General features: G+C 71.2%; 31 protein-coding genes and 1 pseudogene. 23 read left to right on the top strand and 9 right to left on the bottom strand.

All coding sequences use genetic code 11. The annotated features are described in order from the left end of the window. The 4 genes and pseudogenes from ACIRJP_RS35710 to ACIRJP_RS35695 form a co-directional block, all read right to left on the bottom strand. Positions 1–342, bottom strand: a 342-nt coding sequence (locus ACIRJP_RS35710; RefSeq protein WP_404183629.1) for an SseB family protein, incomplete at its 3' end; no start/stop codon positions are given. Positions 343–445: 103 nt separating this feature from the next. Beyond that, positions 446–607: pseudogene (locus ACIRJP_RS35705) on the bottom strand (DUF397 domain-containing protein); the annotation flags it as partial. Between the two features lie 475 nt (positions 608–1,082). Further along, positions 1,083–1,883, bottom strand: a complete 801-nt coding sequence (locus ACIRJP_RS35700; RefSeq protein WP_404183626.1) for an alpha/beta fold hydrolase — start codon at positions 1,881–1,883, stop codon at positions 1,083–1,085. A 95-nt stretch (positions 1,884–1,978) separates the two neighbouring features. Then, a complete protein-coding gene (locus tag ACIRJP_RS35695; protein WP_404183623.1) occupies positions 1,979–2,314 on the bottom strand; it encodes a DUF427 domain-containing protein in 336 nt (111 codons plus the stop codon). Positions 2,315–2,408: 94 nt separating this feature from the next. Between ACIRJP_RS35695 and ACIRJP_RS35690 the strand changes: the two genes are divergently transcribed. The 9 genes from ACIRJP_RS35690 to gatB all read left to right on the top strand — a co-directional run bounded on the left by ACIRJP_RS35690 (position 2,409) and on the right by gatB (position 13,656). After that, complete coding sequence (locus ACIRJP_RS35690) at positions 2,409–2,948, top strand: TIGR00730 family Rossman fold protein (protein ID WP_404183620.1); 540 nt, start codon at positions 2,409–2,411, stop codon at positions 2,946–2,948. A gap of 29 nt (positions 2,949–2,977) precedes the next feature. Then, positions 2,978–3,667: an SDR family oxidoreductase gene (locus tag ACIRJP_RS35685; RefSeq protein WP_404183618.1), complete on the top strand. Its 690-nt coding sequence runs from the start codon at positions 2,978–2,980 to the stop codon at positions 3,665–3,667. A 52-nt stretch (positions 3,668–3,719) separates the two neighbouring features. Then, on the top strand, positions 3,720–4,745 hold the full coding sequence (locus ACIRJP_RS35680; protein ID WP_404183615.1) for a methionine synthase: 1,026 nt from the start codon (positions 3,720–3,722) through the stop codon (positions 4,743–4,745). A gap of 30 nt (positions 4,746–4,775) precedes the next feature. After that, positions 4,776–6,968: an NAD-dependent DNA ligase LigA gene (gene ligA, locus ACIRJP_RS35675; protein ID WP_404183612.1), complete on the top strand. Its 2,193-nt coding sequence runs from the start codon at positions 4,776–4,778 to the stop codon at positions 6,966–6,968. A gap of 484 nt (positions 6,969–7,452) precedes the next feature. Then, the gene (locus tag ACIRJP_RS35670) at positions 7,453–9,528 is read left to right on the top strand and encodes a putative bifunctional diguanylate cyclase/phosphodiesterase (RefSeq protein ID WP_404183609.1); all 2,076 of its coding nucleotides are present in this window, start codon (positions 7,453–7,455) and stop codon (positions 9,526–9,528) included. Positions 9,529–10,091: 563 nt separating this feature from the next. Then, entirely contained in the window at positions 10,092–10,388 is a 297-nt protein-coding gene (gatC, locus tag ACIRJP_RS35665; RefSeq protein ID WP_015036350.1) for an Asp-tRNA(Asn)/Glu-tRNA(Gln) amidotransferase subunit GatC, read from the top strand. 5 nt (positions 10,389–10,393) lie between these two features. Next, entirely contained in the window at positions 10,394–11,896 is a 1,503-nt protein-coding gene (gene gatA / locus ACIRJP_RS35660) for an Asp-tRNA(Asn)/Glu-tRNA(Gln) amidotransferase subunit GatA (protein ID WP_404183606.1), read from the top strand. Continuing rightward, entirely contained in the window at positions 11,893–12,132 is a 240-nt protein-coding gene (locus ACIRJP_RS35655) for a hypothetical protein (protein ID WP_266729534.1), read from the top strand. Before gatA ends, ACIRJP_RS35655 begins: the two co-directional genes overlap by 4 nt. Before the next feature lie 15 nt (positions 12,133–12,147). Beyond that, positions 12,148–13,656 (top strand): Asp-tRNA(Asn)/Glu-tRNA(Gln) amidotransferase subunit GatB, encoded by a 1,509-nt coding sequence (gatB, locus tag ACIRJP_RS35650; RefSeq protein WP_404183602.1) that lies wholly within the window; start codon positions 12,148–12,150, stop codon positions 13,654–13,656. 133 nt (positions 13,657–13,789) lie between these two features. Here gatB and ACIRJP_RS35645 read toward each other — a convergent pair whose 3' ends face one another. Then, positions 13,790–15,721: a protein kinase gene (locus ACIRJP_RS35645; RefSeq protein WP_404183599.1), complete on the bottom strand. Its 1,932-nt coding sequence runs from the start codon at positions 15,719–15,721 to the stop codon at positions 13,790–13,792. Positions 15,722–15,975: 254 nt separating this feature from the next. Here ACIRJP_RS35645 and ACIRJP_RS35640 point away from each other — a divergent pair, with 254 nt between their 5' ends. The 4 genes from ACIRJP_RS35640 to ACIRJP_RS35625 all read left to right on the top strand — a co-directional run bounded on the left by ACIRJP_RS35640 (position 15,976) and on the right by ACIRJP_RS35625 (position 22,632). Then, positions 15,976–18,102: a phosphocholine-specific phospholipase C gene (locus tag ACIRJP_RS35640; RefSeq protein ID WP_404183596.1), complete on the top strand. Its 2,127-nt coding sequence runs from the start codon at positions 15,976–15,978 to the stop codon at positions 18,100–18,102. A 78-nt stretch (positions 18,103–18,180) separates the two neighbouring features. Further along, positions 18,181–19,656 (top strand): hypothetical protein, encoded by a 1,476-nt coding sequence (locus ACIRJP_RS35635; protein ID WP_404183593.1) that lies wholly within the window; start codon positions 18,181–18,183, stop codon positions 19,654–19,656. Positions 19,657–19,840: 184 nt separating this feature from the next. Continuing rightward, positions 19,841–22,078, top strand: a complete 2,238-nt coding sequence (locus ACIRJP_RS35630) for an MMPL family transporter (protein ID WP_404183590.1) — start codon at positions 19,841–19,843, stop codon at positions 22,076–22,078. Beyond that, positions 22,078–22,632, top strand: a complete 555-nt coding sequence (locus ACIRJP_RS35625) for a GNAT family N-acetyltransferase (RefSeq protein ID WP_404183587.1) — start codon at positions 22,078–22,080, stop codon at positions 22,630–22,632. The genes ACIRJP_RS35630 and ACIRJP_RS35625 overlap by 1 nt, the downstream gene beginning before the upstream one ends. 19 nt (positions 22,633–22,651) lie before the next feature. Here ACIRJP_RS35625 and ACIRJP_RS35620 read toward each other — a convergent pair whose 3' ends face one another. Then, on the bottom strand, positions 22,652–25,105 hold the full coding sequence (locus ACIRJP_RS35620; protein ID WP_404183584.1) for a helix-turn-helix domain-containing protein: 2,454 nt from the start codon (positions 25,103–25,105) through the stop codon (positions 22,652–22,654). A 259-nt stretch (positions 25,106–25,364) separates the two neighbouring features. Between ACIRJP_RS35620 and ACIRJP_RS35615 the strand changes: the two genes are divergently transcribed. The 6 genes from ACIRJP_RS35615 to ACIRJP_RS35590 all read left to right on the top strand — a co-directional run bounded on the left by ACIRJP_RS35615 (position 25,365) and on the right by ACIRJP_RS35590 (position 32,491). After that, complete coding sequence (locus ACIRJP_RS35615) at positions 25,365–25,604, top strand: hypothetical protein (protein ID WP_404183581.1); 240 nt, start codon at positions 25,365–25,367, stop codon at positions 25,602–25,604. Between the two features lie 77 nt (positions 25,605–25,681). Then, positions 25,682–26,941, top strand: a complete 1,260-nt coding sequence (locus tag ACIRJP_RS35610) for a serine hydrolase domain-containing protein (RefSeq protein WP_404183578.1) — start codon at positions 25,682–25,684, stop codon at positions 26,939–26,941. A 116-nt stretch (positions 26,942–27,057) separates the two neighbouring features. Then, positions 27,058–28,149 (top strand): alpha/beta hydrolase, encoded by a 1,092-nt coding sequence (locus ACIRJP_RS35605; RefSeq protein ID WP_404183575.1) that lies wholly within the window; start codon positions 27,058–27,060, stop codon positions 28,147–28,149. A gap of 123 nt (positions 28,150–28,272) precedes the next feature. Further along, the gene (locus ACIRJP_RS35600) at positions 28,273–28,875 is read left to right on the top strand and encodes a hypothetical protein (protein ID WP_404183572.1); all 603 of its coding nucleotides are present in this window, start codon (positions 28,273–28,275) and stop codon (positions 28,873–28,875) included. Positions 28,876–29,135: 260 nt separating this feature from the next. Further along, positions 29,136–29,321: a hypothetical protein gene (locus tag ACIRJP_RS35595; RefSeq protein WP_383715595.1), complete on the top strand. Its 186-nt coding sequence runs from the start codon at positions 29,136–29,138 to the stop codon at positions 29,319–29,321. Positions 29,322–29,338: 17 nt separating this feature from the next. Next, positions 29,339–32,491 (top strand): AAA family ATPase, encoded by a 3,153-nt coding sequence (locus ACIRJP_RS35590; RefSeq protein ID WP_404183635.1) that lies wholly within the window; start codon positions 29,339–29,341, stop codon positions 32,489–32,491. Between the two features lie 10 nt (positions 32,492–32,501). On the opposite strand, the gene ACIRJP_RS35585 is transcribed toward ACIRJP_RS35590, so the two are convergent. The 3 genes from ACIRJP_RS35585 to ACIRJP_RS35575 form a co-directional block, all read right to left on the bottom strand. Further along, a complete protein-coding gene (locus ACIRJP_RS35585; protein WP_404183632.1) occupies positions 32,502–32,813 on the bottom strand; it encodes a DUF6191 domain-containing protein in 312 nt (103 codons plus the stop codon). Positions 32,814–32,845: 32 nt separating this feature from the next. After that, positions 32,846–34,021: a PQQ-dependent sugar dehydrogenase gene (locus tag ACIRJP_RS35580; RefSeq protein ID WP_404183569.1), complete on the bottom strand. Its 1,176-nt coding sequence runs from the start codon at positions 34,019–34,021 to the stop codon at positions 32,846–32,848. A gap of 162 nt (positions 34,022–34,183) precedes the next feature. Then, positions 34,184–35,176 carry an aldo/keto reductase gene (locus tag ACIRJP_RS35575; protein WP_404183567.1) on the bottom strand — a complete coding sequence of 331 codons (993 nt, stop codon included), beginning with the start codon at positions 35,174–35,176 and terminating at the stop codon, positions 34,184–34,186. Positions 35,177–35,309: 133 nt separating this feature from the next. Here ACIRJP_RS35575 and ACIRJP_RS35570 point away from each other — a divergent pair, with 133 nt between their 5' ends. The 4 genes from ACIRJP_RS35570 to ilvN all read left to right on the top strand — a co-directional run bounded on the left by ACIRJP_RS35570 (position 35,310) and on the right by ilvN (position 42,009). Then, the gene (locus tag ACIRJP_RS35570; RefSeq protein ID WP_404183564.1) at positions 35,310–36,278 is read left to right on the top strand and encodes a 2-hydroxyacid dehydrogenase; all 969 of its coding nucleotides are present in this window, start codon (positions 35,310–35,312) and stop codon (positions 36,276–36,278) included. A gap of 325 nt (positions 36,279–36,603) precedes the next feature. Further along, positions 36,604–39,387: a putative bifunctional diguanylate cyclase/phosphodiesterase gene (locus ACIRJP_RS35565; protein WP_404183561.1), complete on the top strand. Its 2,784-nt coding sequence runs from the start codon at positions 36,604–36,606 to the stop codon at positions 39,385–39,387. A gap of 221 nt (positions 39,388–39,608) precedes the next feature. Next, on the top strand, positions 39,609–41,459 hold the full coding sequence (locus ACIRJP_RS35560) for an acetolactate synthase large subunit (protein ID WP_404183558.1): 1,851 nt from the start codon (positions 39,609–39,611) through the stop codon (positions 41,457–41,459). 22 nt (positions 41,460–41,481) lie between these two features. Continuing rightward, positions 41,482–42,009, top strand: coding sequence for an acetolactate synthase small subunit (gene ilvN, locus ACIRJP_RS35555; RefSeq protein ID WP_360855187.1), 528 nt, complete (start codon positions 41,482–41,484; stop codon positions 42,007–42,009). Positions 42,010–42,224 lie beyond the last annotated feature (215 nt).

Here is a 42,224-nt window from a genome sequence, read left to right as displayed (position 1 = left end):
CACCGTCCGGTACACCCACTCCCGCGCCGCATCCCCCCGAGCCCGCGCAAACCGGGCCAACGCCTCCTCGTCCGAGAACGCACAGATCCAACGGAACCCGCCCTGCTCCGCCGACCACAGATCCCCCGAACCATCCAGCGGCACCAGCACCGCCGTGCGACGGAACTCGCCGAGCAGTACCGCGAACTCCCGGCGAGCAGCCGCCAGCTGATCGCCCGCGGCGCCAGTCAGCAATGCGGAAGGCTCTGACGCTTCCGGTGTCAGTGGTGTCCCGGGGCCGGTCAAGTCGGCCAGTCGTGACGGTCGCTGTCGGTTCGACGTCTTGTCCCCACCCGTGGTCATAGGTGAGATCATCACACGCTCGAATTTTCGATTGCAACGTTGCACTGTTCATTGACCGAAAAGCGACGGATGCGGTCGAGCAGCAGATGCGGCCGTCTCTCGTTCAGCTGAGGCCGGCGTCGCCGGCCTTCACTGCCAGCACAAGCGCATGGAGTGCGGCTCGGTTCGTCGTGACGATGTGCTCCGGGCTTTCGCTCTCGCGGGTCGCGATGCTTGTGCCCTCTGCTGCGGCGACCTCGACACAGTTGTTGCCTCCTGCATCGGAGAAGGATGGCTTCGGCTAGTGCAGGCCGGACACGTGAGACACCTCTACAGCTCTCTGACGACTGAGCGGATGAATACCTGGACTCGACGAGAGCCAACGCCACCTTCTCGACCATGTCCAGCCTGGTACGAAAGTTCGCCGACTGCGTGGGGGAGTCGAGGGGCCGGCTGCCGCGCGGCTCCAGTGGCGGCACCCGGTGCTCCGGGGCCAGCGTCTGGGGCATGAGCCCGGACCTGTCCAGGCCGTACGCGCCGCCCGTCGCCCCCATGCCGAAGCCGGGCGGGGCATGGCCATCCTCGAACTCGTCGCGGACCGACGGGGCGGGTGCGCCATGGGGGAAGGGGCGCTCGGGCCGGGCGGCAGGACCGTCCGGTTCGAGCTCGCGCTCGGCGCCCGAGCCGCGGATGCCGTGGGACGCCCCGCGCGGTCGCGTCCGACCCCCGTACGGGCGGGACCGCGCGGGGCGGGTCGTGGGTCAGGAAGCCTGACGCAGGGATGCGGGCCTGGCGAAGAACTCCGCGAGCACCGGGGCCACCGCCTGAGGTGCCAGGTCGCGGGTCTGGCCGGTCAAGGTGCGGTGGCGGGCGCGGGGGAGCGCGTCCGCCAGGGCGCGGGTCGACAGATGTGCGCCGGTGGGACTGGAGCCGCCGCAGATCACCAGGGTGCGGGCCGTTACGGAGGCGAACCGGGCGGCCGGGATCGCGCCGTTGCCGAGGATCGCGTCGTCGTACGCGAGGGTGTGGGCCATCGCCAGCAGGTCGCTCCACAGCGGGGCGCGGCGCATGCGGGCGATCATGTCGGCCGGTACGCCCGTCACGGAAAGGAACAGCTCGACGGCTCCCGCGCGGTCCCCGGTGGACAGCAGCCGGTACAGGCGCGAGGTGCAGCACGCCTTGTACTGAAGGCCCGCGGCGCCCGGCGTGTAGGGCGGTTCGTACACCGCCAGCAGGTCGACGGGGAGGCCGGCGGCCTGTGCCTCCAGAGCCAGGGCCCCGCCGGCGCCCATGCCGAAGACGGAGGCCCGGCCGCCCGTCGCGGAGACGAGCGCGGCCAGGTCCTCGATCTCGCGCTCCACCGCGTACGGGCCGCTGTCGCCGCTGGAGCCGCGGCCGCGCCTGTCGTACGTGACGACATGGAAGTGCGGCGCGAGCAGCCGCGCCAGCGGCGCCTCGGTCGCCGCCGTGCCCAGCGAGCCGCCCACCAGGATCACCGGCGGACCTTCACCCCGGTGCCGGTACGCGATCACGGTGCCGTCGCGGGAGAGAATCTTGTCCATACGAGGGTGGACCGCTGGGCCCGGAGAAACTCATCGCTCTGGCCGAAGTTTTTTTGAACTACTTCGAAGTACCAGGTCAGGGGCGTACTTGACGATCAATCGGTGACTGTCTCTGTTTCGTAGAAGCAGAAGTGGTCCTTGATCACGGCGACTTCGGGCTTCGGGTCCGGGTAGGCCCAGACGAGGTCCGCGGCGTCCGGCAGTGACCAGTAGGCGGCATCTCCCTTGAACGGGCAGTGGGTTCGGGCGTCAGAGGGCGTCAGGAGGTCCGTACGGACGTCCTCGGGAGGCAGGTAGTAGCGGACCGGACAGCCGGTCTCGCGCAGGACGATCGGGCGTCGGCTCTCGGCCAGCACCTGTCCGTCGCGGACCACACGTACGTGCTCGGTGCCGGGCTCGACCGTGATGCGGTGTCCTGGTGACGTAGTCATACACAGGTCAGCTGTTTCGGGGGCGGGATTCTTCCCCGGCTGGATTTTCGGCCGGGTGCCGGGGTCTGTCGGTGGTGGCCTTTACGGTTGGTCCATGAAGATCTGCGTATTTCTCTCCGCCGCCGACCTCGACGAGTGCTACACCAGGCCCGCCCGCGAATTCGCCGAACTGCTCGGCAAGGGCGGACACACCCTGGTCTGGGGAGGCTCGGAGAGCGGGCTGATGAAGGTCGTCGCCGACGGGGTCCAGGAGTCGGGCGGGCGGCTGGTGGGAGTGTCGGTGGACTTCCTGGCGGCCAGGGCGCGGACCAACGCGGACGAGATGGTGATCGCGCGCGATCTTGCCGAGCGCAAGGCGCTGCTCCTGGAGAAGGCCGACGCGGTCGTGATCATGGTGGGCGGGACCGGGACGCTCGACGAGGCGACCGAGATCCTGGAGCTGAAGAAGCACGGCAAGCACGACAAGCCGGTCGTCCTGCTCAACACGGCGGGCTTCTACGACGGGCTGCGCCAGCAGTTCCAGCGCATGGAGGACGAGGGCTTCCTGCCCCTCCCGCTGGCCGACCTGGTGTTCTTCGCCAAGGACGGCGTGGGCGCGCTGGCCTACCTGGAGGAGTGGTCCGGCCTCCAGTGACGGGGCGGCGGAGTGCGATCATGGGGCGCATGCCCACTCATGTCATCACCGGTGCCGGCTCCGGCATCGGAGCCGCCGTCACCCGCCGCCTGCTGGAGCGCGGTGACGAGGCCGTGCTGCTGGCCCGCGACGCGGGCCGTGCCAAGGAGCTGGCCGGGATGCACCCCGGCGCCCGTACGCTCGTCGGTGATCTCTCCAATCCGGACCGGCTGTCGTGGGCGCTCGCCCAGCAGTCGATGCCGGAGCAGGTCGACTCTCTGCTGCACATCGCGGGCGTGGTCGAGCTCGGCAGCGTCGGGGACCTCACGCCCAAGGCGTGGCACTTCCAGCTCAACGCCAATCTGGTCGCGCCCGCCGAGCTGACCCGGCTCTTCCTGCCGCTGCTGCGCGTCGCCCAGGGCCACGTCCTCTTCGTGAACTCGGGCGCAGGTCTTGCCGCGCACGCCGAGTGGAGCGCGTACGCCGCGAGCAAGCACGGCCTGAAGGCCCTCGCCGACTCGCTGCGCCACGAGGAGCACGCGGGCGGCGTCCGGGTCACCTCCGTCTACCCGGGACGCACCGCCAGCCCCATGCAGGCCAAGGTCCACCAGCAGGAGGGCAAGGAGTACGACCCCTCCCGGTGGATCGACCCGGAGTCGGTGGCCACCACGATCCTGATGGCCATCGACCTGCCGCGCGACGCCGAGGTCAACGACCTCACGGTGCGCCCCGGACGCTGACCCCCGCAGGCCGGGCGGCGCCGCTCCCGCAGCAACGCCCTAGGCTTCCGGTGTGAGCGAGAAGAGCGAGTTCAGGGGTTGCCCGGCCACCGGGATCGGGTCCATGCCCGGGGGAGACGCACGGGAGGCGGCGAAGACCGTCACCGGTTCCTTCGCGGGCGGCGAGGGCCTGCCGTATCTGGCGGAACTGCCCGCCCGCGGGCCCGGCGCGGACATGATCGGGCGGACGATCGGCCTGCTCGTCGACCTGTACGGGCACGTCGAGCCCAGCGGCTGGCGGATCAGCGACCGGCCAGGACGGGACACCCGCCGGGCCAGGTCCTGGCTCGGTGAGGACCTGGACGCCCTGGAGGAGTTCACCCAGGGGTACGAGGGGCCGCTCAAGGTCCAGGCCGTCGGGCCCTGGACGCTGGCCGCCGCGCTGGAACGCCGGGGCGGCGAGGCCGCGCTCGGCGACCCGGGGGCCTGCCGCGACCTGGCGGGCTCGCTGGCGGAGGGGCTGGGCACCCACCTCGCCGAGGTGCGGCGCAGGGTGCCCGGCGCCCAGGTGATCCTCCAGCTCGACGAGCCCTCGCTGACCGCCGTGCTGCGCGGCCGGGTCCGGACGGCCAGCGGCTACCGCACCTACCGGGCCGTGGACCGCCAGATCGTCGAGGGCACCCTGCGCGATGTCCTGGCGACGGCCGGGGAATCGGCGACGGTCGTGCACACCTGCGCGCCCGAGGTGCCGTTCGCGCTGCTGCGCCGGGCCGGGGCCGACGCCATCTCGTTCGATTTCTCGCTGCTCACCGAGCGTGAGGAGGAGGCGATCGGGGAAGCCGTGGAGGGCGGTACCCGGCTCTTCCTCGGAGTGGTGCCGGGCACCGACCCGGCCTCGGGCGGATTGTCGGACCCGGGCGGTAGCGTCATGGGTGTCAGGACGTTGTGGCGCAGGCTGGGGCTGAATCCGGGGACTCTGGCGGAGTCCGTGGTGATCACCCCGTCGTGCGGGCTCGCAGGTGCCTCGCCCGCGTACGCGCGCGCCGCGCTCGCCCACTGCGTCCGGGCCGCGAGATCGCTCGCAGACAACCCTGAGTAACGGGGCAACGGGTAACGGGAGGACGAGACGATGGCCGGCGAACAGCAGATGACGGTGCCCGCACAGGCCCAGGAGCAGCACGCGCTCCTCGCCGAGCAGGTCGAGGAGCACCGCTTCCGGTACTACGTGAGCGACCAGCCGGTCGTCAGCGATGCCGAGTTCGACCGGCTGATGCGCGAGCTGGATGCGCTGGAGGAGACGTACCCCCAGCTGCGTACGCCGGATTCGCCGACGCAGAAGGTCGCGGGCCCGTACCGGACGGAATTCACCTCCGTCGAGCACCGCGAGCGGATGCTCTCGCTGGACAACGCCTTCGACGACCTGGAGCTGGCCGCCTGGGGCGAGCGGATCGCCAAGGAGGTCGGTACCACCGACTATCACTTCCTGTGCGAGCCGAAGGTCGACGGCCTGGCGGTCAACCTCACCTACGAGCACGGGCGGCTGACCCGGGCCGCCACCCGGGGCGACGGCCGCACCGGCGAGGACATCACCCCCAACGTCCGTACGATCGCCGAGATCCCGCACCGGCTGAAGGGCGACCGCATCCCGGCGCTGGTCGAGATCCGGGGTGAGGTCTTCTTCCCGATGGAGGCCTTCGAGGAGCTCAACGCCCGGCTCGTCGAGGCGGAGGACAAACCGTTCGCCAATCCGCGCAACGCGGCGGCGGGTTCGCTGCGCCAGAAGGACCCGAAGGTCACCGCCACCCGCCCGCTGCACATGGTGGTGCACGGCATCGGCGCCCGCCAGGGCTTCGACATCGACTGCCTCTCGCACGCCTACGAGCTGCTGCGCGAATGGGGCCTGCCCACCGCCAAGTACAACAAGGTGGTGGATTCCCTCGACGGGGTACGGGAGTTCATCAGGTACTTCGGTGAGAACCGGCACTCCGTGGAGCACGAGATCGACGGGGTCGTCGTCAAGCTCGACGAGATCCCGCTCCAGGGCCGGCTCGGCTCCACCTCGCGCGCCCCGCGCTGGGCGATCGCCTGGAAGTACGCCCCGGAGGAGGTCAACACCAAGCTGGTCAACATCCGGGTCGGCGTCGGCCGGACCGGCCGGGTCACGCCGTACGCCCAGGTCGAGCCGGTCGAAGTGGCGGGCTCCGAGGTGGAGTTCGCCACCCTGCACAACCAGAACGTGGTGAAGGCGAAGGGCGTTCTCATCGGGGACACGGTGGTGCTCCGCAAGGCGGGCGACGTGATCCCGGAGATCCTCGGCCCGGTCGTCGACCTCCGTGACGGCACCGAGCGGGCGTTCGTCATGCCCACCGAGTGCCCGGAGTGCGGTACGGAGCTGCGGCCCATGAAGGAGGCCGACATCGACCTCCGCTGCCCCAACGCCCGTTCCTGCCCTGCTCAGTTGCGGGAGCGGATCGCCTATCTCGCGAGCCGCAAGTGCCTCGACATCGACCATTTCGGCTACGTCGCCGCTGCGGCCCTGACCGAGCCGCTGGAGCCCGCCGAGCCGCCGCTGCGCGACGAGGGCGATCTCTTCGGGCTGACCATCGAGCAGCTGCTGCCGATCCGGGCCTATGTCCGGGACCAGGACAGCGGGCTGCCCAAGCGCGACCCGAAGACCGGCGAGGAGAAGACCGCCTGGGTCTTCGCCAACCAGCAGGGCGAGCCGAAGAAGAACGCCCTCGCCATGCTCGACGCCATCGCCGCGGCCAAGGAGGCACCACTCGCCCGGATCCTCGCCGGGCTGTCCATCCGGCACGTGGGACCGATCGCCGCCGCGGAGCTGGCCCGTCAGTTCCGTTCCATCGACCGGATCGACGAGGCGACGGAGCAGGAGCTGGTCGAGGCCGACGGGGTCGGGGCCGTCATCGCCGCGTCGGTGAAGCAGTGGCTCGCCGAGGACTGGCACCGGGAGATCCTGCGCAAGTGGCGGGAGGCCGGGGTCCGGATGGCCGACGAGGAGGCGGGGCAGGACACGGGGCCGCGTCCGCTCGAAGGGCTCATCGTCGTCGTCACCGGCACGCTGGCCGGCCACACCAGGGATGGCGCGAAAGAGGCGCTCCAGAGCCGTGGGGCGAAGGTGACGGGTTCCGTTTCGAAGAAGACCTCCTTCGTGGTCGTCGGTGACAACCCCGGTTCGAAGTACGAAAAGGCCATGCAGCTGAAGGTGCCGGTGCTGGACGAGGACGGCTTCGCCGTGCTCCTCGAACAGGGTCCGGATGCGGCGCGCGAGGCGGCGGTGCCGACCGAGGTACCGGCGGAGTAGGGGGATTCCTGCCTGGTTCCCTGCCCGGATCCCTGTCCGGGTCGGGGATCGGGTGAGGACCGGCCCGGGGCCGGGGCGGGTATCCGGGCGGAGCGACAGGAGTACGCAAAGGGGGCGGGCGAACGGTGAGCAAGAGGGCGATAAAGGGTGTAGCGGGGCAGGCCGGGGCAAGGGTTTCGTCGCGTCGGCCGGTTCACCCGATCGGCGCATAGCAGATGCTGACGGTTGGTCGGTCCGCATTCGGGCAAGAGCGTCAGAGCGCTGCCCGTAGAAGCCTTCCGCGGCCTACTGTTGAGACGTGCACCTGCCGTGACAGGCCGCGGGGCGGGAGACCGGGTCGTGGCGGCGTGGAGCGGAACCATCAGGTGACATCGGCACCGCCGGCTGTGAGAGGGACGGAATGAAACCGACCGAGAGCGCCGCACCGGTGTCGCGGCTGCAAGGTTTCGTCGGCCTCACGCCAAAAGTGGGTGCCGTTGCCATCATGATCGCCGTCGTTCAGATCGCGACCGGTTTCTACCGGACCGTGAGCGAAGGACACGCGCTCTTCCCCGACGGCGAGGCCGGTTGGTCCCTCGCCGTCCTGACCGGAGTCATCGTCGGCCATCTCGTCGCGCTCGGCCGCGACCGATGGTGGGGAGGGACCGGGTCCGGAGCCTCCCTCACCCTGGCCGTGCTGCTGCTCTACGGCTGGGTGCCCGCCGGGCTGGTCTCCTTGGTCGTCGTCGTCCTCGTCGGCGTCGCCCGCCGGCACCGCTGGTGGCAGGGGTTGCTGCACGGCGCGGTGGACATCCTGGGGATCGGCGCGGCCGCCCTGGTGCTTGCCGCCTTCGGCGACGTACAGACCGTCGAATCCCCCTGGCAGCCACTCGACTGGGGCATCGAAGCCGTCCCGGAGGTCCTTCTCGCCGCCTCCACCTACCTTCTGGTCACCCGGGTCCTGCTGTGGTACGCCCGGACGCCCCAGGGCGGTGGGCTGCCGACCATCGCCCGTACCGCCCTGCTGCGCCAGGGCCTCGTCGCCGTCGCTCTGCTCGCCATCGCACCGCTGATCTGCGTCGTCGCGATGATCACCCCGCTGCTCCTGCCGCTCTTCGCCGTCCCGCTGATCGCTCTCGACTCCGCCCTCTGGATCGCCCGCGCGCGGGCCGAGGAGCAGCTGCGCGACCCGCTGACCGGACTGCCCAACCGGCAGTGGCTGCTGGAGCGCACCTGGACGGCCCTGGAGGACGCCGAATCCGTCGGCGCGAGATCCGCTCTGGTCCTGATAGACCTCGACCGCTTCCGCGCGGTCAACGACACTCTCGGACATCTGGCGGGGGACCGGCTCCTGTTGCAGATAGCGGAACGTCTCAGGCTCGCGCTGCCCCGGGGCGCGGAGGCCGCTCGGCTGGGCGGCGACGAGTTCGCGGTGCTCCTGCCGACCGCCGACTCCACCACCAGCGCCCAGCGGGTCGCCCGCCACCTGGTCGCCGAGCTGTCCTCCCCGCTGGACCTCGACGGACTGACTCTGGTGCTGGAGGCCAGCGCCGGAGTCGCCGTCTACCCGGACCACGCGCTGGACGCCGAAGGGCTGCTCAGGCGCGCGGACGTGGCGATGTACCAGGCGAAGCGGGACCGTACGGGCGTCGAGGTCTACGAGTCGAAGCGGGACAGCAACACCCCGGACCGGCTCGGACTCCTGGGCGATCTGCGCCGCGCCCTGGACGCCGGCGAGGTCGAACTCCACTACCAGCCGAAGGTCCGCTTCGACGGCCAGGTGGCCGGCCTCGAAGCCCTGGTGCGCTGGGTGCACCCGGAACGGGGCAGGGTCCCCCCGGACGAGTTCATCGCCATCGCCGAGTCGTCCGGCCTCATGCCGCACCTCACGGAGTACGTCCTGGAGACGGCGCTGGCCCAGGTCGCCCGGTGGCGGGCGCAGGGCCTGTTCGTCCCCGTCGCGGTCAACGTCTCCCCGCGCGACGTCCACACCCCCGGGTTCGCGGGCGGCGTCGCGGCGCGGCTCGCCCGGCACGGTGTCCCGGCGGGGGCGCTGCAGCTGGAGATAACGGAGCACGTGCTGCTGGAGGACCCGCAGCGCGCCGCCGACACGCTCGCCGGGCTGACCGGGCACGGCGTGAAGATGTCCCTCGACGACTTCGGTACGGGGTACTCCTCACTCGTCCATCTGCGTCGGCTGCCGGTCAGCGAGCTGAAGATCGACCGCTCGTTCGTCGCCCGGCTGGCCGTGGACAACGAGGACGCGGAGATCGTCCGCTGCACGATCGACCTGGCCCACTCGCTGGGCCTGCTGGTCGTCGCGGAGGGGGTCGAGGACGACGAGACCTGGGAGCGGCTGCGGGATCTGCGCTGCGACGCGGTGCAGGGCTGGCTGGTCGCCGCGGCGATGCCGCCGCAGGAGACCACGGCCTGGCTGCGGGCGCGCGGAGAGCACGGCTGGCGGCGGCCCGCCGAGCTGGCGGCAGCGGCGGCGGCAGCAGCGGCGGCCGCCGGCACGCCCCCTGAGCTGGAGCAGCGGCCGCCGGGCCGGGCGGTCAATTCCCGGCCCGCGTCGGCCTGAGCCCGGGGTGGCCCGAGCCCTCGGCGGCCAGGGTCTGCGGCGGCCTTGGCCCACGTCGGCCTGAGCCCGCGTCGGCTGGGCCTGCGTCGGCCTGAGCCCGGGGTGGCCCGAGCCCTCGGCAGCCTGGGCCCGCGACGCCCTGGGCCCCGGGGTGGCCCGAGCCCGCGTCAGCCTGGGCCCGCGTCGGCCTGGGCCCGGGCCAGTGTCGGCCTGAGTCCGCGCCGACCGCAGACGGCCCCTCCGTCCTCGGACGCGAAGCAGGGGCGGAGGCGGTGCGGGTGTCGGAAATCCTCGTCCTACCGGGCTGTTCGCCCGGGTGGCGGGAGTGGTGGCGGGCGACCCCATAGGATTGGGGGTCGGTGGCACATTTCCACCTGCCGCGCGACGCCTGGCACGCACGCTCGCCGCGTTGCCGAATCGCCCACGTGGCTCCGCCACGAGGGCGCTCCGGCGCCTTGCGATCGCACGCACCGGATGCCGCGCGGACCGTCCTGCGGACGGACGATGGAAATGTGCCGCCGGCCCCCGGCCAAAACCACACACCAACCCCTGAGGATCGCTGCATGCCTGGCATCACGCGCGAGGAGGTCGCCCACCTCGCCCGGCTGGCGCGTCTGGAGCTGAAGGGCGAAGAGCTCGATCACTTCGCCGGTCAGCTCGACGACATCATCGGCGCGGTCGCCCGCGTCTCCGAGGTCGCCGACCAAGACGTACCGCCGACCTCCCACCCGCTGCCGCTGACCAACGTCATGCGCGCGGACGAGGTCCGTCCGTCGCTCACCCCCGAGCAGGCGCTCTCCGGCGCCCCGGCCCAGGAGCAGCAGCGTTTCAAGGTGCCGCAGATCCTGGGGGAGGACTAACAGCCATGACGGACCACAGCATCATCATCAAGCTCACCGCCGCCGGGATCGCCGCGAAGATCGCCTCCGGCGAGCTCACGGCCGTCGAGGTCACCGAGGCCCACCTGGCCCGGATCGACGCGGTCGACGAGAAGGTCCACGCCTTCCTGCACATCGACCGCGAGGGCGCGCTCGCGCAGGCCCGCGCCGTCGACGCCAAGAAGGCGGCCGGCGAGAAGCTCGGCCCGCTGGCCGGTGTCCCGCTCGCGCTGAAGGACATCTTCACCACGCAGGACATGCCGACCACCGTCGGCTCCAAGATCCTCGAAGGCTGGATCCCGCCGTACGACGCGACCCTCACGCGGAAGCTGAAGGCCGCCGACGTCATCATCCTCGGCAAGACCAACATGGACGAGTTCGCCATGGGGTCCTCCACCGAGAACAGCGCCTACGGCCCGACCGGCAACCCGTGGGACCTCACCCGCATCCCGGGCGGCTCGGGCGGCGGCTCGTCCGCCGCGCTCGCCTCGTACGAGGCCCCGCTCGCCATCGGCACGGACACCGGCGGCTCGATCCGCCAGCCCGCCGCCGTCACCGGCACCGTCGGCGTCAAGCCCACCTACGGCGGCGTCTCCCGCTACGGCATGGTGGCCTTCTCCAGCTCCCTGGACCAGGGCGGGCCCTGCGCCCGTACCGTCCTGGACGCGGCCCTGCTGCACGAGGTCATCGGCGGGCACGACCCGATGGACTCCACGTCCATCGACGCCCCGGTCCCGCCGGTCGTCGAGGCCGCGCGCAACGGCTCCGTACAGGGCATGCGCGTCGGTGTCGTGAAGCAGTTCGCCGGTGAGGGCTACCAGGCCGGTGTCGTCCAGCGCTTCAACGAGTCGGTCGAGCTGCTGAAGTCGCTCGGCGCCACGATCGTCGAGCTGGACTGCCCGTCGTTCGACCTGGCCCTGTCGGCGTACTACCTGATCGCGCCGTCCGAGTGCTCCTCCAACCTGGCCCGCTTCGACGCCATGCGCTACGGGCTGCGCGTCGGCGACGACGGCACGAGGTCCGCCGAGGACGTCACCGCACTCACCCGCGAAGCCGGCTTCGGCGACGAGGTCAAGCGCCGCGTCATCCTCGGTACGTACGCACTCAGCTCCGGCTACTACGACGCGTACTACGGCTCGGCGCAGAAGGTCCGCACCCTCATCACGCAGGACTTCGAGAAGGCCTTCGAGCAGGTGGACGTCATCGTCTCCCCGACGACGCCCACCACCGCCTTCCCGATCGGCGAGCGCGCCGACGACCCGATGGCGATGTACCTCGCGGACCTGTGCACCATCCCGACCAACCTCGCGGGCAACTCCGCCATGTCGCTGCCCTGCGGCCTGGCGCCGGAGGACGGCCTGCCGGTCGGGCTGCAGATCATCGCCCCCGCCATGAAGGACGACCGTCTCTACAAGGTCGGCGCCGCCGTCGAGGCCGCCTTCGTGCAAAAGTGGGGACACCCGCTGCTGGAGGAGGCTCCGTCGTTGTGAGCGCACTGACCAAGGCCAAGGGCTTCAAGAAGTCCAAGACCGGCACGTACCTGTCCATCGGCACCACCGCTTTCGGGGCCGTCAGCGTGTTCAAGCAGGCCAAGAAGGCACGCCACGAGCACGACACGCTCCGACTGATCGACGCCGTAGTCTCCGCCGCCGCCATCGCCACGGGTGTCGCCCTGCTGCTGCGCGAACTCAAGCGCCTCGGCGATGACGACGTACTGCTGGGCTGAGAGGGAAGTTTCACCGTGACTGTCACCGACCTGGTGTCGTACGAGGACGCACTCGCGTCCTACGACCCCGTCATGGGCCTGGAGGTCCATGTCGAGCTCGGCACCAAGACCAAGATGTTCTGCGGCTGCTCCACCGAGCTCAAGCAGGGCGCCAACTCCCAGACCTGCCCGGTCTGCCTCGGCCTGCCCGGCGCCCTGCCGGTCGTCAACGAGATCGGCGTCGAGTCGGCCATCAAGATCGGCCTCGCGCTGAACTGCGAGATCGCCGAGTGGTGCCGCTTCGCCCGGAAGAATTACTTCTATCCGGACATGCCGAAGAACTTCCAGACCTCCCAGTACGACGAGCCGATCGCCTACAACGGCTATCTGGACGTCCAGCTGGAGGACGGGGAGATCTTCCGGGTGCAGATCGAGCGCGCCCACATGGAGGAGGACACCGGCAAGTCGACCCACGTCGGCGGTGCCACCGGCCGTATCCACGGCGCGTCCCACTCCCTGCTCGACTACAACCGGGCCGGGATCCCGCTCATCGAGATCGTCACCAAGCCGATCGAGGGCGCGGGCGCCCGTGCCCCCGAGGTCGCCAAGGCGTACGTCGCCGAGCTCCGCGAGCTCATCAAGGCGCTCGGCGTCTCGGAGGCCCGCATGGAGATGGGCCAGATGCGCTGCGACGTCAACCTGTCGCTGCGCCCGAACGGCACCGAGAGCTTCGGTACGCGCTCGGAGACGAAGAACGTGAACTCGCTGCGTTCCGTCGAGCGTGCCGCCCGTTTCGAGATCCAGCGCCACGCGGCGGTGCTGTCCTCCGGCGGCACGATCGTGCAGGAGACCCGGCACTTCCACGAGGAGGACGGCTCCACCACGGCCGGCCGCATCAAGGACAACGCCGAGGACTACCGCTACTTCCCCGAGCCGGACCTGGTGCCGGTCGCCCCGGCCCGCGAGTGGGTCGAGGAGCTGCGCAAGGGCCTCCCCGAGCTGCCCCGGCTGCGCCGGGCGCGGCTCAAGGAGGAGTGGGGTGTCTCCGAGCACGACATGCAGTCCATCCTCAACGCGGGCGCGGTCGACCTGATCGTCGCCACGACCGACGCGGGTGCCCCCTCGGACCAGGCCCGCAAGTGGTGGATGGGCGAGCTGGCCCGTAACGCCAACGAGACCGGCCGCGGTCTCGACGAGCTGCCGATCACCCCGGTGCAGGTCGCCAGGGTGGCCGAGCTCGTCACCTCGGGCGACCTCAACGACAAGCTGGCCCGCCAGGTCATCGAGGGCGTCCTCGCGGGCGAGGGCGACCCGGACGCCGTCGTCGAGAAGCGCGGCCTGAAGGTCGTCTCCGACGAGGGCGCGCTGTCCACGGCCGTCGACGAGGCCATCGCGGCCAACGCGGCGATCGCGGACAAGATCCGCGGCGGCAAGGTCGCGGCGGCGGGCGCGCTCGTCGGCGCGGTCATGAAGGCCACCCGTGGCCAGGCTGACGCCGCCCGGGTCCGCGAGCTGATCCTGGAGAAGCTCGGCGTCGAGGGCTGATCCCGCAGGGCCCGTCCGTACGCGGGCGGCCGAGGCAGGTCCCTGAAGGGGCGGTGCACCCATGACCGTGGGTGCACCGCCCCTTGAGTCATCCGGAGAGTCCGCGGGACACCGTCTCCGCGATGACCGCCTACTACTTCTTGAGCGTGGGCGACCCCAGGACCAGGTAGCCCATGTCGCAGCCGCCCTCGACGGTGTCGGAGTAGGAGATGCGCAGCCGCAGACCGTTCTTGACATCCAGGTTCAGGGTGCGCGGCACTCCGAGCAGCACCTGCCCGCTGTAGAGCGACTTGCCGTCCACCTCGATGTCGACCCTGGCCGCCTTGTTCTCCGACGAGTCGTCGATTCCCAGGACCACGGCCAGGGTCGTCCACACACGACTCAGGTTGTACTCCGCGGCGCCGCTGCATTCGGCGTCCCCGCCGTCGGGCACCAACGCGGTGTCGTACTGCTTGTTCTCCACGGTGCCGCTGCCGACGGCGAGGGTGGCGTACTCGCCCTTGGCGACGATGTCCAGGGTGGTGAGCGAAGCGCTGTCGGCGGCGGCCACTTCCCCGGGGTCGGCCTCCTGGCTCGGACCGGTGCTCTGCTCGGGGCCCGCCGAGTCGGTGGAGTCCTTCGCCGGTGTCTCCGCGCGGGACTTGACCGGCTGTGTCGTCGGCCCTCCCTTCGCGCTGTCGTCACCCTTCCGTTCCGACCACAGGCTCTGCGCGGCGACCACGCCCAGCACGGCCGTGGCCAGCACGGCGACGGTCGGCAGCACGATTCTCAGCACCTTCCGCTTCTTCTTCTGCGGGGGCCGGGAGGACTGCGGGGACTGGAAGGCGTACGGCTGCTGTCCGGTCTCCGGCCCCTGCTCCGGCATGCCGCCCGGTGCCGTGTAGGACGCCGTCGCCGGTCCGGGGTTCGCCGTCGTGGGCAGCGGTACGCCCGGATCGGCGGAGGCGGTGATCGGCGGCGGGAAGACCGGCTGAACGTCCTCGCCGGCCACCGATGGCGGAGAGCCGGGCATCTCCCCGGGCGCAGCGCCGGGCTGCACGACGGGCGGTGCGCCGGGGGGCGGCTGGAGCGGCGGAGGCGGTACGGAGACCGGCCTGCCCGCGTCCCGCACAGCGTCCTCTGCCCCCGCGCCCGGTACGGCATCGCGCACCGACGAGGAGGAGCCGGTCACCGTGGTCGACACCACCGCCGAGCGGACGTCCTTCACCCACTCCGACAGGCTCTCCGGCCGTCGGTCCGGGTCGGCCGCGCAGACCCGGAGGATCCGCTCGATCCGGTCCGGCGCCGCCGCCGCCACCTGGGGGACGGTGAGCAGCGCCGCCCGGAGCTGCTCGGGGCTGCCCGGCGGGGCCTGACCGCTCAGCATGAAGTAGGCGATCGCACCGAAGGCGTACCGGTCGGTGCCCGGAGTCCGCTTGCCCTCGAAGACCTCCGGCGCCGCGAAACCCGGGGTGAACCAGACCTCCGCCGTCTGATGGTCGGCGGTCAGTTTGCTCAGCCCGAAGTCGACCAGCGTGGCCTGGCCGTGCTCGTCGACCATCACATTGCCGGGCGACAGATCACCATGCACGACGGTCCGGCCGGAGGGGGTCGCACGCCCCGAGTGCAGCCAGTCCAGGACGTCCGCGATCTGTTCCAGTGCCCGCAGCGCCTCCCGGCGCTCCGCGTGCGTGGCGAGGGTCCGCTCGGCCCGCCAGTCGCGCAGATCGAGACCGTCCACATGGTTCATGACGAGCACGAGGGCCCGCCCGGCGGCGGTCGAGGCATCGCCGTGACCGTGGATCGGGGGTCCTTCGAAGTGCTCGCGCACACCGACGACACCGGGCCGGTTCACGAACCGCAGCAGCTCCGCCTGTTCCTGCCACTTCGAACTGAGCCGCTGGAACTGCTCGATCGTGATCGTGGTCTTGGAGTCCAGGACCTTCACGACCACGGTCTCGGGCGCTCCGTCGAGCTCGATCTCGGCCCGGTAGAGGACGGCCTCGCCACCCCGTCCGATGGAATTGAGCAGGCGGTATCTGTCCGGCGCGGAGTCCGGCCCGATGTGGTGCGACGCACTGTTCAACTGTTCCCCCACTAAAGGTAATTGACGGTTCCTAAGATTGCCGCGCCGGTGGTGGCGTGGTCAACGCCCGCCGGGCCCCCTCCCGCCCCTCACCGCCGCTGCCGAATCCCGCCCCCGGAACCGGGGCCGGGTACGCGGTTGGACTTTTCCGTGCGACCTCTTGGACGTTCACCACGGAGTCGTCCGGAGTCCTTCCGCGCGCCATCCGGCTTGATTAGCTTCCCGGCTGTACGACCTGACTCGGGAGGCTCAACTTGACCACGGACATTTCACGGCGACGGCTCTTCGCGCTGGGCGGCGGCGCGCTCGGCGCCGCGGCGGCGGGGTCGCTGCTGCCGCCTTCGCTGCAGGCCGCGATCGCCGCGCAGCCGGCACCCTCGGCGGGGTCCGGTGGCCGGGACGGGCTCGGGGCCATCAAGCACGTGGTGATCCTGATGCAGGAGAATCGTTCCTTCGACCACTACTTCGGAACGCTCCGGGGCGTACGCGGCTTCGGTGACCGCAACGCCGTCGAGCTGCCCTCGGGCAAGCCGGTCTTCGAGCAGCCCGCGGCGCTCGGCACCTCCGTGCTGCCGTTCCCGGTGCGCGACGCCGCCGAGACGCAGAAGAAGGACCTCCAGTACATCGGCGCGCTCGACCACTCCTGGAGCGGTGGCGGCAAGGCGTGGGCCGGCGGGTGGATGAACGGCTGGGTGAGCGCGAAGACGGCCGCCACCATGGCGTACTACGACCGCCGCGACATCCCGCTCCACTACGAACTGGCCGACACCTTCACGGTCTGCGACGCCTACCACTCCTCCATCCACACCTCGACCAGCCCCAACCGCAACCACCTGTGGAGCGGGAAGACGGGCAACGAGCCGAACGGCAAGCGGGCCGTCGGCAACGACGCGTACAACGAGGGCACCCACCCCGGCTACGACTGGGGCACGTACGCGGAGCGGCTGGAGAAGGCCGGGCGCAGCTGGCGCACGTACACCGAGTGGGAGAACTTCACCGACAACCAGATCGAGTTCTTCGCCACCTTCAAGGCGGTGGCCCGCAAGGCGCTCGCGAAGACCGGCGGGCACACCTTCATGGAGTCGTTCTACGCCGCGGTGCGGGATGCCGACGCCACGGAGCGCGAGCGGCTGTTCGGCCTGCTGGAGGAGGGCGTCGCCACCCTCGACAAGACCGAACGCAGCCTCTTCGAGCGGGCGCTGCGCCGGGTGGAGACCGGAACGCTGGCCGACGAGTTCGCCAAGGACGTGGCGGCGGGCACCCTGCCCGAGGTCTCCTACCTGGTGCCCTCGGCCGTCGACTCCGAGCACCCGAGCGTCTCCTCGCCGATCCACAGCGCGACGATCGTCTACAAGGTCCTGGACGCGCTGGGCAAGCACCCCGACGTGTGGCGGCACACCGCGGTCTTCATCAACTACGACGAGAACGACGGCTTCTTCGACCACGTGCCCCCGCCGGTCGCCCCGGCCGAGGTGACCGAGGAGCAGTGGGAGGGCAAGCCCACCGGCCTCGGCGTGCGCGTTCCGATGCTCGTCGTCTCGCCGTGGACCATCGGCGGCTACGTCTGCTCCGAGGTCTTCGACCACACCTCCGTCGTCCGCTTCCTGGAGCGCTGGACCGGGGTGGCGGAGCCGAACATCAGCGACTGGCGGCGCACCGTCACCGGCGACCTGACCTCGGCCTTCGACTTCTCCCACGCCCGCCGCCGGCCCGAGGTGGAGCAGCCGGGCGCCATCCCGCCGTTCAGCGGCCGCTGGTCGCCGAAGCCGCCGGCCGTGCAGCACATGCCCGTGCAGGAGCCAGGCGCCCGCCCGGCCCGCGCGCTGCCGTACCAGCCGGACGCGCAGGCGACGGTGGCGGACGGCGCGGTGCGGGTGGCCCTCAGCAACACGGGGCGCTCCTCGGCGCACTTCGCGCTGTATCCGTACGCCGGTGAGTTCTCCGTACCGCAGCACCGGGACGTGAAGGGCACCGCGCAGTGGACGGTGCCGGTCACCGGCGATGCCTACCGGTTCACGGTGACGGGGCCGAACGGCTTCCGCCGCGAGTTCGCCGGGCCCGTGAAGGACGGTGCCGCGGCCGGGGCCGAGGTGGCGTCGCGGGTCGACGCCCGCGAGCGCGACCTGCATCTCACCCTGCGCAACACGGGCCGGACGACGCTCACCTTCACGGTGCGGCCGCTGGGCTATGTCGACGAGGCGGACCTGCGGGACTGGACCCGGACCGTCAAGGTCAAGCCGGGGCGCAGCCGTACGGTGGTGCACTCGGCGGCCGACGCGCACGGCTGGTACGACCTGGACGTCACCGTCGACGGGGACGACGCGTTCCGCCGCCGGCTCATGGGGCACATCGAGAACGGCCGGGCGAGCGTCTCGGGCTGACGGACCGTCCGGCCGGTTCTAGCACGGGAGTTCGGCGCCCGCCGGAACCATCGCGACGCGGCCCGCGTGTCCTTGATCATGACCGAACTGATCGAGAAATGGGCCGACGTCACGGCGGGGTCCGCCCCCGAGGAGGCGGACCCTGTCGTCCTGGAGTGCGCCCGCCTGCTCGCCGCCGAACCGGACGGCGAGCAGGCTGTCCTGCTGACCTTCGGCCTGGTGAGCATGGCGCGGTACGTCCTCGGACGACGCGGCGCGGCTGTCGAGCGGGCCGTGGTGGACGCGCTCGGCGCCGCTGCCGCGGCCATGGACGAGCAGAGTCTTCAGGCCGGCGGCTGCGGGCACGAGGCCCATCCGTACACCGACAGCCTGGAGGAGTGGGACACGGACGCGGACGGGCTGCTCGACGCGCCGGACGTCGAGATTCCGCTCGATGAGTGGGACAAGGCCGAGGCCTGCCCCCGCAATGCCGCCGGATGGGCACGGACGGCCGCCGACGTGATCCTGCCGGGCAGCACGGAAGGCATCCCCGAGATCGTCCCCGAAGGCCACCAGAGATACATCCGCAGCCTGGGCAGTGTGCTCAACGACTATCCGAACGGTGATCCGTTCTGGGACCTGGACATCCACGCCGGACCGCCCAGCGACCTCTCCCGGGCTGCTCTCGCCGGCTATGTCGTCGTCGCCCATGCGAACTGCTGGTACGCGGGGTCGGGCCGGATCAGACAGCGGTCGCTGCTCGACGACATGATCGAGGGCCTGGAGTCCGTACTGCCGCTGCTGCCGGACGAGACCTGCGCGCACGAGGACGGCGAGCACCCGGCACTGCGTTCCGGCAGCGACGAGCAGGCCTCCGAGGGCATCCACCTGCAGAGCCCCGGCGGCCGGACCGTCCTGCGCGAGGAACACGCGGACGGATACGGCGCCTCGCTGGAGGCATGGACATGCACCACCTTCCTGCACGCACTCGCCGTCGAGGCCCGCGACCATCTGCGTGAAGCGGTCGACAGACTCTTCGGTACCCGGGAGACGGCACATCTGGACGCGGTGTACCTGCGTCCCGACGGCCGGCTCGACATCATGCCGCTGAGCGAGCGGCATGTCCCGTTCAACGACGAGACGGCCTCCGAAGAGGCGGCGCTCTGGGCGGCCCGGCGGTACGAACAGCTCGGCCCGGACGGACCCGTGCTCGACCGGACCGTCCTGCTGCTCCTGATGGGCACGGCGGCCGATTCCCTGGAGCTGTCGTACGGAATCGCCCGCGAGATCCTCGGCATCCTCCGTACCGCTGCCGCCACCCTGCCCGGCGGCGCATGCGACCACGCGGACGGCCATGCGCCCCGCCATGAGCGCACGTCCGACCGCGTGGCACGCATCGCGCACCTCTACGCCCCCGACGCAGGCCCCGCCCCCGGCCCGGACTCCGGCCACGGGTTCAGGAGCGAGGTGCTGACCTGCCCCGTCCATCTGGCGGAGGTCGTGACGAAGGGCATCGCGGAGATCGAGGAGCAGTTCGAGGAAGAACTGGAGGCGGAGGAACAACGGGCCGGGTGAGGCGGCCGGGAGCCGCTGCGACCGGGGGATACGGCAAGCTCTGCGGGCATTGTGAATAAGGCCACGAAAGAGACAAAGGATCACTTTCGGCTGCCAGAGTGACGGTTCTCAGGTCATGCGTTCTTTGTGGCTCATGCATGTTTTGTGCTGCCGAAGAACCACGAACCAGCAGGGAGCACGTCCGTTGGCTGCCATCGCCCGCTGGTGCATCAGGCACCGTCTCGTCGCCGTCCTCATCTGGCTGCTCGCCCTCGGCGGCGCCGCCACCGCGGCGGGCTTCGCGGGCTCCGCGTACTCCAACGACTACGAGGTGCCCGGCACGGAGTCCGGCCGGGCCACCGAGCTCCTCAGGAGCGGCTTCACGGACCTCGGCGGTGACACCGACACCATCGTCTGGCACACCTCCGACTCCACCGTGCGGGCCGACGACGTCCGGCAGACGATGACCCGGACCCTGCACGCGGTCGAGGAACTGCCCGGGGTCGGCGCGGTCACCGGCCCGTACGGAGCCTTTGGCACCGCCCAGATCAGCGCCGACGGACACACCGCCTACGCCACGGTCACCTTCGACCAGCAGGTCGAGGACATCCCGGTGCAGCAGGCCAGGGCCGTCGTCGACACCGCGAAGGCGGCCGCCACCGCCCACCTCCAGGTGGAGCTGGGCGGCCCCGCCGTCGCCCTCACCGAAGCGCCCTCCGTCCACCTCAGCGAGGCCATCGGGGTCGTCGTCGCGGCGGTCGTCCTCTTCCTCGCCTTCGGCTCGCTCGCTGCCAGCATGCTGCCCATCGCCACCGCACTGGTCTCCGTCGGCACCGCCTACGCGGGCACCGTACTGCTGGGCCATCTGATGACCGTCGCCGACTTCGCGCCCATGCTGGGCATGCTGATCGGGCTCGGTGTGGGCATCGACTACGCGCTGTTCATCGTCACCAGACACCGCGGAGGACTGCGCAGGGGCCTGTCCGTCACCGAGGCCGCGCAGACCGCCGTCGCGACGACCGGCCGCGCCGTCGTCTTCGCCGGGGCGACCGTCTGCATCGCACTGCTCGGCATGCTGATCCTGCGGCTCGGCTTCCTCAACGGTGTGGCGATCGCCGCCTCGCTCACCGTCGTGCTGACCGTGGCCGCCTCCGTCACCCTGCTCCCAGCCCTGCTGTCCTTCATCGGGATGCGGGCCCTGAGCCGGCGCGAGCGCGCACGGCTGGCCGAGCACGGTCCGCAACCCGAACTGCCCACGGGCTTCGCCGCCCGCTGGTCCGCCTTCGTCGAACGCCACCCCAAGCTGCTCGGGGCGTGCGCCGCCGTGGTGATGCTGGTCCTCGCGCTGCCCACTTTCTCCCTCCACCTGGGCACCTCCGACCAGGGCAACAACCCCGCCTCGTCGACCACCCGTCAGGCGTACGACCTGCTGGCCGACGGATTCGGCCCCGGCGTCAACGGGCCGCTGACCGTCGCCGCGCAGCTGGACGGCGCGGACGACCGGCTCGCGATGGACGGGCTGCCCGCCACGCTGCGGTCCACCGAGGGCGTGGCCTCGGTCGGCCCGGTCACGTACAACAACAGCGGCGACACGGCCTTCGTCACCGTCGTACCGAAGTCGGCGCCGCAGTCCGAGGAGACCAGCGCGCTCGTCGACCGGCTGCGTACGGACGTCCTGCCCAAGGCCGGGGCGAACACCTCGCTCCAGGCCCATGTCGGGGGAGTGACCGCCAGCTACGACGACTTCGCCCGGATCATCATCGGCAAACTTCCGCTCTTCGTCGGCGTGGTCATAGGGTTCGGCTGTCTGCTCCTGCTGCTGGCCTTCCGGTCGATCGGCATTCCGCTGAAGGCCGCCGTGATGAACGTGGCCGCAGTCGCCTCCTCGTTCGGGGTCGTCGTCGCGATCTTCCAGTGGGGCTGGGGGAGCGAGCTGCTGGGGCTCGGCAGCTCGGGGCCCATCGAACCGTTCCTGCCGGTGATCATGGTGTCCGTGCTCTTCGGGCTGTCCATGGACTACCAGGTGTTCCTGGTGGGGCGGATGTACGAGGAGTGGCTGGAGACGCGGGACAACCGGCGGGCTGTCCGGGTGGGCCTCGCCGAGACCGGCCGGGTGATCAACTCCGCGGCCGTGATCATGATTTCGGTCTTCCTGGCGTTCGTCCTCAGCGGGGACCGGGTCATCGCCATGTTCGGGATCGCGCTCGCCGCCGCCGTCCTGCTGGACGCCTTCGTCCTGCGCACGCTGCTGGTCCCCGCGCTGATGCACATGCTGGGCGGGGCGAACTGGTGGCTGCCGCGCCGGCTGGACCGGCTGCTGCCCCGGATCAGCATCGAGCCTCCCGAGCACGGCCTCCCGCATGCGAAGATCCCGCAGGCGGCGCAACCGTCCGAGGTGGTGCAGCCCGCGCAAGCGGTGGAAGCGGTTCGAGAAGGAGCATGATGTTCGCGGTATCCCTGGGTGACGACGGAGCGCAACTGCGTCCGCTGGAGATCTGGCAGGCCCAGGAGTTCCTGGACCACATGGACCGGGCCCGCGAGCTCATCGATCCATGGCTCCCCTTCGCCTCCTTCGCCACCGACCTGGACTCGGCCCGGGAGCTGCTGCGGCGGTACGCGGAGAAGCTGGCGGCGGACACGGGGCGGATCTACGGCATCTGGCTGGAGGGCACGCTCGTCGGCGGTGTCCTGTTCCGGATCTTCGACGCGGAGTCGGGGAACTGCGAGATCGGCTGCTGGCTGGAGCCGGCGGGCCAGGGGCGCGGCCTGATCACCCGGGCGTGCCGGAAGCTGATCGACTGGGCGGTGTACGAGCGCGGCATGCACCGCGTGGAGTGGGACGCCTCCGCCGCGAACACCGCCAGCATCGCCGTCGCGAAGCGGCTCGGCATGACGCGCGACGGGGTGCTGCGCGAGAACTACCTCCACCGCGGGGTGCGGCACGACTCGGAGGTCTGGTCGGTACTGGCCCCGGAGTGGCGGGCGCGGAAGGACTGAGCGCCGGCCGTGCCGGCGCTCATGCCCCGGGACCGAACCGGGCCGGTGCGTACTTGCTCTGGTGCTCGCGGTACGAGCGGGCGAGGTGGTGCTGGAGCCGGATGTGGCGGAACTGGTACACCGCGCCGGTCTGGCGCAGGACGCCCCGGCGGTAGGCGTCGTCCAGGAAGGCCACCGCGTCCCAGGGCAGCTTGCCGGTCAGGGGCAGCCAGACCCGCGACAGGACCAGCCACCGCCCCCAGGCGGTGAACGAGAGCGCGTACGAGCACGTGCCGCCGATCCCGCCGATGGCACCGATGACGAGCCCGCCCTTCACGTCCCAGACCAGCGGTCCGAGGATTCCGTCGAGCAGGCCGGTGATCAGGTGCCCTCCGACCGCGATGGCCAGGGTGAGCATCGGTACCAGTACGAGAACCTGCCGGAGCACCGTCGCGCGGTTCGAGGCCAGCAGGCCGGCCGGGGTGGCCGCGGAGGCGACGTCCAGCGGCGCTTCGAGCATGGCCATGATCCCGAAGACGAGCCCGGCGCCCGCGCCGAAGATAAGGCCGAGGACCAGCATGTTGATGAGGGTGCCCTTGATCACCAGCTCGTTCGCGAGCGGGACCCCGTAGTACAGCCAGCGCTGGAGGGCGAGGGCACAGGCGCATCCGACGCCCATCACGAATCCGCCCGGCAGTACGGCGCCGAACCGGGCGACGAACGTGCGCACCGGTCTGCGGCCGACGCCGGGGCCCCCGCCGGGCAGCCGCAGCCGCACATGGGCGGGTTCGAAGGGCGTGGTGCCGAACCGGACCAGGATCGCGTGGACACACCCGTAGGCGAGACCGGCGACGGCCCCCATCGAACAGCCCGACATGAGGGCCTCGCCGACCGGGAACGGCACGTTGATCAGGTTGACGAACCACACGGCGAGCGTGACGCAGAGCGCCGAGGACACCGCCACCGACAGCAGCCGCGTGGACAGCCGCAGCGAATCACCGATCCGCCACCACGCGAGGTCCTGCTGGTCGCCGTCGAGCCGGGCCAGATGGTGGGCGAGAAAGCCGAGCCAGCGCTCGGCGCGCTCCGGATCGCGGTGCCGCTCCCGGTGGCCGGTGGTGCTGCGCTCGGCGACCCGGCGCCGGTAGACCGTCGGCACGAAGCCCGCCAGCAGATGTTCTTCGAGGGAGTTCTCGTCGGGGAAACGCTCGGCGTCCAGCAGCTCCGCCGGATTCCTGTCGGGTGCCTCGCTGTACATCGTCCGCGCCAGGATGATCATGAGCGGGGTGCTCAGGACCCTGGCCAGGGGGCCGGCCGCCCCGCCCTCCCGGGCACGCAGCCGGTCCAGCACGGGGGTCCAGACCGGCGTGGTCCCGCCGCCGTCGCGAGGGACCGGCCGGGCCGTCCGGGGCAGGTAGTCGGAGAGGTCTTCGAGCGTGAGATCGGTCAGTTCGAGACCTGCGGCCCAGACCAGCGGGGCACCGGCCTCCTGGACCGCCTCGGCGAACTCGCCGCGCCGGCTGGTCAGGACCAGCGGGAGCGAGGTGGCGTTGAGCACCTCCAGGGCCGTACTCCGCAGACCCTCCGCGATCTCGTCGAACCCGTCCAGGACCGGCAGTACGAGATCCGCGTCGACCAGGGCGGCCGACAACGTCGACCCGTCGGGGGCCCGGCGGGTGAGATGCGGGTGGTCGCGCACCAGCCGGTCGATCAGCCAGTCCCGCAGCGCGACGGCCGTGGGATCCCAGGAGCCGATGCTGAAGACCACCGGCACCCGGTCGTGCGGCTCCCGGGCCTCCAGCTGGTCCAGGACGAACCTGATCGTCAGGACCGATTTGCCGGATCCGGCCCGGCCGAGCACCACGAGCCGCCCGGACCCGATCCGCCGGTAGACCTCGGCCACGCTGCCCAGATCGCCGCTCAGGTCCATTCGGTCCGGCGTCGCTCCCGGCGGCAGACGCTGGATGTTCTCCGAATGGTCGGTCAGTGATTCGGGGGCGTCCTGCCAGCGCACCGGAAGCGGAAAGGGGTCGTGCACCCGGCGGTGTTCCTCTTCGCGCTGCCAGCGGCGCCGGATTTCGCGGGCCAATTCGGTCGCGGCGGTGACGAGTTCGTCGTGAACAGGCGAACTGGTCGGGGTGGGGCGGACATTTTCCCCGGGGTTCTGCTGGGATCCCTGCCTGGAATCCTTTCCGGAATTCTGTGCAGGTACGGATACAAGTACCGGAGCGGGCCCGGGTTCCGGCTCGGGTTCGCCGACCGGGTCGGCCTTCGACTTCGCGAGCGTGGCGGCGAGCTGCCGACGGTCCTCGGGCCCGGCCTCCAACGCGTCCGCCAGCAGGTTCACCGTACCCAGCCGGTGATCGCTGGATCTGCCGTTCTCCAGTCTGCGGATCGTACGCACGCTCACTCCGGACCGTGCCTCCAGCTGCTCCTGCGTCAGCCCCGACCGGTTGCGCAGCCGACGCAGCAAAGTGCCGAGCTGATCCGCCACTTCGACATCCCTCCACCACCGGGCGCGGTCGCGACGACCCTACCGGTGACGACCGGTCATATATGGCCGGTCGCCTGTCCTGTTCGCGGAATGGCGTGAACAGCACGATCAGTGGTGTCCGGCCGGTGCGCCGACACGGGGCGGCGCACCCCGCCGGGCATCCGGGAAGCAGATGGCGTCCATGGGGCCGGACCGGCACCGGCATCGGACCTGATCGCCTCTCATGACTTTCTCCTGCAACGGCTCATGAGGAGTTGACATGGTCTACCGATTCTGGTGCGGCGAATGCGGATTCAAGACGCCGTGGCTCGCCGAGTCCGAGGGCGCACAGCGCCAACTGGATCACTACAACAAGCAACACCCGGGAATTCTCGCCGGCGGCCATGTGGAGGCCAATCGGAGAAATCCGCAAGGCAGCCGTATCAGCGGCCTCGCCTGCCTCCAAGTGGCGGGAATTCTCGTCCTTCTGCTGAGCATCGCGGCCGCGTGTCGACCCTGAGGCGCGGCCGGACCACACCGGACAGCCGGAATGACCGACGGAATGACCAACCGAAAGGGACAGGAAAGAAAATGAGCATGCGCGACGATTCCGGAGCAGGTATCGAAGCCGACACGGCGAACCGGTCCACCGGTGGCACGACCCGGCCCGCCTCGCGGGTGCGCGGGCACCGGCGCCGGCTGTTGCCGTTGGCCACCGCGGCCTGTCTGCTGATGACCGGTGTCGGCACGGCGACCGCCGCCGCCCCGGCCACCCGCTCCGCGACCGCCGAGTCCTCGACCACCGCCGCCCAGACCCCGGCCGACATCCTGCAGGCCGGTGCCCAGCAGGGGATCGCCGACGGTTACCCGGGCGTGATCGGCATGGTGCGGAAGGGCGACACCACCCAGTACGTGCACGCGGGCGTCGGTGACCTCACGAACAAGGTGCCCGCGGACCCGAAGGCCAAGTTCCGGATCGGCAGCAACACCAAGGCGTTCACCTCCACCGTGCTCCTCCAGCTGGAGGGCGAGAAGAAGCTCTCGCTTGACGACACCGTCGCCAAGTGGCTGCCGGGAGCGGTCGCCGCCAACGGCTACGACGGCTCGAAGATCACGATCCGTCAGCTGCTCAACCACACCTCGGGCCTGCCCGACTACTTCAAGTCCGTACTGATCAACGGGCCGTACTTCCTCAACACCAATCCCAGGGAGGTCTTCCCGCCGCAGAACCTGGTCGATGTCGCCCTCGCCATGCGTGCGCCGGCGGCCGAGCCGGGCGAGAAGTTCGAGTACTCCAACACCAACTACCTGCTTGCCGGCATGGTGATCAAGGCCGTCACCGGCGAGGACGCGGCCGCGCAGATCCAGCGGCGCATCATCGAACCGCTCGGCCTGCACGACACCAGCTTCCCCACATCCGACCCGGCGCTGTACGGCAACCACCTTCACGGCTACGCGATCCGGACGATCTTCATCAACGACGCGACCGCCTCCAACGTGCAGGTCTTCGGCAGCGCCGGGGCGATGGTGTCGACCATGGACGACCTGGCCACGTTCTCCCGGGCGTTGATGACCGGAAAGCTCCTTGAGCCCGCGCAGATGACCGAGCTCAAGACCACCGTTCCCGTGACCGCCGAGGCCGGCTACGGGCTGGGCATCGAACGTATGAAGCTGTCCTGCGGGAAGTCGGCCTGGGGACACAACGGCGCGGTGCTCGGCTACTTCAGCGAGTGGCTGAGCAGCGAGGACGGCACCGAACAGGTGCTGCACACGAACAACGAGTTCCACCTGCTCGCCGGTACCCCGGGGCAGACCCACACGGGCAAGGCCATGACGGACGCGTTCTGCGCTCTCTGAGTGCCGCGACCGGAAGGGCTCTTCCGGCGGCCGGGCCGCGTATCGGCCCGGCCGCCGGGCCGGGGCCTTCCCCACCCCACGCAGCGAGAGCCGTGCGCTCTCGGAGAGGACACCCGATGAGAACACCACGGACCACCTGGCGGACCCGGGCGCGAACGGCCGTGGCCGCGGCCGCGCTGACCATGACCGCGACCCTCACCGCCCCGCTCGCCCACGCCGACGGCGCCGCCCCGCCGGTGCTGACCGACGGGTTCGGCCTGACCCAGGTCGCCGGGGGCACCGAGGTGCACTCGGCCACCGACTTCACCATCACCGTGACCACCCCGCAGGTGGCCGGGAAGCACAAGATCCGCATCTTCCTGCCCAGCGGCTATCAGGCCGACCCGGACAAGCGGTGGCCGGTGGCGTACTTCCTGCACGGCGGGCCCGGAAGCCCGGACGACGCCGCGGCCGTCCCGGCGTTGCACTCGGACTCGATGATCACCGTCGTGCCGGACGGCGGCCGCAAGGGCTGGTACGCCGACTGGCTCATGCAGAACACCGCCGAGGGCGCGGCGAACTGGGAGACCTTCCACCTGAAGCAGGTCGTCCCCTTCATCGACGCCAATCTGCGCACCATCGCCGACAGGGGGCACCGGGCCGTCACCGGTCTGTCGATGGGCGGGTTCGGCGCCCTGCACTACAGCCAGGCCCGGCCCGATCTCTTCGGTCATGTCGCCTCCCTGTCCGGCGGCATCGACTTCGGTATGGCGGAGGTCCGCGCGGCGGTCCTGGCCACGGAACTCAACGTCACGGGCGCCTGGTGCGCCGTGAGCACCTCCACCCCGTCCGGGACCGGCCAGTGCACCGGTTACGGGCCCACGGTCGACAGCGACGCGATCTTCGGCTCCCCGTACCCGGTCCTGAACGCGGACCGGATCTGGAAGGCGGTCGACCCCGCCGCCCCGGTCAACCTGGCAAAGCTCGCCGACACCGACGTCACGCTCTACACCGGCGACAACGACGTGATCGACCACTTCACCGCGATCGCCGCCAGGAACGTCAAGACCCGCATGGACACGCTCGGTCTGCCCAGCCGCCTGGTCGACTACGGCAACGGGGCGGCGCTCGCTCCCAGCTGCGACGGCGGCCACAACTACGGCTGCTGGGCGGCCGCGTTCGCCGACTACGTACCCCGGCTCCAGGACTCCTTCGACGCGGCGGGCTGACCCGGACGGCAGCGGCCCGGCAACGGCCCCGGCGGGCGAACGCCCGCCGGGGTCCTCCCGTGGCGGCGGTGCTTCGGGCGGACGTTAAGGGGGTTCTCATACGGGCCGCCTAGCGTGCGCGACATGAACCCCAGGACCACCACGAGCCCCACCGTTCCCGCCGATCCTGAAGCAACCGCAGCAGCAGAAGCAACCGCAGCAGAAGCATCCGACGCCGAGGAGATCCCGACCGGGAAGGCCGCGGCCGAGGACGCCTCGGAAGATCTGGACCTTGACGGCCCGGACCTCGACGACCTCGACGACGACTCGGGCAAGGAGCCCTCCGGCCTCGGCGCGGCCGCCGCCTCCGTGGTCGCGGCCGGTCTCGGTGTCGTCGCACTCACCGGGTCCTGGACCGGCAAGGTCGCCGCCGAGCGCGAGACCCTGATCGGCCAGATCAAGACCTCCAACGGGGGCACCGCCGCCCAGCAGATCTCCGAGATCTACGGCGACGCCTGGCACTCCACCGCCCTGGTCAACGGGCTCTTCGCCCTGCTCGCCCTGCTGGTCGGAGCCTTCGCCCTGGTCCGCCCGGCCTTCGGCGCACCCTCCGCGCACCCGCAGCCCGGCTGGGTCCGCGCCGTGGCGACCGCCGGCATCGTGCTCGGTGCCCTCGGCCTGCTGCTCTCCGCCGCCATGTACTTCGACCTCATCGTGGCGCTGCCGACCGCGACCGCCACCCAGTGACCTCGACGGCCGGCGGACACGGGCGCGAAGGGAGCGGGTGAGCTCCACGGACCCGGCCCGACGGCCATCTCGTAGGGCATCCGCCCGAGGGACCCCGGCCCGCATACGGCGGCGCCCGCACCCGGATAGGGCACCGCGCCCCGCGAAGATGCGGCTCCTGCCCGATGCGGCGACATCCCCTGGGAGACGACAGTCGGGGGACGGCAGAGAACCACTGCCGCCCCCGGCCCCGACGGGCCGTCGTCCTCAGGGAGAAGCACATGGAAACGTACCGGCTCCACGAGCTGCGCGCCGCCGAACTGCGCCACCGGGCCGAGCAGGACCGGCTCGTCCGGGAGGCCGTTCGCGCCCGCCGGGACGCCCGCAGGGCCGCCCGGCACTCCGGGCGCGGGGAGGCGGGGAGGCCGGTGAGTACCGACCGCAAACGATTCGTCCACGCCACGTGAGGCCGGACCCGTGTGCGATGCTCGGCGACGTGGAGACCAGGTCCGTCAGTCCCGTGTTCGTCGGCCGTGAGGGCGAGTTCGCCTCACTCGTCGACGCGCTCGCCCGCGCGCAGGGCGCCGGGGGCCCGGAGGGGGCCGACGGTCCGCGCGGACCGCAGGCGCTGCTCATCGGCGGCGAGGCGGGGGTCGGCAAGACCCGGCTGGTCGAGGAGTTCCTCGCGGCGGCGGTGCGCCGCGACGCGGTCGTCGCCGTCGGCGGCTGCGTCGAGATCGGTGCCGACGGCCTGCCCTACGCCCCGTTCTCCACCGCTCTGAGGGCCCTGCGCCGCACCCTGCCCGCCGAGGTCGCCGCCGCCTGCGCCGGGCAGGAGGGCGAACTGGCCCGGCTGCTGCCCGAACTCGGCGAGGCCGACCGGGACGCCACCGACGAACACAGCACCGCCCGCCTCTTCGAGCTCACCGCCCGGCTCCTGGAGCGCATCTCCGCCGAACGCGCCGTCGTCCTCGTACTCGAAGACCTGCACTGGGCCGATGCCTCCACCCGCCACCTCCTCGCCTACCTCTTCCGCACCGTGCGCAACGGCCGCCTCGTCGTGATCGGCACCTATCGCTCCGACGACATCCACCGCCGCCACCCGCTGCGCCCCCTCCTCGCCGAACTGGACCGGCTGCGCACCGTCCGCCGGATCGAGCTCGCCCGCTTCAACCGCGCCGAGGTCCGCCGCCAGCTCACCGGCATCCTCGCCGCCACCCCCGAGGACGCCCTCGTCGACGAGATCTTCGAACGCTCCGACGGCAACGCCTTCTTCGTCGAGGAACTCGCCCGCAGCCTGGAGAGCGGTGACCACTCCCGGCTCTCCGACTCACTGCGCGACCTCCTGCTCGTACGCGTCGAAGCGCTCCCGGAGAACGCCCAGAACATCGCCCGGATCGTCGCCGAGGGCGGTTCAGCCGTCGAGTACGAGCTGCTGGCCGCGGTCGCCCGGCTCACCGAGGACGAGCTCATCGAGGCACTGCGGGCGGCCGTCGGCGCCAACCTGCTGCTCACCACCCCGGAGGGCAACGGCTACCGCTTCCGGCACTCCCTGGTCCGTGAGGCCGTCAGCGACGACCTGCTCCCCGGCGAGCGCTCCCGGCTCAACCGGCGCTACGCCGAGGCCCTGGAGGCCGACCCGGCCCTCGTCCGTGCCGGGGAGCGCGCCACGCGGCTCGCCAGCTACTGGTACGGCGCACACGAAACCGCCAAGGCCCTGCCCGCCGTACTGAAGGCCTCGGTCGAAGCCCGTCGCCGCTACGCGTACGCCGAACAACTCCGGCTGCTGGAACGGGCGATGGAGCTGTGGGACGACGCCCCCGAAGAGGTACGCGACACCCTGCGCCCCATCGACTACGCCGAGAGCTACCCCATCTGCAGCTGCGACCCCGACGTAACCCCGCTGTGCTATCTGGACCTCATGGCCGAGGCCACCGTCGCCGCCCGGTTCGGCGGGGAACGCGAACGTGCCCTGGCCATCGCCAAGAAGGCCATGCGCGTCCTGGAGGTCGAGCACGACCCGCTGCGCGCCGCCTGGTTCTGGGTCCAGCGCTCCCGGCTCATGCAGGACCTCACCCGGGGCGACGGATGGCAGGAACTGGCCAACGCCCAGGAACTCGTCCGCGGACTGCCCCCGTCCGTCGTCCACGCCGACGTCCTGACGAGCGTGGCGGGATGGGGCGCCCTGCACCGCCCCGGCGCCGAGACGCTGCTCGCCGTCGACCGGGCCGTGGAGTACGCCCGGCTCGTCGACGACGAGTACACCGAGCTGCACGCCCGGCTCACCCGCGGCGGGCTCACCGCCGAGGCGGGCGGCGTCGACGAGGGCATCGCCGAGATGTACGCCGTCCGCGACCGCGCCGACGAGCTGCACCTGGTCGGCATCATGAGCCGGGCGGGCATCAACCTCCCCTCCACCCTCGAATCCATGGGCCGCTCCCTGGAAGCCGTGACCGCCGCGGACCACGGCATCGCGATCAGCCGCAGCCACGGCATCGCCGACATGGAGGCGTGGGTCCGCTGCAACCGGGCGGCCTCGCTGTTCTCCCTGGGGCACTGGGACGAGAGCCGGACCACCACCGATGCCGCGGCACGTGCCGCCCGGTCCAGCAAGGCGCAGGGGCTGGTGGCCTCGTCCCGAACCGAACTCGCCCTGGCCCGGGGCGACCTGGCCGAGGCGGAGGAGCAACTCGCCCTGACCCGGCGCTGTTTCGGCTCCCGGGACCCGCAGCCGCAGCACCTCATCGCTCCCGCGCGCCACGCCATGGCCATCGCCGCGCAGCAGGGCCGACTGGCCGACGTGCGGGCCGAGTTCGAGGCCCGTTCGGAGCAGGGGTTCCCGCCCGGCACCCAGCGGTACGCCCTGCCGCTGCTCCACGTCGCCGCCGCGGCCGAGGCCGACGCCAGGGGGCTGCCCGCCGCCGACCCGGGCCGGCCGGTGATCCTGGCAGCCATCCGCGCCCACCTGAAGCAGCTGCCGATGCTCGTCCCCGTCTGGGCCGCCCACGGTCTCCTGGTCGACGCCGAGCTGGCCAGGGCCGAGGGGACCGACACGCCCGCCCACTGGTCCCGCGCGGCCGCCGCCTTCGCGCCGCTGCACCGCCCGTACGAGCTGGCCCGGATCCAGTACCGCGGGGCCGAGGCCCTCCTGATCGCGGCCGGCGACCGATCTGCCGTCACCGCCCTGCTGCGCGCGGCCCACCGCACCGCCGTGCGGCTCGGTGCCCGCCCGCTCACCGCGACCATCGAGCTGCTGGCCGGCCGCGCCCGTATCGCCCTCACCGCCCCGGACCACGGCATCGCACCCGAGATCCCGGCCGCCGTCACCGTCCCCGGCACCGTTCCCGGCCCGGACGGCACCGACGCGGTGGATCCGGAGCGTGCCGAGGACCGCCTGCGCGAGGCGGCCGCCGCCGCGGTGGAGTCCTTCGGACTGACGAGACGCGAACAGGACGTGCACCGGCTGGTCGCCGAGGGCCACACCAACCGCAGGATCGCCGAGCAGCTCTACATATCGCCCAAGACCGCGAGCGTGCACGTCTCCAGCATTCTCGCCAAGCTCGGCGTCTCCAGCCGAGGCGAGGCGGCCGCCCTCGCCCACCGGCTCCGCCTGTACCCGGCCCGGAGCGACACCTGACGGGCCCCGCTCAGGCCTGCGTGTCCGAGCCGTCCGCGTCCGGGCCGTCCGCGTCGTCCGCGCCTGTACCCGCGTCCGCGTCCGCGCCCGTGCCTGTACCCGCATCCGTGCCCGCGTCCGCGCCTGGACCCGCGTTCGCGTCCGCATCCGCGCCCGCGTCCGCACCGGGCGCCCTGACGACGACCTTCCCGGAGGCCAGGTCTATCGGGCCGCGCCCCGGGTCGCCGACGCCGAGATCCACCCGGGTCAGCTCCAGCCGCTTCTGCTCGTCGGAGGTGTGCTTGCGGCCGGGCGCGAAAAGTTCCTCGAAGAAGTTGAACACCGGCCGCACGCCCTTTCACCTGCTGTAGCCGCTTACCGCACCGCCAGCACCAGGATCCTGTCGTCTCCCGGCTTCGGGGTGCCACGGGTGTCCGTATTGCTCGTGACGAGCCAGAGCTTGTCGCCGCCCGCGGCGAGCACGGTACGCAGACGGCCGTACTTACTCTCCAGGAACGACTGCGGGGCCGCCAGAGGTTCCTTTCCGCCGCTGCCGGACAGCGGGATCCGCCAGAGCCGCTTGCCGCGCAGGCCGGCCATCCAGATCGCACCCTTGACGAAGGCGATCCCGCTCGGGGACGCCTCGGACGTCTTCCACTGTGCCACGGGATCGATGAAACCCCTCTTTCCCGCCTTGCCCTCGGCCTCCGGCCAGCCGTAGTTCCCGCCCGGCTCGATCCGGTTCAGCTCGTCCCAGGTGTCCTGGCCGAATTCGGACGCCCACAGCTGCCCCTGCCCGTCCCAGGCCAGCCCCTCCACATTGCGGTGCCCGTACGAATACACCACGGAGTCGGCCTCCGGGTTGCCGTGCAGCGGCTGCCCGTCCGGGGTCATCCGCAGGATCTTGCCGGCCAGCGACTTCTTGTCCTGCGCGAGGTCGCCGTCGCCCGTCTCCCCGGTGCCCGCGTACAGCATGTGGTCCGGGCCGAAGGCGATCCGCCCGCCGTTGTGGATCGACCCCTTGGGGATGCCGCGCAGGATCGTGTCCGGCGCGCCCAGCAGCCGGCCGGGCGTCGCGCCGTTCTCGTCGTACTGCATGCGGGCGATGCGGTTGTCGGACTCGGTCGTGAAATACGCGTACACCATGTGGTCCGAGCCGTACGTGGGGGAGACCGCGATCCCCAGCAGCCCGCCCTCACCGCCGGGCGACACCCCGGGCACCTCGCCCAGCAGGGTCTTCTTGCCGGTCTTCGCGTCGATCCGGGTGATCGTGCCCTTGTCGCGGGAGGAGACCAGCAGATCGCCGCCGGGCAGCTCGGCCAGTCCCCAGGGCGACTCCAGGCCCTCGGTGAGCGTCGACACCACCTTCACCGAGCCCTTGACGGGCGGCAGGGACGGCGACGCGGACGGCTTCGGGGCCGACGGCTTCGGGGCGGCGGAGGAGGAACGGGCGACCGGTGGTGTCCCGTCGACGCCCGCCATGCTGCCGGAGCCGCCGCCCGAGGAGCACCCCGCGCTCAGCGCCAGCGAGCCGGCCGCAAGCACGGCCACCGTCCCCCGGCGCAGGCCCCGCCCCCGCGGCCCGGCGGGCCCTCGTACAGATCCGAACAGAACACCGCGCACAGCACCGATCCCTTCGACGGCCACCTGACTACTGTTCTTACACCGCGGCCCCGCCCCCGGGCTCCCGAAGCCACCAAGTGCCGGTCGTTCTCAGTCCCACGACCCCTGAGCACCGGGCAGGGCGGCTATCTCCGCCAGGTCCCGTGCGGTCAGGGTCAGCCCGGCGGCCCCCGCGTTCTCCACCGCCCACCGCTCCCGCTTGGTCCCCGGCACCGGCACCACATGCGGCCCCTGCCGCAGCACCCAGGCCAGCGCCACCTGCGCGACAGTCGCCCCGTGCCGCTCGGCGATCCGCCGCAGCCCGGCGACCACCGGCTGGTTCGCCGCCATCATCTCCGCCGTGAACCGGGGATGCCGGGCGCGCAGATCGTCCGGCTCGAAACCCTGCCCGGGTGTCAGCGTGCCGGTCAGATAGCCGTTCCCCAGCGGCATCGCCGCCAGCAGCCCCACACCCCGCGCCGAACACCACGGGAGCAGCGACTCCAGCGCCTGAGGCGACCAGACCGAGAGCTCCGCCTGTACCGCGCTCACCGGGAAGACCTGCTGCACCCGGTCCAGCTGACGGATCGTTTCGTCGTACATCCGCGACCCCGATCGGCGTGAGGCCCGGGCCCCGACCGCGCAGAGGCCGAGCGCCCGCACCTTCCCGGCGGTCACCAGCTCCGCCATCGCACCCCAGGTCTCCTCGACGGGCACCTCGGGGTCGGCCCGGTGCAGCTGGTACAGATCGATCACATCGGTCTGGAGCCGGCGCAGCGAGGCGTCGCAGGCCCGCCGCACATAACCGGGGCGGCCGTTGGCCACGATGTGCTGGTCGCCCACCAGCAGCCCGCACTTGGTGGAGACGAACGCGTCCGCCCTGCGGCCCTTCAGCGCCCGCCCCACCAGCAGCTCATTGGTGAACGGGCCGTACATGTCGGCCGTGTCGAGCAGTTGGACACCCGCGTCGAGCGCGGCGTGCACCGTGCGCAACGCACGGTCACCGCGCTGCTGCGAGGCGCTGTACGCCCAGCTCATCGGCATGCAGCCGAGACCGACCGCCCCCACGGCGAGCGCCGCCGCACCGAGACTCCTGCGCTCCAACTCCCCGATCCTCCCCAGGCCCTGCCGTCGAACCGGGCCCACGCCCCGCCGACCACGGGACCGCACCGCACCCCAAAGTAGCCTCTGCCGCCCGCCGCCCCTCGCACGGCCTCCGCCGATTAGCCTCCTGAGCATGACTTCCACGAATGCTCTGGACGTGACGAAGACGCCCGACGTATGGATGCCGTTCCCGGCCGACGAGATCGAAGGGCTCCCGAAGGGGCTCAACTACCGGTTCTGGGACGGCGGGCCGGACTACCCCGCCGACCCCGCCGACTGCGCCTTCTACGTGGTGCCGTACATGAAGGGCTCCGCGGTCGCGGTCCGGCCGCTCGGCGGCATGGCGGGCGTCCGGGTCGTGCAGACGCTCTCCGCGGGCATCGACCACGTCGAGCCGGGGCTCGGCCTGCTGCCGGCCGGGGTGCTGCTGTGCAACGCCAAGGGGGTCCACGAGGCGTCCACCGCGGAGCTCGCCCTCACCCTGATCCTCTCGTCGCTGCGCGGTGTTCCCGGTTTCGTCCACGGTCAGGACAAGGAGGAGTGGCGGTCCGGCTTCTACCCCGCGCTCGCCGACAAGACCGTGCTGATCGTGGGGTACGGATCGATCGGCGCCGCCATCGAGGACCGGCTCGCACCCTTCGAGTGTGCGCAGGTGACGCGCGTCGCGCGCTCCGCGCGGACAACCGCACGCGGCCCCGTACACGCGCTAGACGGCCTGCCCGCGCTGCTGCCCGAGGCCGATGTCGTCGTGCTGTCCACCCCGCTGAACCCTTCCACACAGGGGCTGGTCGGCGCGCAGTTCCTCGCCGCGATGCGGGACGGGGCGCTGCTCGTGAACGTCGCCCGGGGTGGCGTCCTCGACACCGGTTCGCTGCTGGTCGAACTCCAGTCCGGCCGGCTGCGTGCCGCCCTCGACGTGACCGACCCGGAACCGCTGCCCGCCGGCCACCCTCTCTGGCACGCTCCGAATGTTCTGATCACCCCTCACGTGGGCGGCAGCACGTCGGCCTTCCTGCCGCGTGCCAAGCGCCTGCTGGTCGGGCAGCTGAATCGGTTCGCCGCGGGCGAGCAGGTGGAGAACGTGGTAAGCACCACCGGCTGACCACGCTGCGGAGGCTCCCCGTCGCACACCGTTCCGGGCGGCCCTCGAATGTTACGGAGAGTAGAGGGGCTATGTCCCTGTGTGACCAGTCTGGTGTATCGTCCCGAAAGGGGCGCTGCGCCGTGGAAGGGACGGCGCCGGGGAGGACGCGACACGCGAGGGGGCGACGGGCGATGTACGGCCGATGGGTGCATGATCCGACACCGCCGGACAGCCGACGGGGACCGGCGGGACGCCGGGTGCGCGCGCACCCGACGACACCGGGGGCGCCCCGGTGAGCGCGCCGGCCGACGCCCTCGGGGCGCTCCTGACCCGGAGGCCGGCCGTGGGCGGCGCATCCGCGCTGGTCTGGCAGATTCTCCTCGGCGGCGTCTGTGCCGGATACGCCGTGGGAGCGGCCCTCGGCTGGGGCTCGCAGCAACTGGCGCTCATCATGGGGGATTTCGGGCTCAGTGCGGCGGCGCTGATCGCCGCCCTCTCCTGCTTCCGCTACGCGCGGGCCGGCGCCAGCCGGTTCCGGCCCGCCTGGTTGCTGTTCGCGCTCTCCTCGTTCATGGCCTCCGCGGGCAACGCGGTCTGGGGCTGGTACGAGGTGGTGCTCGGGCTCCAGGTGCCCACACCCTCCCTGGCCGACGTCTTCTTCCTCTGCTTCGCGCCGCCCGCCATCGTCGGGCTGCTGGTCCTCGCCAAGCGCCCCGTCACCAGGGCCGGCTGGGTCTGTCTCGCGCTGGACTCCTGGCTGATCGGCGGATCGCTGCTCACGCTCGCCTGGAGCCTCGCCCTCGCCCACACCGCGCACCTGGTGGACGCCGAGGGCGCGAGCGTGGCAAGGGCGGCGCTGGCGCTGGCCTATCCGCTGCTCGACATCGTGCTTGTCTCCATGGTGCTGGCGCTGCACTTCCGGCGCTCCAACGTCAACCGCTCCGCGGTGAACACCGCCGTCGCCGCACTCGCCCTGACGGTCCTGTCCGACGCCCTGTTCACCTCGCCGCTGCTGCGCCAGACCTACCACTCCGGCCAGATGCTGGACGCGGGCTGGTTCGCCGGCTCCCTGCTCCTCGCGTACGCGCCCTGGGGCGCCAACAAGGCCCCGGACAACGCCCTTCCGCCCCGGAGCACGCAGCCCACCAGCCGCCCCATCGCGGGGTCGCTGGCCGCGCTGACGCCCTATCTCGCCGCGGCCGTCTGCACCCTCGGTATCCTGTACAGCGCCGTCGAGGGCCGCCGGGTGGACCGCGTGGTGATCCTCACCGGCTGCACGGTGGTCCTCGCGCTGGTCGTACGGCAGGGCATCATGCTCGTCGACAACATCGCCCTCACCCAGGAACTGGCGCAGAAGGAGAACCACTTCCGCTCCCTGGTGCAGGGCTCCAGCGACGTCATCATGATCGTCGCGCCGAACGGAGTGCTGCGCTACGTCAGCCCCGCCGCCGCCGGGGTGTACGGGCGCGAGGCCGACGAGCTGGTCGGCGCCGAGCTGTCCTCGATCATCCACCCCGACGACCTGGGGCGGGTGGTCCACGAGGTGCGCCGGTTCCTCGCCGCCCCGCCGCCCGAGGAGCCCACCACCCGGATCGAGTGCCGCTTCAGATCCGGCACGGGGGACTGGCTCAACGTCGAATCCACGGTCAACCGCCACCAGGGCGGGCTGATCCTCAACAGCCGCGACGTGACCGAACGGGTCCGGCTCCAGGCCCAGTTGCAGCACAATGCCGAACACGACCCGCTCACCGACCTGCCCAACCGCGCCCTGTTCACCAAACGGGTCCGCCAGGCCCTCGGGGGCCGTCGCTCCGGCGACTCCGGCACCGCCGTCCTCTTCATCGACCTCGACGGCTTCAAGGCGGTCAACGACCGCCTCGGCCACCAGGCGGGGGACGAGCTCCTCGTCCAGGCCGCCCGCCGCCTCCATGAGTCCGTCCGGGCCGGCGACACCGCCGCCCGCCTCGGTGGCGACGAATTCGCGACAATCATCCTCGGCGACGGCACCCGCGACCAGCCCGCCCGGGAGTGCCAGGTCCACGAGATCGCCGACCGGCTGCGCCTCACCCTCTCCCAGCCGTACCGGATCGGCGCCGGCGAGGTCCGGGTCGCCGCGTCCATCGGGGTCGCCTTCGCCGAGCCCGGCATCACCCCGAGCGACCTCATGCGCAACGCCGACCTCGCCATGTACCGCGCCAAGGCGGCCGGCAAGGACCGGGTCGAGCTGTACGCCCCGCAGATGCAGGCCGACGTGGTGCGCCGCTCCGAGCTGGCGGCCCGGCTGCGCACCGCTCTGCGCGACGGCGAGTTCGCCCTGCTCCACCAGCCCGTCGTGCACCTCGCCACCGGCCGGGTCGCCGCCGTCGCCGCCCAGGCCCGCTGGCGCTCCGCCCAGGGCATCCTGTTCACCCCGGCCGAGTTCCTCCGGGTCGCCGAGGACGGCGAGCGCACCACCGAGCTCGGCCGCTGGCTCCTCGAAGAGGCCGTCGAGCAGGCCGCCGACCGGGCCAGGGCCGGACACCCGGTCTCCGTCTCCGTGCGGCTCTCCGCCCGACGCCTCCTCGACAAGGGCACGCCGTTCGGCTCCGTCGAGGCGCTGCTGACCCGGCACGGCCTGCCCTCCGGCGCCCTGATGATCGAGGTCGCCGACAGCGACCCCCGGATCTCGTTCGACGACCTGGAGCAGCGTCTCGTGGCCCTGCGCCGCAGCGGTGTCCGCATCGCGCTCGACGGCTTCGGCAGCGGCTACGCCGCGATCAACGCCCTGCGCCGCCTCCCCATCGACGTACTGAAACTGGACCGCGGCCTCGTCGAGGGAGTGGTGGAGTCCGCCCGGCTCCACAAGATCACCAGCGGCCTGCTGCGCATCGCCTGCGACCTCGGCATGCAGTCCGTGGCCGACGGGGTCGACGTGCCGGAACAGGTCCTCGCGCTGCGCGCCATGGGCTGTACGCACGGCCAGGGAATGGCCTTCTCCGGGCCGCTCGACGAGTACCGGCTGCGCCGCGCCCTGGCGCGCGGCGAGTTCCCGGTGCCGGGCAGCACCATGGCCCAGCCGGTCCTGGCCGGCGGCTCGATCCCGCTCCTCAGCGGCTCACATGCTGAGACGCCCGTCCCACCCACTTGACACGTGGAGTGCGTCGGAGAGAGGGTCATTGCCATGCGCACCCGAATTCTCGTACTTGGAAAGCGCGTCGGCTGAAGCAGAGCCCCTCATGGCACTCTGCAGACCGCACCGACGCGCTCCCCTCGCTTGCCTCACGGCACGAGGGGTTTTTTGTTGCACCGGCACCACGCAAACTGTTGCAAAACACCCGCAGAAACCCTCAGCTTCGAGAAGAGAATGCGATGACCGAGCAGGCCACCGGGGCCCACCATCCCCAGCCGCGGGCCCGTAACGGCGGATCGTCCTCCGCCACCGTTGAGCACGTCACGGGCGCGCAGTCCCTCATCCGCTCCCTCGAGGAGGTGGGGGCCGACACGGTATTCGGCATTCCCGGCGGCGCCATCCTTCCGGCGTACGACCCGATGATGGACTCCACCCGGGTCCGTCACGTCCTGGTCCGCCACGAGCAGGGCGCCGGACACGCGGCCACCGGATACGCGCAGGCCACCGGCAAGGTCGGCGTCTGCATGGCGACCTCGGGCCCCGGCGCCACCAACCTGGTCACCCCGATCGCCGACGCGTACCTGGACTCGGTGCCGATCGTCGCGATCACCGGTCAGGTGGCCTCCGCCGCCATCGGGACCGACGCCTTCCAGGAAGCCGACATCTGCGGCATCACCATGCCGGTCACCAAGCACAACTTCCTGGTCACCAAGGCCGAGGACATCCCGCACACGATCGCCGAGGCCTTCCACATCGCCTCCACCGGCCGGCCGGGCCCCGTCCTCGTCGACATCGCCAAGGACGCCCTGCAGGCACAGACCACGTTCAGTTGGCCGCCGACCCAGGACCTGCCCGGCTACCGCCCGGTCACCAAGCCGCACGCCAAGCAGATCCGCGAAGCCGCCAAGCTGATCACTCAGGCGAGCCGGCCGGTGCTGTACGTCGGCGGCGGTGTCATCAAGGCGGGGGCCACCGCCGAACTGAAGGTCCTCGCAGAGCTCACCGGAGCGCCCGTCACCACCACACTGATGGCGCTCGGCGCATTCCCCGACAGCCACCCGCTGCACGTCGGAATGCCGGGCATGCACGGTGCGGTCACCGCCGTCACCGCGCTGCAGAAGGCCGACCTGATCGTCGCCCTCGGGGCCCGCTTCGACGACCGCGTCACCGGCAAGCTGGACAGCTTCGCCCCGTACGCCAAGATCGTCCACGCCGACATCGACCCCGCGGAGATCGGCAAGAACCGGGTCGCCGACGTCCCGATCGTCGGGGACGCCCGCGAGGTCCTGGCCGACCTGGTCCAGGCCGTCCAGGCCGAGCACACCGACGGCCACGTGGGTGACTACGAGGCGTGGTGGAAGGACCTCAACCGCTGGCGCGACACCTACCCGCTCGGCTACGACCTCCCCGAGGACGGCAGCCTCTCGCCGCAGCAGGTCATCCAGCGCGTCGGACAGCTCGCCCCCGAGGGCACGATCTTCGCGGCGGGCGTCGGCCAGCACCAGATGTGGGCCTCGCACTTCATCCAGTACGAGCAGCCCGCCACCTGGCTGAACTCCGGCGGCGCCGGAACGATGGGGTACGCGGTCCCGGCCGCGATGGGTGCCAAGGCCGGCATGCCCGACCGCACCGTCTGGGCGGTCGACGGCGACGGCTGCTTCCAGATGACCAACCAGGAACTCACCACCTGCGCGCTCAACAACATCCCGATCAAGGTCGCGATCATCAACAACGGCGCGCTCGGGATGGTCCGCCAGTGGCAGACCCTGTTCTACAACCAGCGGTACTCCAACACCGTGCTGCACTCCGGCGCGGACACCGAGGGAGTCCCGGCGAAGGGCACCCGCGTCCCGGACTTCGTCAAGCTGTCCGAGGCCATGGGCTGCTACGCGATCCGCTGCGAGGACCCGGCCGACCTGGACAAGGTCATCGAAGAGGCCAACTCCATCAACGACCGCCCCGTCGTGATCGACTTCATCGTCCACGAGGACGCCATGGTGTGGCCGATGGTCGCCGCCGGCACCTCCAACGACGAGGTCATGGCCGCCCGTGGGGTCCGTCCCGACTTCGGCGACAACGAAGACGACTGAGAGACAGAGAGAGACCGACTCCATGTCCACCAAGCACACGCTCTCCGTCCTGGTCGAGAACAAGCCCGGTGTCCTCGCCCGGATCACCGCCCTGTTCTCCCGCCGCGGCTTCAACATCGACTCGCTCGCGGTCGGCACCACCGAACATCCCGACATCTCCCGCATCACCATCGTCGTGAGTGTCGAGGACCTGCCCCTGGAGCAGGTGACCAAGCAGCTCAACAAGCTGGTCAACGTCCTGAAGATCGTCGAACTCGAGCCGGCCGCTGCGATCCAGCGCGAGCTCGTCCTGGTGAAGGTCCGCGCCGACAACGAGACCCGCTCCCAGATCGTCGAGATCGTCCAGCTGTTCCGCGCCAAGACCGTGGACGTCTCCCCGGAGGCCGTCACGATCGAGGCGACCGGCGGCGCCGACAAGCTGGAGGCCATGCTCAAGATGCTGGAGCAGTACGGCATCAAGGAGCTGGTCCAGTCCGGCACCATCGCCATAGGGCGCGGCGCGCGCTCGATCACCGACCGTTCGCTGCGCGCCCTCGACCGTACGGCGTAGCGCCTGTCCGCCGGACAGGCCCTGAACCCGCCGCCTCGCCGCTCGTATGGCGAGACCCGAAGACGTATTAGACGCACCCCGCCGTACGGTGGGACGCAACACCTGCACACCAAGGAGAAACCCAGTGGCCGAGCTGTTCTACGACGACGATGCCGACCTGTCCATCATCCAGGGCCGTAAGGTCGCGGTCATCGGCTATGGCAGCCAGGGTCACG

It is taken from the genome of Streptomyces sp. NPDC102437 (assembly GCF_044765565.1).
Taxonomy (GTDB): Bacteria; Actinomycetota; Actinomycetes; order Streptomycetales; family Streptomycetaceae; genus Streptomyces.
Note: the sequence above shows the minus strand (reverse complement) of the source record. Positions and strands in the feature narration are given on the sequence as shown.

Coding starts and splice junctions, on each gene's coding strand:
- ACIRJP_RS35700 (WP_404183626.1), bottom strand. CDS start 1,883: ATGGACAAGATTCTCTCCCGCGACGGCACCGTGATCGCGTACCGGCAC.
- ACIRJP_RS35695 (WP_404183623.1), bottom strand. CDS start 2,314: ATGACTACGTCACCAGGACACCGCATCACGGTCGAGCCCGGCACCGAG.
- ACIRJP_RS35690 (WP_404183620.1), top strand. CDS start 2,409: ATGAAGATCTGCGTATTTCTCTCCGCCGCCGACCTCGACGAGTGCTAC.
- ACIRJP_RS35685 (WP_404183618.1), top strand. CDS start 2,978: ATGCCCACTCATGTCATCACCGGTGCCGGCTCCGGCATCGGAGCCGCC.
- ligA (WP_404183612.1), top strand. CDS start 4,776: ATGGCCGGCGAACAGCAGATGACGGTGCCCGCACAGGCCCAGGAGCAG.
- ACIRJP_RS35670 (WP_404183609.1), top strand. CDS start 7,453: ATGATCGCCGTCGTTCAGATCGCGACCGGTTTCTACCGGACCGTGAGC.
- gatC (WP_015036350.1), top strand. CDS start 10,092: ATGCCTGGCATCACGCGCGAGGAGGTCGCCCACCTCGCCCGGCTGGCG.
- gatA (WP_404183606.1), top strand. CDS start 10,394: ATGACGGACCACAGCATCATCATCAAGCTCACCGCCGCCGGGATCGCC.
- ACIRJP_RS35635 (WP_404183593.1), top strand. CDS start 18,181: ATGACCGAACTGATCGAGAAATGGGCCGACGTCACGGCGGGGTCCGCC.
- ACIRJP_RS35625 (WP_404183587.1), top strand. CDS start 22,078: ATGTTCGCGGTATCCCTGGGTGACGACGGAGCGCAACTGCGTCCGCTG.
- ACIRJP_RS35615 (WP_404183581.1), top strand. CDS start 25,365: ATGGTCTACCGATTCTGGTGCGGCGAATGCGGATTCAAGACGCCGTGG.
- ACIRJP_RS35610 (WP_404183578.1), top strand. CDS start 25,682: ATGCGCGACGATTCCGGAGCAGGTATCGAAGCCGACACGGCGAACCGG.
- ACIRJP_RS35605 (WP_404183575.1), top strand. CDS start 27,058: ATGAGAACACCACGGACCACCTGGCGGACCCGGGCGCGAACGGCCGTG.
- ACIRJP_RS35600 (WP_404183572.1), top strand. CDS start 28,273: ATGAACCCCAGGACCACCACGAGCCCCACCGTTCCCGCCGATCCTGAA.
- ACIRJP_RS35595 (WP_383715595.1), top strand. CDS start 29,136: ATGGAAACGTACCGGCTCCACGAGCTGCGCGCCGCCGAACTGCGCCAC.
- ACIRJP_RS35590 (WP_404183635.1), top strand. CDS start 29,339: ATGCTCGGCGACGTGGAGACCAGGTCCGTCAGTCCCGTGTTCGTCGGC.
- ACIRJP_RS35570 (WP_404183564.1), top strand. CDS start 35,310: ATGACTTCCACGAATGCTCTGGACGTGACGAAGACGCCCGACGTATGG.
- ACIRJP_RS35560 (WP_404183558.1), top strand. CDS start 39,609: ATGACCGAGCAGGCCACCGGGGCCCACCATCCCCAGCCGCGGGCCCGT.
- ilvN (WP_360855187.1), top strand. CDS start 41,482: ATGTCCACCAAGCACACGCTCTCCGTCCTGGTCGAGAACAAGCCCGGT.